The sequence below is a fragment of the Pseudomaricurvus hydrocarbonicus genome, assembly GCF_011602365.1.
In the GTDB taxonomy this organism is placed as follows: Bacteria; Pseudomonadota; Gammaproteobacteria; order Pseudomonadales; family Cellvibrionaceae; genus Pseudomaricurvus; species Pseudomaricurvus hydrocarbonicus.
This window is the reverse complement of sequence record NZ_JAAONZ010000002.1, coordinates 1-57671: the sequence shown is the minus strand read 5'-3', so window position 1 is coordinate 57671 and position 57671 is coordinate 1. Positions and strand designations below refer to the sequence as shown.

At 52.9% G+C, this 57671-nt stretch carries 49 protein-coding genes; 39 read left to right on the top strand and 10 right to left on the bottom strand.

The annotated features are described in order from the left end of the window. Nucleotides 1–336 precede the first annotated feature (336 nt). Complete coding sequence (locus tag G8770_RS02570) at nt 337–1704, top strand: class II 3-deoxy-7-phosphoheptulonate synthase (protein ID WP_167181486.1); 1368 nt, start codon at nt 337–339, stop codon at nt 1702–1704. 204 nt (nt 1705–1908) lie between these two features. On the opposite strand, the gene G8770_RS02565 is transcribed toward G8770_RS02570, so the two are convergent. The 6 genes from G8770_RS02565 to gltA all read right to left on the bottom strand — a co-directional run bounded on the left by G8770_RS02565 (nt 1909) and on the right by gltA (nt 7948). Continuing rightward, nucleotides 1909–3342 carry an NAD(P)/FAD-dependent oxidoreductase gene (locus tag G8770_RS02565; RefSeq protein ID WP_167181484.1) on the bottom strand — a complete coding sequence of 478 codons (1434 nt, stop codon included), beginning with the start codon at nt 3340–3342 and terminating at the stop codon, nt 1909–1911. 57 nt (nt 3343–3399) lie between these two features. After that, entirely contained in the window at nt 3400–4194 is a 795-nt protein-coding gene (locus G8770_RS02560) for a nuclear transport factor 2 family protein (RefSeq protein ID WP_167181482.1), read from the bottom strand. A 15-nt stretch (nt 4195–4209) separates the two neighbouring features. Then, the gene (locus tag G8770_RS02555; RefSeq protein ID WP_167181480.1) at nt 4210–5010 is read right to left on the bottom strand and encodes an IclR family transcriptional regulator domain-containing protein; all 801 of its coding nucleotides are present in this window, start codon (nt 5008–5010) and stop codon (nt 4210–4212) included. Between the two features lie 68 nt (nt 5011–5078). After that, complete coding sequence (locus tag G8770_RS02550) at nt 5079–5528, bottom strand: PaaI family thioesterase (RefSeq protein ID WP_167181478.1); 450 nt, start codon at nt 5526–5528, stop codon at nt 5079–5081. A gap of 2 nt (nt 5529–5530) precedes the next feature. Then, nucleotides 5531–6490: a DMT family transporter gene (locus G8770_RS02545; RefSeq protein ID WP_167181476.1), complete on the bottom strand. Its 960-nt coding sequence runs from the start codon at nt 6488–6490 to the stop codon at nt 5531–5533. Between the two features lie 168 nt (nt 6491–6658). Continuing rightward, nucleotides 6659–7948 (bottom strand): citrate synthase, encoded by a 1290-nt coding sequence (gene gltA / locus G8770_RS02540; protein ID WP_167181474.1) that lies wholly within the window; start codon nt 7946–7948, stop codon nt 6659–6661. Nucleotides 7949–8456: 508 nt separating this feature from the next. Between gltA and sdhC the strand changes: the two genes are divergently transcribed. The 9 genes from sdhC (at nt 8457) to sucD (ending at nt 20189) form a co-directional block, all read left to right on the top strand. After that, on the top strand, nt 8457–8831 hold the full coding sequence (gene sdhC, locus G8770_RS02535; RefSeq protein WP_167181472.1) for a succinate dehydrogenase, cytochrome b556 subunit: 375 nt from the start codon (nt 8457–8459) through the stop codon (nt 8829–8831). Then, the gene (gene sdhD, locus G8770_RS02530) at nt 8825–9193 is read left to right on the top strand and encodes a succinate dehydrogenase, hydrophobic membrane anchor protein (protein WP_167181470.1); all 369 of its coding nucleotides are present in this window, start codon (nt 8825–8827) and stop codon (nt 9191–9193) included. Before sdhC ends, sdhD begins: the two co-directional genes overlap by 7 nt. Before the next feature lie 3 nt (nt 9194–9196). Further along, nucleotides 9197–10969 (top strand): succinate dehydrogenase flavoprotein subunit, encoded by a 1773-nt coding sequence (sdhA, locus tag G8770_RS02525; protein ID WP_167181468.1) that lies wholly within the window; start codon nt 9197–9199, stop codon nt 10967–10969. Nucleotides 10970–10987: 18 nt separating this feature from the next. Next, nucleotides 10988–11692: a succinate dehydrogenase iron-sulfur subunit gene (locus G8770_RS02520; protein ID WP_167181466.1), complete on the top strand. Its 705-nt coding sequence runs from the start codon at nt 10988–10990 to the stop codon at nt 11690–11692. 491 nt (nt 11693–12183) lie between these two features. After that, on the top strand, nt 12184–15018 hold the full coding sequence (locus G8770_RS02515) for a 2-oxoglutarate dehydrogenase E1 component (protein WP_167181464.1): 2835 nt from the start codon (nt 12184–12186) through the stop codon (nt 15016–15018). Nucleotides 15019–15102: 84 nt separating this feature from the next. Further along, complete coding sequence (gene odhB / locus G8770_RS02510) at nt 15103–16302, top strand: 2-oxoglutarate dehydrogenase complex dihydrolipoyllysine-residue succinyltransferase (protein WP_167181462.1); 1200 nt, start codon at nt 15103–15105, stop codon at nt 16300–16302. A 221-nt stretch (nt 16303–16523) separates the two neighbouring features. Continuing rightward, nucleotides 16524–17966: a dihydrolipoyl dehydrogenase gene (gene lpdA / locus G8770_RS02505; protein WP_167181460.1), complete on the top strand. Its 1443-nt coding sequence runs from the start codon at nt 16524–16526 to the stop codon at nt 17964–17966. A 172-nt stretch (nt 17967–18138) separates the two neighbouring features. Continuing rightward, entirely contained in the window at nt 18139–19302 is a 1164-nt protein-coding gene (sucC, locus tag G8770_RS02500; RefSeq protein ID WP_167181458.1) for an ADP-forming succinate--CoA ligase subunit beta, read from the top strand. Nucleotides 19303–19316: 14 nt separating this feature from the next. After that, nucleotides 19317–20189, top strand: a complete 873-nt coding sequence (gene sucD, locus G8770_RS02495) for a succinate--CoA ligase subunit alpha (protein WP_167181456.1) — start codon at nt 19317–19319, stop codon at nt 20187–20189. Between the two features lie 159 nt (nt 20190–20348). On the opposite strand, the gene G8770_RS02490 is transcribed toward sucD, so the two are convergent. Continuing rightward, nucleotides 20349–20873, bottom strand: a complete 525-nt coding sequence (locus G8770_RS02490) for a hypothetical protein (protein WP_167181454.1) — start codon at nt 20871–20873, stop codon at nt 20349–20351. 243 nt (nt 20874–21116) lie between these two features. Between G8770_RS02490 and G8770_RS02485 the strand changes: the two genes are divergently transcribed. From G8770_RS02485 to G8770_RS02450, 8 genes are all read left to right on the top strand, one after another. Next, a complete protein-coding gene (locus tag G8770_RS02485) occupies nt 21117–21620 on the top strand; it encodes a PaaI family thioesterase (RefSeq protein WP_167181452.1) in 504 nt (167 codons plus the stop codon). Continuing rightward, entirely contained in the window at nt 21617–22048 is a 432-nt protein-coding gene (locus G8770_RS24315) for a hotdog domain-containing protein (protein WP_167181450.1), read from the top strand. The genes G8770_RS02485 and G8770_RS24315 overlap by 4 nt, the downstream gene beginning before the upstream one ends. Before the next feature lie 218 nt (nt 22049–22266). Further along, a complete protein-coding gene (gene htpG, locus G8770_RS02475; protein WP_167181448.1) occupies nt 22267–24168 on the top strand; it encodes a molecular chaperone HtpG in 1902 nt (633 codons plus the stop codon). A gap of 268 nt (nt 24169–24436) precedes the next feature. Beyond that, nucleotides 24437–25456, top strand: coding sequence for an NAD(P)H-dependent glycerol-3-phosphate dehydrogenase (locus G8770_RS02470; protein ID WP_167181446.1), 1020 nt, complete (start codon nt 24437–24439; stop codon nt 25454–25456). Between the two features lie 75 nt (nt 25457–25531). Beyond that, nucleotides 25532–25813 (top strand): DUF4389 domain-containing protein, encoded by a 282-nt coding sequence (locus G8770_RS02465; protein WP_167181444.1) that lies wholly within the window; start codon nt 25532–25534, stop codon nt 25811–25813. A 135-nt stretch (nt 25814–25948) separates the two neighbouring features. Next, nucleotides 25949–26416: a phosphohistidine phosphatase SixA gene (gene sixA / locus G8770_RS02460; protein ID WP_167181442.1), complete on the top strand. Its 468-nt coding sequence runs from the start codon at nt 25949–25951 to the stop codon at nt 26414–26416. Continuing rightward, nucleotides 26413–27276 (top strand): alpha/beta fold hydrolase, encoded by an 864-nt coding sequence (locus G8770_RS02455; protein ID WP_208022008.1) that lies wholly within the window; start codon nt 26413–26415, stop codon nt 27274–27276. Before sixA ends, G8770_RS02455 begins: the two co-directional genes overlap by 4 nt. Before the next feature lie 132 nt (nt 27277–27408). Continuing rightward, entirely contained in the window at nt 27409–28293 is an 885-nt protein-coding gene (locus G8770_RS02450) for a DUF4892 domain-containing protein (protein ID WP_167181440.1), read from the top strand. A 117-nt stretch (nt 28294–28410) separates the two neighbouring features. On the opposite strand, the gene folE is transcribed toward G8770_RS02450, so the two are convergent. Continuing rightward, nucleotides 28411–28950, bottom strand: coding sequence for a GTP cyclohydrolase I FolE (folE, locus tag G8770_RS02445; RefSeq protein ID WP_167181438.1), 540 nt, complete (start codon nt 28948–28950; stop codon nt 28411–28413). Nucleotides 28951–29168: 218 nt separating this feature from the next. Between folE and G8770_RS02440 the strand changes: the two genes are divergently transcribed. The 5 genes from G8770_RS02440 (at nt 29169) to G8770_RS02420 (ending at nt 34419) form a co-directional block, all read left to right on the top strand. Next, nucleotides 29169–29930, top strand: a complete 762-nt coding sequence (locus G8770_RS02440; RefSeq protein WP_208022007.1) for a sulfite exporter TauE/SafE family protein — start codon at nt 29169–29171, stop codon at nt 29928–29930. A gap of 145 nt (nt 29931–30075) precedes the next feature. Next, complete coding sequence (gene prmB, locus G8770_RS02435; RefSeq protein WP_167181436.1) at nt 30076–30996, top strand: 50S ribosomal protein L3 N(5)-glutamine methyltransferase; 921 nt, start codon at nt 30076–30078, stop codon at nt 30994–30996. A 175-nt stretch (nt 30997–31171) separates the two neighbouring features. After that, nucleotides 31172–32290 (top strand): chorismate synthase, encoded by a 1119-nt coding sequence (aroC, locus tag G8770_RS02430; RefSeq protein ID WP_167181434.1) that lies wholly within the window; start codon nt 31172–31174, stop codon nt 32288–32290. 5 nt (nt 32291–32295) lie between these two features. Beyond that, complete coding sequence (locus tag G8770_RS02425; protein ID WP_208022006.1) at nt 32296–33477, top strand: MFS transporter; 1182 nt, start codon at nt 32296–32298, stop codon at nt 33475–33477. 147 nt (nt 33478–33624) lie between these two features. After that, a complete protein-coding gene (locus G8770_RS02420) occupies nt 33625–34419 on the top strand; it encodes a hypothetical protein (RefSeq protein WP_167181432.1) in 795 nt (264 codons plus the stop codon). 318 nt (nt 34420–34737) lie between these two features. Here G8770_RS02420 and G8770_RS02415 read toward each other — a convergent pair whose 3' ends face one another. Together G8770_RS02415 and G8770_RS02410 are read right to left on the bottom strand one after the other, a co-directional pair. Beyond that, nucleotides 34738–35487, bottom strand: a complete 750-nt coding sequence (locus G8770_RS02415) for a TIGR04219 family outer membrane beta-barrel protein (protein ID WP_167181430.1) — start codon at nt 35485–35487, stop codon at nt 34738–34740. Between the two features lie 184 nt (nt 35488–35671). Next, nucleotides 35672–36535, bottom strand: a complete 864-nt coding sequence (locus G8770_RS02410) for a LysR family transcriptional regulator (protein ID WP_167181428.1) — start codon at nt 36533–36535, stop codon at nt 35672–35674. A 216-nt stretch (nt 36536–36751) separates the two neighbouring features. Here G8770_RS02410 and leuC point away from each other — a divergent pair, with 216 nt between their 5' ends. The 16 genes from leuC to G8770_RS02330 all read left to right on the top strand — a co-directional run bounded on the left by leuC (nt 36752) and on the right by G8770_RS02330 (nt 57490). Further along, nucleotides 36752–38182, top strand: coding sequence for a 3-isopropylmalate dehydratase large subunit (gene leuC / locus G8770_RS02405; RefSeq protein ID WP_167181426.1), 1431 nt, complete (start codon nt 36752–36754; stop codon nt 38180–38182). A gap of 12 nt (nt 38183–38194) precedes the next feature. Continuing rightward, nucleotides 38195–38851, top strand: coding sequence for a 3-isopropylmalate dehydratase small subunit (gene leuD, locus G8770_RS02400; RefSeq protein ID WP_167181424.1), 657 nt, complete (start codon nt 38195–38197; stop codon nt 38849–38851). Between the two features lie 219 nt (nt 38852–39070). Continuing rightward, nucleotides 39071–40159 (top strand): 3-isopropylmalate dehydrogenase, encoded by a 1089-nt coding sequence (gene leuB, locus G8770_RS02395; protein WP_167181422.1) that lies wholly within the window; start codon nt 39071–39073, stop codon nt 40157–40159. A 219-nt stretch (nt 40160–40378) separates the two neighbouring features. Beyond that, a complete protein-coding gene (gene asd, locus G8770_RS02390; protein WP_167181420.1) occupies nt 40379–41488 on the top strand; it encodes an aspartate-semialdehyde dehydrogenase in 1110 nt (369 codons plus the stop codon). 496 nt (nt 41489–41984) lie between these two features. After that, nucleotides 41985–45404 (top strand): FimV/HubP family polar landmark protein, encoded by a 3420-nt coding sequence (locus G8770_RS02385; protein ID WP_167181418.1) that lies wholly within the window; start codon nt 41985–41987, stop codon nt 45402–45404. A gap of 152 nt (nt 45405–45556) precedes the next feature. Next, entirely contained in the window at nt 45557–46459 is a 903-nt protein-coding gene (gene truA / locus G8770_RS02380; protein ID WP_167181416.1) for a tRNA pseudouridine(38-40) synthase TruA, read from the top strand. A gap of 214 nt (nt 46460–46673) precedes the next feature. Continuing rightward, complete coding sequence (locus G8770_RS02375; protein ID WP_167181414.1) at nt 46674–47309, top strand: phosphoribosylanthranilate isomerase; 636 nt, start codon at nt 46674–46676, stop codon at nt 47307–47309. Nucleotide 47310: 1 nt separating this feature from the next. Next, nucleotides 47311–48528, top strand: coding sequence for a tryptophan synthase subunit beta (gene trpB, locus G8770_RS02370; protein ID WP_425049903.1), 1218 nt, complete (start codon nt 47311–47313; stop codon nt 48526–48528). Nucleotides 48529–48534: 6 nt separating this feature from the next. Continuing rightward, nucleotides 48535–49350: a tryptophan synthase subunit alpha gene (gene trpA / locus G8770_RS02365; protein WP_167181411.1), complete on the top strand. Its 816-nt coding sequence runs from the start codon at nt 48535–48537 to the stop codon at nt 49348–49350. Between the two features lie 351 nt (nt 49351–49701). After that, nucleotides 49702–50577 (top strand): acetyl-CoA carboxylase, carboxyltransferase subunit beta, encoded by an 876-nt coding sequence (gene accD / locus G8770_RS02360; RefSeq protein ID WP_167181409.1) that lies wholly within the window; start codon nt 49702–49704, stop codon nt 50575–50577. 275 nt (nt 50578–50852) lie between these two features. After that, nucleotides 50853–52124, top strand: coding sequence for a bifunctional tetrahydrofolate synthase/dihydrofolate synthase (gene folC / locus G8770_RS02355; protein WP_167181407.1), 1272 nt, complete (start codon nt 50853–50855; stop codon nt 52122–52124). Nucleotides 52125–52283: 159 nt separating this feature from the next. After that, the gene (locus G8770_RS02350) at nt 52284–52913 is read left to right on the top strand and encodes an SPOR domain-containing protein (protein ID WP_167181405.1); all 630 of its coding nucleotides are present in this window, start codon (nt 52284–52286) and stop codon (nt 52911–52913) included. 96 nt (nt 52914–53009) lie between these two features. After that, nucleotides 53010–53504 (top strand): CvpA family protein, encoded by a 495-nt coding sequence (locus tag G8770_RS02345; protein ID WP_167181403.1) that lies wholly within the window; start codon nt 53010–53012, stop codon nt 53502–53504. A gap of 41 nt (nt 53505–53545) precedes the next feature. Next, nucleotides 53546–55090 carry an amidophosphoribosyltransferase gene (gene purF, locus G8770_RS02340; protein ID WP_167181401.1) on the top strand — a complete coding sequence of 515 codons (1545 nt, stop codon included), beginning with the start codon at nt 53546–53548 and terminating at the stop codon, nt 55088–55090. 189 nt (nt 55091–55279) lie between these two features. Beyond that, nucleotides 55280–56473: an O-succinylhomoserine sulfhydrylase gene (locus G8770_RS02335; protein WP_167181399.1), complete on the top strand. Its 1194-nt coding sequence runs from the start codon at nt 55280–55282 to the stop codon at nt 56471–56473. Between the two features lie 96 nt (nt 56474–56569). Continuing rightward, a complete protein-coding gene (locus G8770_RS02330; protein ID WP_167181397.1) occupies nt 56570–57490 on the top strand; it encodes an AAA family ATPase in 921 nt (306 codons plus the stop codon). The last annotated feature ends 181 nt before the right edge of the window (nt 57491–57671 follow it).

The following is a 57671-nucleotide window of genomic DNA, read 5'->3' as shown; positions in this document are numbered from 1 at the left end:
TCAGGGCTGTTAGTTGAGGTCGCTCAGGGCTGTCCTCGCGGCGGATAAAACCATTAAACCGGATCTCAGGCGAAACTATCAAATGGATAGGTATTCCATGCTGGGGTGGACCTGAGCGCTGAGTTATAATGCACTCATTCAGGTGCTTGCGGTGGGATTTACAAGATTGTTGTACGGCACCAGGGTTGTGATCACAAGAACGGTTTTTTGATCGTCGCAAAGGCCTGGGCAATTGGCTGGCAGGTGCCAAACCGACATCACAGGTCATATGGGGCTAGGTAAGACGAGCCGGGTAAAAAACGGTATGGCAAAAACAGCAGTAGTGAAGGTGTAAAAATGGAAAAGGCACAAGCAAGTTCAGCGACGTCCGCACAGTGGGCACCCAGCAGTTGGAGAACCAAAACGGCTCATCAGCAGCCTCGTTACGAGGACCCCATGGCCTTGGCCGATGTCGAATCCCAGCTGGCAACCTTGCCACCGCTGGTGTTTGCAGAAGAGACCCGTCAGTTGCGTCGTCAACTGGCTCAGGTGGCTCAGGGAAATGCCTTTTTGTTGCAGGGCGGCGATTGCGCCGAAAGCTTTGTGGATTTTTCAGCGGACAGCATTCGCGATACCTTCAAAGTGATTTTGCAAATGGCGATTGTGCTGACCTATGCCGGGCGTAAGCCGGTAGTCAAAGTGGGGCGCATCGCCGGACAGTTTGCCAAGCCGCGCTCGTCGGACGTCGAGGTCCGTGACGGCCTAGAATTGCCGAGCTTTCGCGGGGACATCGTGAATGGCTCTGAGTTCACGCCCGACGCCCGGGAAGTGGACCCGCAAAGAATGTTGCGGGCTTATCATCAATCCACCGCCACACTGAACCTGTTGCGAGCCTTTGCACACGGTGGTTTGGCGGATCTGCATCAGGTCAACGGCTGGAATCTGGGGTTTGTGTCGGGACACGAGAGCTGTGAGCAGTATCAGGCACTGGCTCACGAAATTCGCGATGCCCTGTCGTTCATGGAGGTGTTGGGGATAAACAGTGACAACACCCCCGTGCTGCGGGAAACGGACCTCTATACGTCTCATGAAGCCCTGTTGCTAAACTATGAAGAGGCTTTAACCCGTCGTGACAGCCTCAGCGGCCAGTGGTATAACTGCGCGGCGCACATGTTGTGGATCGGCGAGCGCACGCGTCAGTTGGATGCTGCACATGTCGAGTACATGCGAGGCATTCACAACCCCATTGGGGTGAAAATCGGACCCTCTATTACCCCCAGTGAATTGCTGTCGTTGATTGAGGCATTGAATCCCAACAACGAGGCGGGTCGTTTAACACTGATCACCCGCATGGGGGCTGATACCCTGGGCGAAAAATTGCCGGCACTGGCCCGTGCGGTGACGGAAGAAGGTTGCCAGGTGGTTTGGTCGAGTGACCCTATGCATGGCAACACCGTGAAAGCGGGCAATGGATTCAAAACCCGCTCCTTCGATCGGATTTTGTTGGAAATCCAGCAGTTTTTTGGGGTTTTGCGAGCCGAAGGCGCCCATCCGGGGGGGATTCACCTGGAGATGACCGGGCAGCGGGTCACTGAGTGTGTGGGCGGCTCCTATCGCGTATCGGAGGGGGATCTGGCGAAGCGCTATGAGACACAATGCGACCCTCGCTTAAACGCCGATCAGGTGCTGGAGATGGCGTTTAACGTCTCTGAATTACTGCGTTAGATCGCTGTCGTTGCAGAATCATTATTGAACCAAAAGGGATTGCAGAGGTGTCTGCAATCCCTTTTTTTGTGAGGTGCGGATGAGCGTTAATCACCAGCACAAACCGGCTCAAAAGTCTAAAGTCTGTCGAAACTAGAAACTAGAAACTAGAAACTAGAAACTAGAAACTAGAAACTAGAAACTAGAAACTAGTAACTCGGAACTCTAAAGCACCCGACTGGCCAGCCCTGCGGCCCGATGAATCATTTTCCGTTTCCAGGGGGCACTGTCGGGGTCGCTGAGAATAGATTCTTCCCGCGAGAAGGTGGACAGTATGCTTTTGTACGCCAACCAGCGAAACGGTTCCGGCTCCCAGCGTCGCAGGGTCTTTTCCAGTGTGTTGTGGTGAGCCCAGGGCATTTGGGTGAGCTCCGTGTCTTTGTTTAAAATGAGATCCGCCAGGGTGCGCGCCATGAGATTCGAGGCGCCGACACCTTCACCGGCATAGCCGCCGATGCTGCCAATCCCCGTTCGAGTGTCAAACAGGGCGTGAGGCTGCTTGACCCTTGGCATGCCTAACGTGCCTCCCCAGCAGTGGGTGACCGGGGTGTTGCCCAACATCGGGAAAAACTCTTTCATCAATGTAGCGATGGTCGCAAACACCTGCTGATTGTCCTGGAAGGTGCTTTTGGGTTTGCCGCCAAATTGATAGGTGCCTCGCGAACCAAACACCAGACGGTTATCCGCCGTGCGCTGGGCGTAGGTCACCAGCCGGCAGGCGTCGTTGACGAGCTCGTGATTGCGCATGCCGATGTCTTGCCACTGTGAGTCACTTAACGGCTCTGTGGCGACGATTAGGCTCTGGATGGGGAGGATATAACGCCGCAGGTGTTCAAGCTCGTAGCTGAAGCCTTCTACACAGGGAAGAATAATGTCTGCCTGTACTACCCCCTTGGGGGTGACGAGTTGGCCACTCTTACCGTTGGGTGGCAGTAGCTTGGTGACCGTGGTGTGTTCATAAATACTCACACCTAAACGCTCCACCGCCTTGGCCAGTCCGTTGACTAATTTGGCCGGATGAATGCGTGCCGCGTGGGGCGAAAAGATGCCACCGTAGGTGTTGTGTATGTTGACCCGAGACTGCATGTCGCTGTGATCAAGCCAGCAATAATCGTGTTCGGAGTGACCTTCGGCGTGCAGCTGTTGGAGTTGATTCCGTACGATGGGCAGTTGTTCCGGATAGCGGGCGGCAACACTCAGCCAGCCGCCGTGGGCAAAGTCACAGTCAATCTGTTCTTTATCAAAGACGCGTTTGGCTTCATCCACAATGCCGTGAATACACGCGTGTGCCCGCGGTTTGTCTGAGGGGGACAGTGATCTCAGCAGGTGGTGTTCACCTTCTACGCTGCCCATCAGCCAGCCGCCATTGCGCCCGGATGCACCGAAGCCCACCTGATTGGCTTCGAGGATAGCGATCTTCAGGTTCGGCGCCTGCTGTTTGAGGTAGTAGGCCGTCCAGAGACCGCTGTAGCCGGCGCCAATGATGGCGATATCGACCTCAAGGTTTTGAGTCAGTGAAAGACGAGTCACTGTTTCAGGCTCAATTTGAGACATCCATAAGCTGATGTCTGGGCAATGCAGCGGTTGGCTTGGGGACATGGTGCACCGTATAACAGGAGGTAGAAGCAACAGCATAGGCCGTTGCCTGAGCATTGGCTATGCTGGCGGGACCGGCCGAAATTTATGAGCGCCAGGCTTGTGTGGCTTAGCGGCTTTAAAATACTTGCCCGGTGTTTGTCCGGTGTGACGTTTGAAAAACTTATAGAACGTGGACATGGAGCTGAAACCGGTGGAATAGGCGGCCTCGGTGAGGTTAACGCCTTGCAGTTCCCGCTCCAGGAAGTGTACAACCCTGGCTGAATTGATGTAGTCGTAGAAGCTTTGGCCTATGTGCTGGTTGAGCACAAAGGAAATTTGATTGCGGGTGTAACCCAGATTTTCGGCAACATCCGCCAAGGTCAATTGTGGGTCCAAAAAAGGCTTTTGTTGCTGGAAATAATCAGCCATTTCATCGGCCAGGATCTGGCAGCGTTCGTCATTGAGTCCAAGGCGTTGTAAGGTCCCTGTGGTCTGCTCTGCTGCCGCTTCCTGAATCAGCGAAGCGTATTCGTTGATGCGAATGATCTTGTGGTTGCGGACCGTAATCGCTTCAGCATTTTGATAGGTCAGCACCCGCCCATCGCTTTGTTCGCGGGTATAGGTGTATTGCAGGAAGGCGGTATCGCCGTCCGCCCGGATACGATCATTGTGGCGGATGGCGCTGGCTTTGCTGCGTGGCAAACTCAACTCGATGTAATCTCGTAGCTCTTCGAGCGGAATCCGCACATTCGCAAAGTAATCATAGTATTCGATATCGGGCGAGTAGAGTGCCAGGATGCCTTCAATGTCATGGGCTTTCCAGCATTCGTGGTATTGCTGAACGATCTGGCGAGTTGCTGCAGTCGTGCTCATGTTGCTTCACTCAGCTTAATATCGAACCAGCGTGGCTTCGATGTTTCGGACCATGTTTTTCAATTGCGGAGCGACTTCTTTTTCCAGAAAGTCTCTGGACAGCCGGTACGCAGGGCCGCCGGCGTTGAAGCAAAAAATGGTGTTTTTCCCCAGTGTCAGCGGCACAGAGACGCCATTGACGTCCGGGTCCCAGTCGCCGTAGGAATAACAAAAACCTCGTTGCCGGTAGTTTTCGATATTCTCCAGAATGCCCTGTTTGACTTTGGGCCAGTTGGCGCCTTGTTTCTGTTCAATGTGTTTGAAGAAAAATTCACGTTCTTCGTCGGGCAGGGCGGCTAAATACGCCCTGCCGGCAGACCCGGTCGACAGGGGCACTCGGTCACCGACTTCATGGCGAAACGCCATCACGTTGGTGGGCGAGCAGTATTCGACGTAGATCATTTTGAGTCGGTCGCGATCCGCCAAGCCGACAGACGTGCCGGTATTGTTGGCCAGCTCCTGCATCAGGGGTTTGGCAACCTGGCGAATCGCCAGGTTGGAGACGAAAGCATAGCCGAGAGCCAGCACGCCACTGCCCAACTGGTATTTTTCCATGCGCTCAGAGTAGGTCAGGTAGCCCAACTGGGTCAGTGTGTAAGTGATACGGGAAACACTGGACTTGGGCAGCCCGGTTCGCTGAGATATCTCCTGGTTGCCCAGAAAACCGTCTCCGGGAAGAAAAGCACGTAACACATCGAGCCCGCGAGCCAGGGCTTCGATGAACTTACGGTCGGCTTCGTCCCCTTTTTTACGGGGCAGTCCTGGTATGTCCAGCACAGCGGTCTCCTTTTGTGGTTAACAAGATGAGGTTGGTAGTATGCCGTTAACGGGTCGTGGTGAGTGCATTAGGTTGAAACCAGGTGATTCCAGTCTTCCAGGCTCATACCTTCCGGATCCTCTGAGCCTTTACGGTATTTGAAGACGGCGTGGGCAGTGGCTAACAACGTACCTTCAGCGTCGTAGACTTCCGCGCTGCCGTGAAAAATTTTATAGCCAGCGCTGACAATACGACCAATGGCGTGAAGTTTTGAGCTTTTGGCCTGGCCGACAAAGTTTGTGTTCATTGACAGGGTCAAGGCACGACGAACCCGGTTGGGTTTTGCGCAATAAATACCCGGCATTGAGCAGGCCACATCCAGCAGGCTGCAGAGGAAGCCGCCGTGGGGAATGCCATGAGTGTTGTTGTGCTCTGGCTTTGCGTCAACGTCAATTCTCACGTGGCCGTTTTTCCACTCAGTGACCTGAAAGCCCAGCAGCTTGTTGAATGGAGGTTCAACCACTTGGTTTACGTCCATAGTTATTCTCCTTGGTTGATCGGAGCCGCATTTTTATTGGCGGAGCTCCCTAAATACACAGTAAAAACACCGGCGGAGATTACAATCGCAATCCCTAGAAATGACATGCCAGAGGGCACGTGCCCCCAAATTACCCAGCCCAGAAAGCCGGCAAATACGACCGAAAAATAGCTGATAGGGGATACGATGCTGGGTTTGGCGCTAGTGTAGGCTTTGGTATAGAGCCACATGGCCAGGAAAATGGATAAGCCGATGTAGAGCAGGTAAGGCCACAGGGCAACGGGAATTGGCTGCCAGTTGGCGATGGCCAGCGGCAAACTCAGCACAAATGAGAGTGCAAAATAATAAAACATGATTTTGCCGCTGCTGTCATGTTGAGACAGCAAGCGGGTACCGACCATGGAAATGGCCAGTGTTAAACCAGAAGCCAATCCTGCAAGGTAGGCCCAATCGAGCCCATGTCGCGATGGACTGAGCGGTTGTCCAGAAGGGCTGAGGCCCTGTCCGGTAGGACTGATACTGGGCTCAGAGCCAAAATGTAAGATGATCGCAATGCCCACAAAACCAAGAATCAAGGGTATCCAGCGGTTAGCGGGTACATACAGCCCCGCCCAGGCCCACACCACCAAGGGCACAAATAGCGGGGCGGTATTTCTGAGCAGGGTGGCGTCAACCAGTGGGATAGAGCCCATGGCGGTGTAAAACGCAAAGAAACTGAGCCAGCCGCCCAGGCCGCGGATCAGGTGGGTTTTCCAGTGGACGCTGGCCCAGGAGCGCACACCTTGCTTCAGCATTCGCGGCAAGATGACCCCCAGGCAGATGCTGAATTGAACGAAGACGATCATGGGCGAGTTGAGGTTTTCGGCGATCAGTTTCCCGGCTGCACCGGCGGTGCTGCCGACCATGGCGGTCGCCAGAGCAAAGGCGATGCCTCTTTGGGTGCTGTCAGTGGTGTTGCTCATAATCAGCCTTAAATTCTGCCAGGCGGAATTGTATACTGAAAACGGGTTTTGAGCGAGCGATCAGGGGGTGTTTTAGGAGGGTGAAAATTGACAGGATGGGCACAAAAAAGGCCGCTAAGCGGCCTTTTTTGAGTGCTGCTGAAGCTTAACGCGCTTCAATAGGCACGCTTAACGCTCTTCAATAGGCACATAGTCGCGAGGCGTGTAGCCAGTGTACAGCTGACGCGGACGGCCGATCTTGTAAGGGCTACTGATCATTTCGTGCCAGTGGGCGATCCAGCCAACAGTGCGTCCAGTTGCGAAGATCACAGTGAACATATCGGTCGGGATGCCAATGGCTTTCATGATGATGCCGGAGTAGAAATCAACGTTCGGGTAGAGCTTCTTCTCAATGAAGTAGTCATCTTCCAGTGCGATCTGCTCCAGACGCTTGGCAATTGCCAGCAGTGGGTCGTTTTCAAGGCCCAGTTCTTTCAGCACTTCGTCACAGGTCTCTTTCATCACTTTGGCGCGAGGGTCAAAGTTCTTGTAGACGCGGTGACCGAAGCCCATCAGGCGGAACGGGTCATTCTTGTCTTTCGCTTTGGCAACAAACTTGTCGATGTTGTCGACAGAGCCAATTTCTTCCAGCATGTTCAGAACAGCTTCGTTGGCACCGCCGTGGGCAGGTCCCCACAGAGTCGCAATGCCTGCAGCAATACAGGCAAATGGGTTGGCACCAGAGGAGCCAGCCAGACGAACGGTAGAGGTGGAGGCATTTTGCTCATGGTCGGCGTGCAGCAGGAAGATCTTGTCCATGGCGCGGGCCAGAACCGGGTTCACTTCAGGGTCATCGCAAGGGGTACCGAACATCATGTGCAGGAAGTTCTCTGAGTAAGAGAGCTTGTTGCTGGGGTACATGAACGGCTGACCTACATGATGTTTGTGGCACATGGCTGCCAACGTCGGCATCTTGGCAATCAAGCGATGCGCAGAGATTTTGCGGTGCTCTTCGTTGTTGATGTCCAGAGAGTCGTGATAGAAAGAGGACAGGGCCCCAACTACGCCACACATGATGGCCATTGGGTGAGCGTCGCTGCGGAAGCCGCGGAAAAAGCGAGCAATGTTCTCATGCACCATGGTGTGGTTGGTGATGATGCTGACAAACTCTTCTTTCTGGGAGGCGGTAGGTAATTCGCCATTCAGCAGCAGGTAGCAGGTTTCCAGGTAGTCCGATTCTTTAGCCAGCTGCTCAATAGGGTAGCCGCCGTGCAAGAGAACACCCTTGCCGCCGTCGATATAAGTCAGCTTGGATTCGCAGGCTGCGGTAGACATAAAGCCCGGGTCGTAAGTGAAGTAACCGTTACCTGTCAGGCTGGTGACGTCAATGACGTCTGGACCGGTGCTGCCAGAGTAAATCGGTAGTTCGATGGGGGTATCCAAACCGTCGACCGAAAGGTGCGCTTTCTTATCAGTCATTACGGACTCCTGTAGTAAATAATGTGTATACAGTTCCGGATCTCTTACCGTTGGAAGAGTAGTCGAAAACGGAATGCGAGGCGGAGCACACTATAAGGTGCCAACTAAGATTGTCAATTGAAAAAAGTCTACAAAATGCCAGACATCCCTAAAGATAGCCCATATTTATTCTAAATGGTGCTTAAATAACGCCAAATCAATAGAAGTGTTCCTTTCTGGTGCGGACTGCGTGATGGTGCTTTAGCTTGGTGCAATTGTTTGAATGTTGGTCTTTTGGATGCTTTAAGCGTCAGCAGGAGGGGGCGTTGATAAAAATAGCTGATGAGTAAGTGACTGAAAAGCCGTTATTTTGTTGTTTTTTTACAGGCGGATCTTTATAATTTTGCGCGTCTTGCAAGAGGCCCGTTGGCAGTTCCAGTGTCGAATGCCTATGCTTGGGGGATATATGCAGCTTTAGCTGTAGACTACATAATGCCTGTTTAAAGGCGCAAAAAGGTGTGACTCAACCGTGAACAAGAACAGACCTGTCAATCTTGACCTTGCCACAATAAAACTTCCTATAACCGCCTATGTTTCAATTCTGCATCGTGTTTCGGGTGTAATCCTGTTTGCCGGTGTTGCGATATTGCTTTGTATGCTGGACGCCAGTTTGGAGTCTGCGGAGAGCTTTGCTGCATTAAAAGAAGGGCTGCAGAATCCAATCTACCAATTCCTCATCTGGGGCACGCTCGCTGCGTTGGCTTACCACATGGTGGCGGGGATTCGTCATCTGATTATGGATTGCGGGATTGGTGAAAGTCTCGAAGGTGGACAGACTGGTGCGAAAATCGCTCTGGTTGTAGCCGTTGTATTGATCGTATTGGCAGGGGTATGGGTATGGTAACCGCAGTAACAAGTTTTGGCCGCAGCGGCCTTTATGACTGGATGATTCAGCGTATAAGCGCCATTGCCATGGCAGCTTATGTGATATTTCTGGTTGGTTTTATTCTTTCTACTCCCGAAGTGGGTTACGAACAGTGGAAAGATCTCTATAGCCAGCTCTGGATGCGCGTCTTTAGTTTGATCACTTTGCTCTCCCTGGCAGCACACGCCTGGATTGGTTTGTGGGCTGTTTTAACCGATTACCTGACGAATCGTATGATGGGCGCAAAAGCGACTGTCTTGCGTGTTTTAGCACAAGTTGTGCTGGGTGTGGTCACTGTGACTTACACCGTTTGGGGTGTCGAAATTCTCTGGGGGTTTTAAGTAATGTCTAACATGCGTACGATTTCTTTTGACGGTATTGTGATCGGTGGCGGTGGCGCTGGTATGCGTGCCGCACTGCAGCTGGCACAGTCTGGCTACAAAACCGCAGTAATTACCAAAGTTTTTCCCACTCGCTCGCACACCGTATCCGCCCAGGGCGGCATTACCTGTGCGATTGCCTCTGACGATCCCAATGATGATTGGCGCTGGCACATGTACGATACCGTAAAGGGATCTGATTACATCGGTGACCAGGACGCTATCGAATACATGTGTAATGTCGGCCCCGAAGCGGTTTATGAGCTCGACCATATGGGCATGCCGTTCTCCCGCACTGAAAAAGGTCGTATTTATCAGCGTCCTTTTGGTGGTCAGTCGAAAGACTTTGGGCGCGGTGGCCAGGCGGCACGTACCTGTGCTGCTGCTGACCGTACCGGTCACGCTCTGTTGCACACGCTTTATCAGGGTAACGTGAAAAACAACACCGTGTTCCTGAATGAGTGGTTTGCTGTCGATCTGGTTAAGAACCAGGATGGCGTGGTCACCGGTGTGATTGCCATGAACATCGAAGATGGCGAAGTGGTTTACGTTAAGTCGAAAGCGACTGTCTTTGCTACTGGTGGTGCGGGTCGTATCTACGCCTCTACCACGAATGCCCACATCAATACCGGTGACGGTATCGGTATGTCTCTGCGTGCAGGCTTCCCTGTACAGGATATTGAAATGTGGCAGTTCCACCCTACCGGTATCGCTGGAGCGGGTGTTTTGGTGACCGAAGGTTGTCGCGGTGAAGGTGGCTACCTGGTGAATAAAGATGGCGAGCGCTTTATGGAGCGTTATGCTCCAAACGCCAAAGATCTCGCCGGTCGTGATGTTGTGGCGCGCTCCATGGTGCTGGAAATCCTGGACGGTCGTGGCTGTGGCCCTGAAGGCGATCACGTCTTCCTGAAGCTGGATCATCTGGGTGAAGAAACCCTGAATGCCAAGTTGCCGGGGATTCTGGAACTGTCCCGTACCTTCGCTCACGCGGACCCAGTAAAAGAGCCGATTCCAGTGGTTCCAACCTGTCACTATATGATGGGTGGTATCCCGACTAATGTTGACGGTCAGGCACTGACTCAGGGTGCTGACGGTAACGACAAGATCATTGAAGGCTTCTACGCCTGTGGTGAGGTGGCTTGTGTGTCCGTTCACGGCGCTAACCGCCTGGGCGGTAACTCGCTGCTGGATCTGGTGGTCTTTGGTCGCGCTTCAGGCCTGTTTATCGAAAAGGCGCTGCGCGAGGGTATCGATCACCGTGACGCCACGGAATCTGACCTGGAAGCCGCGATGTCACGCCTGAACAAGGTGAACAACACCAACAATGGTGAAAATGCATCCGTCTTGCGCAAAGAGCTGCAGGGCGTAATGCAGAACCACTTCGGTGTGTTCCGTAAAGGTGAGTTCATGCAGGAAGGGATCAAGAAATTGGCCGATCTGCGTGAGCGCATTGAAAATGTTAAGCTGGACGACAAGTCCAATGCATTCAACACTGCTCGTGTTGAAGCCCTTGAGTTGCAAAACCTGTTGGAAGTGGCTGAAGCGACTGCGATTGCTGCTGAAGAGCGCAAAGAGTCTCGCGGAGCTCACGCTCGTGATGACTTCCAGGATCGCGATGATGAAAATTGGTTGTGTCACTCCATGTACTTCCCCGGTGAGAAACGTGTAGGTAAGCGTGCGGTTAACTTTGCACCAAAAACTATGGAAGCGTTCGAACCGAAGATTCGTACTTACTAAGTGGCGGAGAGCAGAATTATGTTGAAAGTAGAAGTTTATCGTTACAACCCTGAAACTGACGAAGCGCCGTACATGCAAAAGTACGAGCTGGATACTCAGGGTAAAGATCTGATGGTACTGGATGTGCTGGAAATGCTGAAAGCCCAGGATCCAAGTCTGGCTTTCCGTCGCTCCTGCCGTGAAGGTGTGTGCGGTTCAGATGGTATGAACATCAGTGGCAAGAATGGTTTGGCTTGTGTGAAGCCGCTGTCAGAGTGTGTGAAGAACAACACTCTGATTTTACGGCCGTTACCGGGGCTTCCGGTTATTCGTGATCTGGTGATTGATATGAGCCAGTTCTATGCACAGTACAAGAAAATCGAGCCGTACTTGCAGAATGACACCCCGGCTCCAGCGATTGAGCGTTTGCAGTCGCCGGAAGATCGCGCCAAGCTGGACGGCTTGTACGAGTGTATTCTTTGTGCATGTTGTTCAACCAGTTGTCCTTCTTTCTGGTGGAATCCTGACAAGTTCATCGGACCTGCGGGCCTGCTGCAGGCATACCGCTTCCTGGCGGACAGCCGTGATACTGCTACAGAGTCACGTCTGGCTAACCTCGATGACCCGTTCAGTGTTTTCCGTTGTCACGGTATTCAGAATTGTGTGTCTGTATGCCCGAAGGGATTGAATCCAACCCGAGCCATTGGCCACATCCGTAATATGTTGATTCAAAGCGCTACTTAATCAGGCAAGCCCTCCGCAGAGAGGGCGCCTTAAGTCGTGTTGAAATTATTGTTGTGCAGAGACCCAAGCCACACCCTTGGAAACCTTATTTAAAAGATAAGGACCAATGGAGTGGCTTAATAAGAAATAAAATTTGGACCTGTTTCAATTGAAGCAGTGTTCCTAAATGAGCGAAACACTATCCACAAGATAGGGTTTTAACTGTTAGCTAATCGCTAGAAATAGTAGGGGTAATCGGTTGCCTGATAAGATTAGGCTCCGAGCTAACTGTGTGAGGTGGATAAGCAAAATCTGCTTGTTTCTCACGGGGTTCACGCACTGTTAAAGCATTTAGGCCTGTGGTCATAAATGTCTGGTGTTGTCCGAAGCAATGGTATCGTCGAGAAGGTGGTCTCATCGACGCATTGTGGAGGGTGAAGCCGTGTCAGATAGGTGGGATTCGTTGTATTTGCTTGCGCGGTAAGCACTGCCCTGTTTAAAGGTGGGCACAAATGCAAGACAGCATCATGGAGCAGCAGTGGAGCACTTCCTATTTATCCGGTGGGAATGCGTCCTATGTTGAAGATCTCTACGATACCTATTTACACGACCCGAATGCGGTTCCTGAAGAGTGGCGCAACTACTTTGATCAGTTGCCCCGTATAGAAGGGGTCGTTTCTCAAGATACTCCTCACTCCGTTATCCGTGAACACTTTGAACTGCTCGGTAAGAATCGTGCACGTCCGTTGGCCGCCCCTGGCTCGGGTGGTGCGAATGTCGAACATGAGCGTAAGCAGGTTAAAGTTGTCCAGTTAATCAGCTCTTATCGCTTTCGCGGTCATCAAAAAGCAAATCTCGACCCTCTGGGATTGATGGAACGTGAACAGGTGCCGGATCTGGATCTATCGTTTCACGGATTAACACCCGCAGATCTCGATACCGTTTTTCAAACCGCAAATACTTTTTTCGGTAAAGAAGAAGCCCCTCTGCGTGAAATCATTGAGGCTCTGGAGCAGACCTACTGTGGTTCTGTGGGCCCGGAGATTATGCACATCACTAACTTCGCTGAGAAGCAGTGGTTGCAACAGCGTCTTGAGAGCGTCCGCTCCAACCCCAACTTTGAAATTGACTTCCGTAAGCATGTGCTTGAGCGCCTGACTGCGGCAGAAGGGCTTGAGCGTCACCTGGACAGTAAATACCCCGGTACCAAACGCTTTGGCCTGGAAGGTGGGGAAAGCTTTATCCCATTGCTGGATGGCTTGATTCGCCGCGCCGGTGAGCACGGAGCGAAAGAAATCGTGTTGGGTATGGCCCACCGTGGTCGTTTGAATACTCTGGTCAATACTCTGGGTAAAAACCCGGCGGACTTGTTCGATGAGTTTGAAGGTAAGCGCATTATCGACAGCTCCGGCGATGTGAAATACCACCAGGGTTTCTCCTCCAACGTCATGACTCCCGGCGGTGAAGTGCATTTGGCTATGTCCTTTAACCCGTCTCACCTGGAGATCGTTTCGCCGGTGGTTGAGGGTTCGGTGCGTGCACGTCAGGATCGACGCGATGACGTTCTGGGGAATAAGGTGGTTCCAATTTCGGTTCACGGTGATGCTGCGTTTGCAGGTCAGGGCGTGGTCATGGAAACCTTCCAGATGTCGCAGACGCGTGCTTATTACACTGGCGGCACCATTCATATTGTGATCAATAACCAGGTCGGCTTCACCACCAGTCGTCGTGAAGATGCGCGTTCCACACAATATTGTACCGATGTGGCGAAAGTCATCGAAGCTCCCATCTTTCATGTAAATGCGGATGATCCAGAGGCGGTGATGTTTGTCACCTTGTTGGCCATGGACTACCGCTATGAGTTTAAGAAAGATGTGGTTATCGATTTGGTGTGTTACCGCCGTCGTGGTCACAATGAAACCGATGAGCCTTCATCGACTCAGCCAATGATGTACCAAACCATCCGCAAGCATAAGACTACCCGTACGTTGCTGGCCGAAAAAATGGTGACAGAAGGTGTCGTCACCCAGGCGGAAGCCGACCAGATGACTAACGACTATCGTGCGGCACTGGATCGTGGCGAGCACGTAGCCAAAGGGTTGGTCACTGAGCCAGATCAGTCCCTGTTTGTCGATTGGGGACCGTACATTGGCCATGGTTGGAAAACCCCTGCGGATACCGGCTATGACCTGAAAGCGCTGCAGGAACTGGCGCAAAAAATGTGTGACATCCCGGACGGCATTCAGGTGCAGCGCCAGGTTAAAAAGATTTATGACGATCGCCGCAAAATGGCCAATGGGGCTATGCCGATCAACTGGGGTATGGCAGAAACCCTGGCTTACGCCACCATTTTGGAGCAGGGCTCACGTGTTCGCTTAACCGGTCAGGATGTGGGGCGTGGTACTTTTTCCCACCGCCATGCGGTCATTCATAACCAAAAAGACGGCACCAGCTATGAACCCCTGAACAATCTGCAAGAAGAGCAGCCGGAATTCAACATCTTCGACTCCTTTCTGTCAGAAGAGGCGGTGCTGGCGTTTGAATACGGTTATGCGACCACGACACCCAATGCGTTAGTCATTTGGGAGGCCCAGTTTGGTGACTTTGCCAACGGCGCCCAGGTTGTGATCGACCAGTTCATTACCAGCGGTGAGCACAAATGGGGACGCTTGTGTGGTTTGACTATGTTGTTGCCGCACGGCTACGAAGGGCAGGGGCCGGAGCATTCCTCTGCTCGTCTTGAGCGCTTCATGCAATTGTGTGCCGAACACAATATCCAGGTGTGCATTCCTACTACTCCCGCGCAGGTGTTCCACATGCTGCGTCGTCAGGCGATTCGACCAATGCGTCGTCCATTGGTGGTAATGAGTCCCAAGTGGATTCTGCGTCACAAGTTGGCAACTTCCACGCTGGAAGAGCTGGCAAGCGGCACCTTCCAGAACGTGATCGGTGAGCAGGAACTGGTCCCTGAAAATGTAAAACGTGCCGTTCTGTGTAGTGGTAAGGTTTATTACCACTTGCTGGAAGCGCGTATGGAAGGCGGACAGGATGATGTGGCTCTGGTTCGCCTTGAACAGCTTTACCCCTTCCCGGAAGAGGAATTGATGGCAGCTCTTAAGCCGTTTAAAAACCTCAAAGAAGTCGTTTGGTGTCAGGAAGAGCCGATGAATCAGGGGGCGTGGTACAGCAGTCAGCACCATATGCGTCGTGTGCTGCAGGACTTGAACCCGAATCTATACCTCAGCTATGTCGGACGCAGTGCTTCCGCAGCTCCGGCGGCGGGTTACATGTCTGTTCACATGGAAGAGCAAAATCGATTTATCGCCGAAGCGTTAACGGTTGAATAAATTGGGTGAACTAATTTGAGACAGTGGCTCGTTAGTGGGCCCGGTTAGACAAAATTGTTAGCGATACGCTAAAGGAATATCAGAATGACTATCGAAATTAAAGCTCCAACTTTTCCTGAATCTGTACAGGATGGCACCGTAGCGACCTGGCACAAGCAGCCAGGTGAGGCGGTTTCCCGCGATGAGTTGATTGTGGATATCGAAACTGACAAAGTGGTTTTGGAAGTGGTTGCACCGGCTGACGGTTCTATCGCTGAGATCATCAAGGGTGAAGGCGAAACCATTTTAAGCAACGAAGTGATTGCTAAATTTGTGGCGGGTGAGGCAGCTGCCGCCGCTGCTCCTGCTGCGACTGAAGTTGAGGCCGCTGTGGCCACAGGTGGCGCTGCCGCTGCAAGCCCTTCGGCACGCAAACTGGCTGAAGAAAAGGGCGTAGACCTGACCTTGGTGGCAGGTTCAGGTAAAGACGGACGTATTACCAAAGAAGATGTGGTCAATGCTCCTGTTGCAGCTCCTGCTGCCGCTCCGGTTGCCGCTGCACCAGCGCCTGCACCTGCAGCGCCTGTTGTGATGGTCGGAGAGCGTATTGAGAAACGCGTACCAATGACGCGTATGCGTAAGCGTATCGCTGAGCGTCTGATGGAAACCTGTCAGGGTACGGCCATGTTGACCACCTTTAACGAGGTGAACATGGCGCCGGTTATGGAGTTGCGCAACAAATACAAGGCTCAGTTCGAGAAGTCTCACAATGGCACGCGTCTGGGTTTTATGGGCTTCTTCGTGAAGGCCGCGGTTGAAGCCTTGCGTCGCTTCCCGGCGGTGAACGCCTCGATTGATGGTGATGACATTGTGTATCACGGCTATCAGGATGTCAGCGTTGCTGTGTCGACTGAAAAAGGTCTGGTTGTTCCTGTTTTGCGTGACGCAGGCGACATGAGCCTGGCAACGGTTGAAAATACCATTCGGGATTTTGGTATTCGCGCCCAGGCCGGCAAATTGACCATGGACGAAATGACCGGTGGAACCTTCTCCATCACCAACGGTGGGGTATTTGGCTCCCTGATGTCCACGCCTATCCTGAATCAGCCGCAAGCCGCCATTTTGGGTATGCACTCCATCAAAGAGCGCCCGATGGCCGTTGACGGCGAAGTGAAGATTTTGCCAATGATGTACCTGGCTCTGTCTTACGATCACCGCCTGATTGATGGTAAAGACGCTGTGCAGTTCCTGGTCGCCATCAAAGAAATGATTGAAGATCCAGCCCGTATTTTGTTGGAGCTGTAAGCTCTTGTGCTGAAGCTGCAGACCGCACCAAAGCGAGTTTGCAGCGTCAACTGCCTGTAGCGCCGGCACGGGCAGCTGTTAACACAGCCTGTCAGAAACACACCGGGTAATAAAACAGGTGATAACGACAATAGAAAAGATCGCCAAGGCGGCTGTTTTCATACAGCTGTCATGGGATGTCGTTATGACAACATTTACATTTAAAGAGTTAGGGTACATTTATGTCGGATAAGTATGATGTGATCGTCATTGGTTCAGGTCCAGCAGGATATGTTGCTGCCATTCGCGCGGCGCAGTTGGGTCTGAAAACGGCCTGTATCGAAAAGTGGAAAGACGACAAGGGCAAAGGCGTCAATGGTGGCACCTGCCTGAACGTTGGTTGCATTCCTTCTAAGGCTCTGTTGGACAGCTCACATAAATATCACGACGCTAAAGCCGCTTATGAAGCGCACGGCATCACCACCGGTGAGGTGTCGATTGATGTGCCAACCATGATTGCCCGCAAAGAAAAAGTGGTTAAGCAAATGTCCGGTGGTATTGGCGGACTGTTTCAGGCCAATAAAGTCACTGCTTTGTACGGTACGGGCAAGCTGCTGGCGGGGCGTAAAGTGGAATTCACCGATAATGATGGCAAGGTTGAGACTCTGGAAGCGGAAAATGTGATTCTGGCTTCCGGTTCTGTGCCGGTGAATATTCCCATGGCCCCGGTTGATAATGACGTCATTGTGGATTCCACTGGCGCTCTGGAATTTCAGGAAGTACCGAAGCGTTTGGGCGTAATTGGCGCAGGGGTCATCGGTCTGGAGTTGGGCAGTGTCTGGAGTCGCCTGGGGGCTGACGTAGTTTGCCTTGAGGCAATGGACGACTTTTTGGCGATGATGGATCAGCAGATTGCCAAAGAAGCGAAAAAGATCCTGTCCAAACAAGGTTTGGATATTCGACTGAGCTGTCGCGTGACCGGCACCGAGGTGAAGGGTAAAGAAGTTGAAGTTACCTACACCGATAAAGACGGCAATGAGCAGAAAGAAACATTTGATAAGCTAATTGTCTGTGTTGGACGTCGTCCTTATACCGAGGGGCTGCTGTCAGGTGACAGTGGGGTAAACCTTGACGAGCGTGGCTTTATTTACGTCAATGACCTGTGTTCCACGAACGCCCCGGGCGTTTGGGCGGTTGGCGACGTGGTCCGCGGCCCGATGTTGGCGCATAAAGGCTCGGAAGAGGGCGTTATGGTGGCTGAGCGCATCGCCGGTCAGAAACCGCTGTTGAATTATGATATCATCCCCAACGTTATTTATACCCACCCTGAGGTGGCCTCTGTTGGCCGCACTGAGGAGCAGATTAAAGCCGATGGCGAAGACTATAATGTGGGAACTTTCCCATTTGTCGCAGTGGGTCGTGCTGTAGCAGCCGACGAAGCTGAGGGCATGGTCAAAATGATCGCCGACGCAAAGACAGATCGTGTATTGGGCTGCCATATTGTGGGGCCGAGTGCATCTGATTTAGTGCAGCAGGTAGCTATTGCCATGGAGTTTGGCTCGACTGCTGAGGACATTGGAATGACTGTGTTTGGTCATCCGACCTTCTCAGAAGCTGTTAAGGAAGCTGCCTTGGCGGTGAATGGCCACGCTATTCACATGCCAAACCGTAAGAAGCGTAAATAAAAACAGTAATGCGCTCTAGGGGAAACGTCACAGTTGATTAGCACTGCCGGGTTATTCTTGAACGAGTAATCCGGCAGCGTGCAACTTGGGGTTTCGGTCCTGACGGCCAGAGCTGATCTGGTCATAATAGAAATAATCGAGCGCCAATGGCGCGAGTGGATGGAACGTAGACATGAACTTGCATGAGTATCAGGGTAAGCAGTTATTCGCCGAATATGGCCTGCCTGTTTCCAAAGGCATTGCCGCTGCTACACCAGCAGAAGCTGTTGCTGCTGCCGATGTGATCGGTGGCGATAAATTTGTTGTTAAAGCTCAGGTTCACGCTGGCGGCCGAGGTAAAGCGGGCGGTGTGAAACTGGTTAGCAGCAAAGCTGAAATTGAAGAGTTTTCCAAAAAATGGCTGGGCAATCGCCTGGTGACTTATCAGACTGACGAAAAAGGTCAGCCGGTAAGCCGCATTCTGGTTGAGCCTTGCACTGACATTGCTCAGGAACTGTACCTGGGTGCTGTTGTTGACCGCTCCAGCCGTCGCATCGTTTTCATGGCATCCACCGAAGGTGGTGTTGAAATTGAGAAGGTTGCAGAAGAAACTCCAGAAAAAATCCTGAAAGCGACTATCGATCCACTGACTGGCGCTCAGCCATATCAGGCTCGTGATCTGGCCTTCAAACTGGGTCTGGAAGGTAAGCAAATTAAGCAATTTACCCAGATCTTCCTGGGTTTGGCCAAGATGTTCAAAGAGAAAGATCTGGCATTGCTGGAAATTAACCCTCTGGTTATTACCCCTGCCGATGACCTGCACTGCCTGGACGCTAAAATCGTTCTGGATGGCAACGCTCTGTACCGTCACCCTGAGCTGAGTGAGATGAACGATCCAACTCAGGAAGACGAGCGTGAAGCCAATGCGGCTAAGTGGGATCTGAACTACGTGGCTCTCGATGGTAACATCGGCTGCATGGTAAATGGTGCGGGTCTGGCCATGGGTACCATGGATATCGTTAAACTGCACGGCGGCAATCCAGCTAACTTCCTGGATGTTGGCGGCGGTGCAACCAAAGAACGCGTTATCGAAGCATTCAAAATCATTTTGTCTGATACCAATGTTGAAGCCGTACTGATCAACATTTTCGGTGGTATCGTTCGCTGTGACCTGATCGCTGAAGGCGTTATCGGTGCTGTTGAAGAAGTGGGTGTTAAAGTGCCTGTCGTTGTTCGCCTGGAAGGTAACAACGCTGACTTGGGCGCGAAAGTACTGGCTGAAAGCGGTCTGAATATTATTGCTGCAACTAGCTTGACCGATGCTGCAGAGCAAGTTGTTAAAGCGGCTAAAGGTTAATAAGGGGCGAGCAAATGAGCGTATTAATTAACAAAGATACTAAAGTAATCTGCCAGGGCTTCACCGGTTCTCAGGGCACTATGCATTCTGAGCAAGCGATTGCCTACGGCACCAAAATGGTTGGTGGTGTAACGCCAGGTAAAGGTGGCACTACTCACCTGGGCTTGCCCGTTTTTAACACCGTAGCTGAAGCGGTTGAAGCCACTGGTGCTGACGCCTCTGTGATCTACGTACCGGCGCCTTTCTGTAAGGATTCTATCCTGGAAGCGGCGAACGGCGGAATCAAGCTGATCGTTTGTATCACTGAGCACATTCCTGTGATGGACATGCTGGAATGTAAAGTCAAGTGTGACGAGTTGGGTGTGCGTTTGATCGGCCCTAACTGCCCAGGTGTGATTACTCCGGGTGAGTGTAAGATCGGCATCATGCCAGGTCACATCCACCTGCCAGGTAAAGTGGGTATTGTTTCCCGCTCTGGTACCCTGACCTATGAAGCGGTTAAGCAAACCACTGATTACGGTTTTGGTCAGTCTACTTGCGTAGGTATTGGTGGTGACCCGATCCCGGGTACCAACTTCATCGACGTACTGGAGATGTTCCAGAACGACCCACAGACTGAAGCCATCGTTATGATCGGTGAAATCGGTGGTTCTGCGGAAGAAGAAGCGGCTGCATACATCAAGGCGAACGTAACCAAGCCTGTTGTGTCTTACATCGCCGGTGTAACTGCTCCAGCAGGTAAGCGTATGGGTCACGCCGGTGCGATTATCTCTGGTGGTAAAGGTACTGCTGACGAGAAGTTTGCTGCTCTGGAAGATGCGGGTGTTAAAACCGTTCGCTCTTTGGCCGGAATCGGTGACGCACTGAAGGAATTGACCGGCTGGTAATCGCTGGTTACATGGCTTACACAGCATGACTTCAAAAAAGGCTGCACTTGTGCAGCCTTTTTTTCGATTTAACCTTTTCGAACCTCGAACCTCGAACCTCGAACCTCGAACCTCGAACCTCGAACCTCGAACCTCGAACCTCGAACCTCGAACCTGTCTTTATAGATCCTCGTTGGCATCACCCACAAAAAAATAGGTCGTCCATTCCTGCTTGATGGCGCCATTGGTTTCCACTGCCTGAATGGCAACGGTTGTGTCAGTGTCAGGGCGAGTGAAGGTTGCCTTGAGGCCATTACCGATCTTGCGTGGGCGCTCCGAAAGTTGCCAGCTGTTGCCCAGACACGATTGGGTGAGTTCTTTGGCTGTGGCGAAATGCTCCATGGCGATCTCCTGATTTGGAGAGCTCAAATTGCACGTGTAGTTGGATTTACCGGTTCCCCAGCCCCACACCTGACAGTTCTTTCCTACCAGCTGGTAGCGAGCATCCCACACGCTGATCTTGCGGGTAGATTTCAGGTTCGTGCGAAGGTTCACGAATTTTGACGGGTGTGCGTCAATCAGGGCCAGTACCTTTTCACAGTTGGACATTTGAGCAACTGCCTGGTCTTTTGCGCTGTCGTTCATGCCACAGCCTGAGACGAGTACAGCGGTGAGCGGCAGCAGGAGGTAAGGCTTCATCATCATAATCATCCCGTTTATCGACTTATCCTTGAGTACATGAGGTATAGCATAAGCTGTTTTTAAAGTGTACAGCTTAAGATCACTCTTAATGTATAGCACAACCGACTTGCTGGGGAAGGGGGGCTCTGCCTGTTGACTGATCTGGGCTTTAATACCACTGGCTTTGCCCGTTTGTGGCAATGCCCCGGGAGCCATTTACGTTATAATCTTTGACTTGGTTTTCGTGTAATCGAGTTGGATAGATGTATGGCGGTAGACTTAGAGGAGATTCGCAAGATGTGTGAACTCCTGATGGTGGCAAATCAGGGTGATCACTTTCATGCGCTTGGGATCAAAGTGACCGATATCCAGCGCAACAGTATCGCTATGGAGCTCGGTTATTCGGACGATATTGTCGGAAACCCCGAAACCGGGGTGATACACGGCGGAGTGATTACCGCATTGCTGGATAGCTGTTGTGGCTTTTCCGCCAGTACCGCCCTCGACGAGTTGGCCCTGACACCGACCATTGACCTGCGTATTGACCACCTGGGGCCGGCTGAGCCTCACAAGCCGGTCTATGCCGTGGGTGAGGTATACCGAGTCACTCGCTCCGTGATTTTTACTCGTGCCATTGCCCATCAGGGGGATGTGTCTCGCCCGATCGCTCAGGCGGTAGGTAATTTTTCTCGCATGGAAAAGGGGACGTTCACCGACTTTAGGCACACGATGTTGACGGCTTATGACCAAATTTTCGGAGAAGACGCGTGAGTACTATTGCACAATTGGTTGAGAATGCGCAGAAAAATGGCGACTGGAGTCCGTGTATCGAGGCCATTCCTTACGCCCGCCTGCTGGGTATTCAGTTGTCTGAAATTGAGGCCGGCGTATTTTGTTTGCCGCCGAAGAAGAGCAATATTGGTAACCCGACCTTACCGGCCCTGCATGGTGGGGCGTTAGGCGGTTTTATGGAAATGTCGGCCATTTTCCATTTGATGATGTCCATGGAGGTGCACAAGGTACCGAAAGTCGTCGATTTCAGCATTGATTATCTGAGGCCTGGCCACTTTAAAAACACCTATGCTCGCTGTGAAATTGTTCGTTTTGGTCGTAAATTGGTCAATGTGGGTGTGGACAGCTGGCAGGATGATTCGCAAAAGTTAGTGGCCAGAGCCAGGGCTCAGTTTTTAATCGACTGATCCGGCTAATTCCTGTGCAGGTTTCTTCTCTGCGGTCTGTGATCAATTTAAGGGGGCGCGACCCACATCACCCCTTGAATTCCTTTCTCCTGCCCCCATCTTCTCTGTCATAGCCAAGTGCTGTTCTAACAATGCTCTGTCATCGGCCAGTTATGGCGTGAATGGCGCATGGGTAATTTCATCTATTTACAACACAGACGTTCAGGAGCTTTTGAAAAATGACTGTGGAAGCGCAAAAAGAAACTCGTGGTTTTCAAACCGAAGCAAAGCAACTACTGCATTTGATGATTCACTCTCTTTACTCCAATAAAGAGATTTTTTTGCGGGAACTGGTGTCAAATGCTTCCGATGCTGCAGACAAGCTGCGTTTTAAAGCGTTAACCGATGACAGCCTGTACGAAGATGATTCTGAATTAGCCATCCGCATCACTTTTGATAAAGACGCCAAAACCCTCACGATCAGTGATAATGGCATCGGTATGACCCGCGAGGATGTCATTGAGCACCTGGGTACTATCGCCAAGTCTGGTACCGCCCAGTTTTTGGAAAACCTCTCTGGTGATGAGAAAAAAGATTCCCAGTTGATTGGCCAGTTTGGTGTGGGTTTCTACTCCGCATTCATCGTCGCGGATCGGGTTGAAGTCTTTACCCGCCGTGCCGGGGTTGCCACCGGCGAAGGGGTGCACTGGGAGTGTACCGGTGAGGCGGAGTTTACCGTAGAAACCATTGAGAAAGCGTCTCGTGGTACCACCATCGTTCTGCACCTGAAGCCGGAAGCGGAAGAATTCGCCGATGGCTGGCGTCTGCGTTCTATCATTAAAAAATACTCTGATCATATTTCCCTGCCTGTGATCATGCAGAAAGAGGCGATGGGCGAAGACGCTGAAAACCAGGAGCCGGAAGACGAGACGATTAACAGTGCCACAGCGCTGTGGACCCGTTCCCGCTCTGACATCAGCGACGACGAATACAAAGAATTTTACAAACATGTGTCCCACGATTTTGAAGACCCCCTGAGCTGGAGCCACAATCGGGTGGAAGGGAAGCTGGATTACACCAGCCTGCTGTATATTCCGGCGAAAGCGCCTTATGACCTCTATAACCGGGATGCATCCCGGGGTTTGAAATTGTATGTTCAGCGCACTTTTATCATGGATGACGCCGAACAATTTCTGCCGATGTACCTGCGCTTTATCAAGGGTGTGGTGGACTCCAACGACCTGTCGCTGAACGTGTCCCGTGAAATTCTTCAAAAAGATCCGAACATTGATGCCATGCGCAGTGCACTGACCAAACGTGTATTGGATATGCTGTCGAAGATGGCCAAAAACAACCCCGAAGATTATGCCAAGGTCTGGTCTGCGTTTGGTGAAGTGTTGAAAGAGGGACCCGCAGAGGATTTCACCAACCGTGAAAAAGTGGCCTCGTTGCTGCGCTTTGCCACAACCCACACCGACAAGGCGAATCAGGACCAGTCTCTGGATCAGTACCTTGAGCGCATGCAAGAGGGTCAGGATAAGATTTATTACGTGGCTGCTGAAAACTTTAATACGGCCAAAAACAGTCCGCACCTGGAGGCTCTGCGTAAGAAAAATATTGAAGTTCTGCTGTTATCTGACCGCGTGGATGAGTGGCTCATGGGCCACTTGATGGAATACAAAGACAAGAAATTCCAGGACGTTGGTAAAGGTCAGTTGGATCTGGGCGAACTGGACACCGAAGAAGATAAAAAGGCACAGGAAGAGAGCGCCAAGCAACACGAAGACCTGGTTAAACGTGTCAAAGAGGTGCTCGAATCCCGTGTCGACGATGTGCGTGTGACCAATCGTTTGACCGGCTCACCAGCCTGTCTGGTGGTGGGAGAGCATGATATGGGGGCGCAAATGCGTCGGATCCTGGAGCAGGCGGGTCAGGCTTTGCCGGAATCCAAGCCTATTTTCGAAATCAATCCGGAGCACCCGCTGGTGAACAAGCTGGATCAGGAAGCCGACGAGGATCGCTTTGCGGATTTGGCCAACATCCTCTTTGATCAGGCGAGCCTGGCTGAAGGTGGCACCCTGGAGGACCCGGCTGCTTACGTAACCCGACTCAATAAGCTGTTACTTGAGTTGAGCCACTAATCGGTGTGTTTTCTTTCCCGGTCCAAGCATTAGACCGGGAGCGAAGTCTAAAAGGGGGGCGGTGCTGATTTGGCGCTGCGTCCCTTTTTCGTTATTTCGGCCTGAATTTTTGTGTGTTCAGGTCTAGTTTTTCTATAATGGCTGCTCTTGAGTGAACACGAGTGGCTATTCTTGAATGAGTTCGCGAAGGGTTGGTTCGCCGATACTTGGTTTGAGCCTTAATGTGTCAGCGCTTCTCCTCGGAAGCCAAATTGAGCAGAATTTCAGTATGTCGAAAAAGTTAACCATCGCGGTTTTAGGCGGAGGCAGTTTTGGTACCGCAATTGCCAATATTATTGCAGTCAACGGCCACCCCACTTATTTGTGGCTGAGGGATGCCGAGCGCGCTGCGCGCAGTCAGGTCTCCCGGGAGAACCCTGAATACCTTCCGGGGTATGTGCTGGACGACAATTTAACCTTCACAGCGGATTTAGCGCAGGCTGTCGCCAGCAGTGATGTCGTGTTTATTTCTGTACCAAGTCAGTCGTTTCGGGATGTTACACGCCAGATAGCGCCCCTGCTAAAGCCTGATACTATCGTGGTCAGTACCACCAAAGGTATTGAGTTGGAGAGCTTTACCCTGATGAGTCAGATTCTGGAGCAAGAGCTGCAGAACGTGCACATTGGGGTTCTGAGTGGACCTAATTTTGCCAAAGAGATTGTCCAGCAGCAGCAGACCGGATCGGTTATCGCCAGTGATGACGATGCAGTGATTCAGTGTGTGCAGGAGATCTTGTGTTCACCGACGTTTCGGGTTTACGCCAACAAGGACCGTTATGGGGTCGAGTTGGGCGGGGCCTTGAAAAACATTTATGCCATTGTTTCCGGGCTGGCGGTAGCCGTAGGGGCCGGACAAAACACACAGGCGATGCTGTTGACTCGTAGCCTGGCAGAAATGGGGCGTTTTGCCCGTGAGCTTGGCGCTGACCCAATGACCTTTTTGGGATTGGCGGGCGTTGGCGATCTGATCCTGACCTGTACTTCTGACTTGAGCCGAAATTACCGTGTTGGACAGGCCATTGGCCAGGGCAAGACGCTGGAGCAGGCGGTTGAAGAAATTGGTCAGGTGGCGGAAGGGGTTAATACCGTCCGGATTGTTAAGCACAAAGCGGATGAGTTAGGTGTTTACATGCCATTGGTGTCGGGTATGTATGATATCTTGTTCGAACACCGTCCGTTGGCTGAAGTGGCTAAGGGATTGATGATGGGGGAGCAAAATACCGATGTGGAATATTCCGGTAAAAACTAACCCCATTTGTGCCTGAAAATCGGGTTGCGCATTACCGCAGCTTCATAACGACAGTATGCAACAAGGGATATGGCAATGGATGAGAAACTGAAATCAAATTTATTATCCAGTACACACTGGTTCCGGCTTGTGTTTATGCTGCTATTTGCCGTCATTCTCCAGGTGGCGGCCGCAGTCATGTGGATTGTGGTGATTCTGCAATTTTTGTTTTCGCTTTTTACCGGCCAGAATAATGGCAATCTGAGAAAATTCGGACATTCACTGTCCGTGTATATTTTCCAGACATGGCAGTTCTTGTGCTACAGCAGCGAAGAAAAGCCTTATCCCTTCCAGGATTGGCCAGATCAGGGCGAGTAACGGCCTGACTTGTAACCGTACCGTTTTCGGGCTGTTTGGGAACTGCGTTCATTGCGGTGTCGTGGCTCCCGGGCGGCACCTCCTTAACCATTGCTAACGCTGACGGACTTTGTTGCTTCGTGAGTGGAGTTAACTATGCAAGTCTTTATTCTTCGGCACGGTGAAGCTCAGTTGTTCGCTGACAGTGATCCCGAGCGTGCATTGACGTCCATTGGTTATCAACAAACCGTCAATATTTTGACTGCCGCCAAAGATGAGTTGAGCCAGGTCACCCGTATCATTGCCAGTCCTTATGTCAGGGCTCAGCAAACCGCCACTCTGGCGTCGGATCTATTGTCTTTGCCGGTAACGACTTCGGATCTTCTTGTGCCCGAAGGGAACCTGTCAAAAGTGACCGAGTTGCTGGATTCGTTATCGGATGAGGTGCCTTTGCTGGTCAGTCATCAACCTTTGGTGGGAACTTGTGTGAACTGGCTGTGCGGGTTGAAGCCCGGGCAGCATTTCATGGGCACCAGCGCCCTGGCCTCTGTCAAAACGGACGTAATGGCGGCTTCTTGCGGTGAACTCATTTGGCTTAAACAGCCTGGTGTGCCGACACCATGACCCAATGTCAATTACCCCCGCAACAATTGTCCATTCCAGCCCAGGGGTTAACGTTCCGGGCTCAGGCGTGGGGGGATCCCGCCGCTCCTCCGATATTGGCTCTTCACGGCTGGCTGGATAACAGCGGCAGCTTTTTCAGATTGGCGCCTTTGCTGGCGAACCATTACGTGGTGGCTCTCGATACAGCCGGCCACGGTTTCAGCGACCATCGCCCTGCACATGAGCCTTATAATATCTGGCAGGATGTGGCGGAGGTCTTTGCCGTTGCCGACGCCTTGGGGTGGGATCGTTTTGCGTTAATGGGGCACTCCCGGGGCGGCATCATCAGTACATTGTGTGCAGGGACCTTCCCGGAACGGATTACCGCGCTGGCGTTACTGGATGGCTTCACACCGCTTGCGCTATCGCCAGACCGGGCGCCAAAGCAATTAGCCGCATCCATATTGGACAATCAGCAGTTGCGGCCGCGCAGGGTGTATACCGATAGAGAAGCTATGATCCGTGCCCGCATGAAGGGGGCGTGGAGCCTGTCCCGCGAAGCTGCCCGGGTTATTGTCGAGCGGGGTTCGGTTGAGGTGGATGGCGGCTATCAGTGGAGTTTCGATCCCCGTTTACACACGGCTTCAGCATTTAAGTTGAGTCGTGAGCACATTGACGCTTTTGTACGATCTATTCAGGCGCCAGTTAAACTGTTGCTGGCAGAAGGGGGGGCGATGGCAAAAATATCCCGGCCTCCAGAGGAGTGGAAACCGTTTAATCCTCAGCAGTTACCGGGAAGCCATCATTTCCATATGGAGACGCAGTCCATCGAAATCGGTGCAATTGTGGATGATTTTTTTACCAGCCAGGCAAATTATTGATTGAACACAACGAAGGGGGGTTAAGGTATCCTGCCTCTTTTGGCCGTCTGAGAGGCCCATTCGGTCTGTTCACTATAATTACTGTGCAACAATGGCTATGCTAATAGCCGGGTTCTAAATAAATAAGTGCTTATGAAGTCATTGATTTGTGTGTGTGTGGCCTTTATCTCCATTGCTTATGGCATCTCCGCTTCTGCTTTGTCCCTCGCCCGGTATGAACAGGCCAGGGTCGTTGCCGAAAGCCGTGACCAGGTAACGGATTACCGTTTGGCCCTGGGGGCCTTAAAGAAGGTGGACAGTGATTGGCGGGCTGAACGTGAACAGCGTTTGAGTGGTGTCCTTGACCGTTTAACCCTGGAGCTTGACGAGGGGCAATCTGAACAGGAAGCGTTTGAATTTTACCGGCGCCAGATGCTACAGATGGGAGGGCAGGAATTATTTTTGTGTGAGTCCAGGCGCTGTGGCAGCAGTGGTGCGTGGGCCAACAGTCGTTTCGGGGTTAGACAGCTGTACGGCCTGGACCAGTATCAGTATTACTCTGCAATTGGGGTCAATTTAAAGGACGGCAAGCAGGCTTATGTGGCCCTCTACGCGGTTCAGCGAGGCAACAAGCGCCGTTACCTTCAGGTTGATATCCTGACGACGACACAGCCGGTTCGCTTGTTCAGTAGCTCTGAAGTGATTGAGGAGCGTTTGCGGGTTGGGCGTGAGTTTATTTTACCTGAGCTCCTGAATGAGCAATTGGAGCAAGAGCAGCTGAAAGCGGTGGTTTCAGCGCTAAAAAGTCAGCGCAATTGGCACATTGCGATTGTGGGCTTTGATGTGGGCACCGGAACCCTGCAACAGCAACAGGATCGCTCCCTGGCTGCGGCTAAAGCGGTTTATCAGAAATTGATCGCTGAAGGTCTGGATGGCAATTATTTGAGTACTTACGGTATGGGTGGTCTGGCTCCGAACTCGGTGCCAGACGGTCGCGAGCGCAGTGTCAATCTGGTCAAAATCGTACCTTCGCAATAGTGGTTGTAACAAGATGTCTTAGGCATCAAGGCACAAAAAAGGGGGATTATCTGAAGATAATCCCCCTTTTTTGTGAGCAAAGCTCGTCAATTCTCTGGCCTGATTGAGGCAACAGCGCTATTTAATCAAAGATAAAAACTCCGTGCGAGTGGCCTGATTGTCGCGGAAACAGCCGAGCATGGCCGAGGTCTTCATGGAGGAGTTTTGTTTTTCCACCCCGCGCATCATCATGCACATGTGCTTGGCTTCGATAATCACGGCGACACCGGCGGCTTCGGTCACTTGCTGAATCGTTTCGGCAATCTGAACCGTCAGCTGTTCCTGAATTTGCAGACGGCGGGCATACATGTCTACCACTCGTGCAATTTTCGACAGGCCCACGACCTTGCCGGTGGGAATGTAACCGACATGGGCTTTGCCAATAAAAGGCAGCATGTGGTGTTCGCACATAGAATACAGCTCGATATCTTTTACGATGATCATTTCGCTGGAGTCGGATGGGAACAGGGCGCCATTGATAACGTCTGCAACGTTCTGCTTGTAGCCTCGAGTCAGAAACTCCATCGCTTTTGCGGCACGTGCGGGAGTATCTTGCAGGCCGGGGCGATTGACGTCTTCACCTATAGCGCTAATGATTTTGGCGTATTGCTCTTTCATTGGAGGTTCCTCAAGGAATCTTTTGCTTATCCATTACCCCTATAAAAGCTAAGGGTTTATTGGCCTTCCAGTCAGGCCCTGTGGGGGCAGTACCCTACGTGAAGGCTGTGCCCCGGTAAAGTTTTTTTTCACTCTTATCGCCCGAAAACAGGGGCTTTGCTGGCGATTTTGAAGAAAACCGGTAGACTGTGCCGCCTGATTTTATGGAGAGCGGCTGGATGATTGAACTGACACCTGTTTTTATTGCCCTGCTGCTGGTGACCGGGCTTATTGCCGGGGTTATTAATACCCTGGCAGGTGGTGGCTCAAATCTCACACTGCCCGCGTTAATGGTGATGGGATTGCCGGCCGATGTGGCCAATGCGACCAACCGGGTGGGTGTTTTCTTTCAGTGCCTGGTGGGACTGAAAGGTTTTGACCGGCACGGTAAGCTGGAACGCACGGACATCAAGGGCATTCTGATCCCTACCTTGGCGGGAGGCTTGGTAGGTGCTTTGTTTGCCTCGTTCTTACCCGTCTGGCTGTTGAAGCCCGTTTTACTCGGAACCATGGTGACCATGGCGCTGTTAATTCTGCTGCGGCCTTCGGCGGTGATGCCGGCCGAGGAGGAGATGGCCGGTAAGGTGTCGGGTAATCCAAAAGCCTGGGGGGCACTGTTGCTGGCCGGGTTTTATGGCGGTTTTGTGCAGGCGGGAGTGGGCTTTGTATTGATCGCCGCTTTGGCCGGTGTGTTGCGCTATGATTTGGTCAGGGCAAATGCCTTGAAGCTGCTGTGTTCGGCGGCATTTACAGCGGTGGCCTTGGGCATCTTTATCTGGCAAGGGCAGGTGGCTTGGGTGCCCGGTCTGGTGCTCGCTGTTGGCACGATGGTTGGGGCCCGGCTGGGGGTGGGTATGGCCATGAAGGTCAGTCAGAAAACCTTAAAATGGTTTTTGTTTGTAATGACATTGTGTGCCAGTGTGGCAGCGCTACTGTTTTAGTCGGTGCGGGTGTTTGTGTGAAAGCTGGTGTCAGTGTCTACAACTACCTGATCCACCCGGTAAGTTGCTCGATTTCTGCAACAATCTGCCCTGTGAGAGCGATAATCTAACCGCTTCCTGGGTTAAAAATGAAGAGGCTGATCCCTTGATAGAAAAACGTGAATCACCGATCCAGGAATTGTTATCCATTCGCGACTACCTGCGCTGGGCGACCAGTCGCTTTAACGCGGCGGGCTTATTCTTTGGTCATGGGACCGATAACGCCTGGGATGAAGCGGTCCAGCTGATCATGCCCAGTTTGCATTTGCCATGGGACAGCCCGCAACACCTTTTGCATGCCCGGTTGACCCTGGCAGAGCGACGCTTGCTGACCGATTTGATCGAGCGGCGTATCGAGGAGCGCATTCCTGCGCCATATTTGACTGGGAAAGCCTGGTTTGCGGGTCTTGAGTTCAATGTGGATGAGCGTGTCCTGGTGCCTCGTTCGCCGCTGGCAGAAACGATTGCTCAGGAGTTCCAGCCCTGGATGAGCGCGTACCCCGCCCGAATCCTCGATTTGTGTACTGGCAGCGGCTGTATCGGGATTGCCTGTGCGGATACTTTTTCAGATGCCGAGGTGGTCTTGAGTGATATTTCATCCGACGCCATTGAGGTGGCTCGTTCCAACATTCAGCTGCACCGGCTGGAAGATCAGGTAACTGCCGTCACCTCAGACCTGTTTGAGCAGTTGCAGGGGGAGGTGTTTGATTTGATTGTCACCAATCCTCCCTATGTGAATGCCGAGGATCTGGCAGCCATGCCCGCAGAGTTTCAGGCGGAGCCCGAAATCGCGCTGGGCAGTGGTGATGATGGGCTGGACTTTACCCGCCGATTATTGAAAGAAGCGCGCAGCCATCTGACCGATCAGGGTTTGTTGGTGGTGGAAGTGGGTAATAGCTGGCCAACGCTGGAGGCGGCTTTTCCCCGTGTTCCGTTCACCTGGTTAGAGTTTGAGCAGGGAGGTCACGGCATTTTTGTCCTTACCGCGGCGCAACTGGATCAGCATCAGGCGGATTTCCAGTCGTAAAGAGTCCGGCATAGCGAAATTTGGGGGGTGTGGCCCGTGGCCGGACAAATAAGGCGGGCAAGAGGGTTAAGCACAGTCTCTAGAAAGGGCGTATAATTCGCTGCTTTCGATTACATAATCATCCGCAGCGGGTCATAGACCGCTGGTTACAGACAACTACAACGACGAGTTTGATATGTCCGGTAATACCTTTGGCAAACTATTCACAGTGACCACCTTTGGCGAAAGTCACGGCCTGGCTTTGGGCTGTATTGTTGATGGTTGCCCACCAGGCTTGTCACTGAGTGAAGAAGATCTCCAGCATGACCTCGATCGTCGCAAGCCTGGCCAGTCTCGTTACACCACCCAGCGCCGTGAAGCGGATCAGGTGAAGATTCTGTCGGGTGTGTTTGAGGGAAAAACCACCGGTACGCCTATTGGGTTGTTGATTGAAAACACCGATCAACGCTCGAAAGATTATTCCACCATCAAAGATCAATATCGCCCGGCACACGCGGATTACCCCTATATGCAAAAATACGGGGTGCGTGATTACCGTGGCGGCGGTCGCTCTTCGGCCCGCGAAACTGCAATGCGGGTGGCTGCCGGGGCCATTGCGAAAAAGTACCTGAAAGAGACCCTTGGCATTGAGGTGAAGGGGTATCTCTCCCAGTTGGGTCCGATCAAAATTGAGACCGTTGACTGGGAAGAAATTCACAACAACCCCTTCTTCTGTCCGGACGCCAGTAAAGTGGCTGAGATGGAAGCCTATATGCAGGCGCTTAACAAAGAGGGGAATTCGGTTGGAGCGAAGATCGCCGTGACGGCCACCGGGATGCCGCCCGGGCTTGGCGAACCGATTTTCGATCGCCTGGACGCGGATCTGGCTCATGCGTTGATGAGTATCAATGCGGTGAAGGGGGTTGAAATCGGTGCAGGCTTTGAGTGTGTCGAGCAAAAGGGCACGGAGCATCGCGATGAGATTACGCCGCAAGGCTTTCTCTCTAATCATGCCGGTGGCGTGTTGGGTGGTATCTCCACGGGACAGGATTTGATTGCCAGTCTGGCATTGAAGCCAACTTCAAGCCTGCATCTGCCGGGTCGTAGCGTGAATGTTCGCGGTGAGCCGGTTGAGGTTGTGACCAAAGGCCGTCATGACCCTTGTGTCGGGATTCGGGCTACCCCGATTGCCGAGGCGATGATGGCGTTGGTGATCATGGATCACCTGTTGCGTCACCGCGGTCAAAATGGCGGCTTGCAGCACGATATCCCGGTGATCCCAGCTGCTGCACCAGGGGCCTCGACACAGGCATAACGCCGGTGTCCTTAAGATTTACGGCTGGGCGGGCCATTCCCTATTGGCGCCTGTCCAGCTTCTATTTTTTCTACTTCGCCTTATTGGGCACCATTGTCCCCTTTCTGGGGCTCTACCTTCAGTCCCTCCATTTTTCCTCGATTGAAATCGGTCAAATTTTTGCGGTGATGATGGTCACTCGGGTGTTGGCTCCGAATATTTGGGGCTGGCTGGCCGACCATACGGGTCGCAGATTGTTTGTCATACGTCTAGGGTCATTCCTGGCGTGGGTGTGCTTTTCGTTCATATTATGGCAGCAGGACTTTGTCTGGGTGGCCTTAATAATTGCGACCTACAGTTTTTTTTGGAACGCTGTATTGGCCCAATTCGAAGTGGTCACTCTCAATTACCTGGGTGGTGTGTCTCATTACTACAGTCGAATCAGGCTCTGGGGGTCGGTGGGTTTTATTGTGGCGGTGGTCTTGCTGGGCTACCTGTTTGATTTCATCTCGCTAAGCTATATGCCGCTGGCGGCACTGGTTATTCTGGTGCTGATCTGGCTAAGCTCGCTGACGGTGAAAGAGCAAAAAACCGTGACGTTAGTGCATGAGCATGGGGAAGGTTTTTGGCAGGTTTGCAGGGGCCGACCGGTGCTGTGTTTTCTGGCAGCCTCGTTCTTTCTCCAGGTCAGCTTCGGCAGTTATTACACCTTTTACAGCGTCTATCTGGAGGGGTTGTCGTACAGCCGAGGAGAGATAGGCTTGCTGTGGGCGTTGGGTGTTTTGGCTGAAGTTGTGGTGTTCTGGTTCATGCATCGGCTATTAACATTTTACAGTTTGCGCTCGGTGATGATGCTCACCTTGGCGGCAACGGTGGTGCGCTGGTGGCTAATAGGGTTTTACCCGGATTTCATTTGGGTTTTGTTCTCGGCACAACTGCTGCACGCATTTTCTTTTGGTACCGCTCACGCAGTGGCGATTGAGCTGGTGCGACGGTTTTTCGTCGGTCGTCATCAAGGCCAGGGGCAGGCCCTTTACAGCGCTGTGAGTTTTGGTGCGGGTGGAGCTATCGGTTCGTTGCTCAGTGGCTGGCTGTGGGGTGTCAGCCCGCAACTGTCTTTTGCGGTGAGTGCTTTGTCTGCAGCTTTGGCGTTTCTCCTGGTGTGGTGGGGGTTGAGGGGGCGAAGAGTTGAGGTGGTAGTCAGCTAGAGGAATTGATTCACGGATTCGCTTGAAATCTGATCATACTGACGTTATGTTCGGTTGTGTACATAAAAATAAGCGTTCTAAGAGGTCTCAGCCTTTGTCTTGAAAACGCTCATAACGATAAAAATATAATAATCATGGAGAGTGCTCATGTGGAAAACATCCATTGGTGGCGTGTTGTTTGTGTGGTCAGCGCTGGCTGTCGCGGATGCGCCCTGCAAGTCTATTGCTGATGCAAACTGGCGTGATCAGTGTGTACAGCAGCAAAGTTCCCTGTTAGTGGGTAAGTTTGAAGTTCAGGCTGTGCCTGATATTCAGGCGGCGCTGGAGCAAAGCCGAGTGATGTCCTGGGCGGTGAGGGAAAACAATACCTTCGCGAACGCCATGCAGCAAAGCGGAGACTGGAGCGGAGCTCTGGCCAAACGTAAACAGGAGAGCAGTGCGCGAAAGCAGGTTTTTCAGTTGGCCATCAGTATTGCTGCTTACTTTGACGAAAGTGATCAGGGCAAAGATCGTAAAGCGCTGTACAGGGGGTTGGTGGAGCGTAATGTTGAGGATGCAGAGCAGGCTTATGGGATCGCCGAAGAACTGTGGGAAAAGGCGATAGCTGCGACGGACCCCAAAGAGGCTGCCCAAATGCAGGCTCTGGCGGAAAGGATCTTGCGCAATGCAGGCGATACCCTGGCGTTAGCGGCGGAAGGTGCCAATCGCAATGAAAAGCTGAAGTTGTCTCGAAAGTTATGGCAGCAGTCAGCCGAAATGTCGGAGCAGTTGCTGCAGTGGAAGCTGCAAATTGGAAGCGGTAAGGCTGAAGTAAATTTCTTCCGTCAACGGGCCGCAGCCCGTTGGTATCAGTCGGCACTGGTTGCGTTGCTGAATGATGATACCAAGGAAGCCAATTTCGCCAAACAGCAATCGGAAAACCTTTTGGTGGCGAGGCGTTAAAGTGCCGAGCCCTCCAGTACGTCTTTACTGAACAGTACGCCTTCACTGAATGCAGGTATTATGGCAACGATGACCTATTAGATGAGGTATAACGCTGATGGGCGTCAGCGCTATACCGGTGTGCCGTTGCTGTTTAAAAGTACACAACCACTTCTTCAAAAGTACACAACCACTTCTTCAAAAGTCCCATTCACTGATTAAACACTGCACAGCCACTTATTAAAAAGGGCGTAACCACTTAATCGGGAGCCAATGAATCACGCGGGCGATTAATTGGAAATTAATAAGGCGCCGAGGATTAAACGTGCAAGGTGACCATCAAAAGTGCAAGGTGACAGCTGCGTAGGGACCGTTGATGGTGAGGTCAGCTTGCAGATCGTCCAGCTCATCCATGTCCAGAGTCATTTCCCGGTAGCCCGCTTCGATACCTAAATCCATAAACGGGATGATGTCAGATTGGTAGGCAAGTCTTACCGAATAGTCTGTCACGGTATCGTGATTGAATTGGGTTCCGGTGACGGTTGCTCCAAATGAGAGGCCAGTTAAAGGCAGATCAAATTGAGCGTCCCCATAAACCATCGGTAAAAAACCTTCCAGGCTGATGGATTCCTGTTGATTGCCACTGGTGACTTTTAAGGCCCCGTCAAAGCGTCGAAAGCTGATTCCCAGGTCCAGATTTACCCAGTTATCCAGAATTTCATAGTACAGCACGATGTCCTGGTGAGTGAGATCCAGAGTGGTGCGAAGCATGTCTCCGGCAGCAAAAGTGACATCGTCACTGGTGAAACCGGAATCTATTGTGGATGTGCCATCCTGATCAAGGCTGGTTTGCTGCAAGCGCAGATTGGGGATGAATGGCAGTGGATGCTCAACAGCCACATAGATGAAATTACTGTTGCTGTCATCGATACCCAGGTCATTGGTGTTAATGGCGGACTTGCCAACGTTGCCGCTGCTGTCTGATTGCCAAATGCCAACGCCCGAATACAGGCCGATCACATCAGCCTGGCAGATACTCGCACTGGCAGCAAAAACCGAGCCCAGCAGAAATCGTGAAATGTTTGTCATGGTGTTTTCCTTGTTTTTTTATAGGTTCAGAGAGTTGTGATCAATGAGACTGAACAGGGGCTTATTGTAATCAAAAGTTATAAGCAGGTGTTGATGTGAGCGTTATGACTGTTGTGTTTGTGCGGTGTTCGGCAGTCTGAGTGTTACGTCGCTGCGACTTTGACGGTGCTGGGCAAGGTAAGCATTAAGATTGAAGTGCCTGAATAAAGGCTCTGGCGGCATTGCTCAGGGTGCGTTCCCGATGATGAATGCAGCCCAGGTCACGGGTCAGGGTTATGCCTGGCAAGACGATCTTTTTGAGTTGATCGTCAACCATGGTTTCCGGGAGGGCACTCCAGCCGAGGCCGATGGAAACCATCATCTTGATGGTTTCCAGGTAATTGGTGGTCATGCTTAGCATTAGACCGCAGCGGTTGTTGTCGAACAATTGAGCCACCAGCTGTGTGGTTTGAGTGCTGGTGTCGGGCAGTATGGCGGGGAGGTGACTGAGTTGGGAGAGGTCCGGTGTCTCGACCGTTGCCAGTGGATGATCCGCCGCGACCACAAATGCCAGCGGGTCTTCCCAGAGGGGAATTGCCGCCATGTTAACCGGTTGGTGTTCCGACAGGGTAATGATGGCCAGTTCGACTTCGCCGCGATTGATGGCAGCGTAGGCTTTTTCCGAATCCATGAAATCCAGATCCAGGGTGACCTCAGGGTATTCCCGGGTGTAGAGCTTCAACAGCTGCGGCAGATGGTGCAGGCCTATGTGATGGCTGGTGGCCAGTTTTAGGGTGCCGCCGACATTGCCGGACAGATTGGATAGGGCCAATTCGGTATCACTGACGTCCTGCAGGATTTTCTCAGCTTTCGGCAACAGGGCCTCTCCGGCTTCGGTTAAGGAGATACCACGGCCGATGCGGTCAAACAGGCGACAGTTCAGTTGCTGTTCCAGGGCCGAGATGCGCTTGCTGATGGCCGGTTGTGTCAGGTGCAGTTGCTCAGCGGCTTCCGTAAAGGACTCCAGTCGGGCGACGGTAATAAAGGCTTTCAGGTGTTGAGTGTCCATAAGGGCATTTAAATTCATTCCAAACAGGAATGCAATTTATAAAAAAGATGAATTTGTCTTATTCGAAGTGGGTTAGTAAACTGTCCGGGACAGAATGAATACGAGACCCGATGGCTGGCACCGCGAAGCCGTGTGTGATTTTTTTGGCAAGGCGCAGCAACCTGCCCAATGAGATCGGGTCCAAAACAACCGTTGATAGAACAAGTGAGGTTTCCAATGGCGGGTAAGACCCTCTACGACAAGCTTTGGGATGCCCATCTCGTAAAAGAGCGAGATGACGGCTCGGCGTTAATTTATATCGATCGCCATATTATTCACGAAGTGACTACGCCGCAGGCCTTTGAGGGACTGCGTCTGGCCGGGCGTAAGCCGTGGCGTGTAGACAGTATCCTGGCGACGCCGGATCACAATGTTCCCACCACGGCTGTCGAGCGCGCTTCTGGAGTGCAGGGCATTGAAGATCCCGTATCGCGTATTCAGGTGCAGACTCTGGACGATAACTGCGACGAATTCGGTATTGTTGAGTTTAAAATCAACGACAACCGTCAGGGCATTGTTCACGTCATTGGCCCTGAAAGCGGTGCCTGCCTGCCGGGTATGACCATCGTTTGTGGTGACTCCCATACGGCCACCAATGGTGCTTTGGGCGCGTTGGCGCATGGCATCGGTACCTCCGAAGTTGAGCACGTGATGGCAACCCAGTGCCTGGTGGCCAAAAAAATGAAAAATCTGTTGATCAAGGTCGACGGAGAGTTGGCGCCGGGTGTGACGCCGAAAGACGTTGTGCTGGCCATCATTGCCAACATCGGCACAGCCGGTGGCACCGGTTATGCGATGGAATTCGGTGGTCAGGTCTTCCGCGATATGTCCATGGAAGGTCGTATGACCGTCTGTAACATGGCGATCGAGGCCGGTGCACGAGCGGGTATGGTGGCTGTGGACGACACGACCATTGATTACGTCAAGGGCCGCACCTACGCGCCAAACGAAGAGCAGTGGGATGCCGCCGTCGCCAACTGGAAAGAGTTGGTCAGCGATGTCGACGCCGAGTTTGACAAGGTGGTCGAAATTGACGGTGCCAGCATCAAACCCCAGGTGAGCTGGGGAACTTCGCCGGAAATGGTACTGCCGGTTGACGCCCGGGTGCCGGATCCTGCCCAAGAAGCCGATCCGGTGAAGAAAACCGGTATCGAGCGCGCATTGCAGTACATGGGGTTGACGGCGGGTCAGAACATCACCGATATCGCTGTGGATCGTGTGTTTATCGGCTCCTGCACCAACTCCCGTATTGAGGACATTCGCGCCGCCGCCGCAGTGGCCAAGGGTCGCCAGGTCGCCAGCTCTGTAATACAGGCTATGGTGGTTCCGGGTTCCGGTCAGGTGAAAGCCCAGGCCGAAGCCGAGGGTCTGGATAAGATTCTGGTTGCGGCCGGTTTCGAGTGGCGCGAGCCGGGCTGTTCAATGTGCCTGGCCATGAACGCGGATAAATTGGGTAACGGAGAGCATTGCGCGTCTACCTCGAACCGCAATTTTGAAGGTCGTCAGGGGTATGGTGGCCGCACTCATCTGGTGAGTCCTGCGATGGCTGCGGCTGCGGCGGTGGCGGGTCACTTTATAGACGTCCGTGATCTCACGTCTCAGGCTTAAGGAGCAAAACTGATGAAAAGCTTTACTCAAGTGACTGGTATTGCCGCTCCTATGGATCGCGCCAATGTCGATACGGATATGATTATCCCGAAAAACTTTTTGAAATCCATCAAGCGTACCGGTTTTGGCAAAAACCTGTTTGATGAACTGCGCTATCTGGACGAGGGCCTGCCGGATCAGGATTGTACCGGTCGCCCGTTGAACAAGGATTTTCCGCTGAACTTCCCCCGCTACGAGGGTGCAAAAGTCCTGTTGGCCCGTGAGAACTTCGGTTGCGGCTCCAGTCGTGAACACGCCCCCTGGGCGTTGGATGACTATGGTTTTCGCGCAATTATTGCGCCCAGTTTTGCGGATATTTTCTTTAATAATTCGTTTAAAAACGGTTTATTGCCGATCATTCTGTCTGCAGAAATTGTTGATCAACTGTTTCAGGAAATGTACGCAAACGAGGGCTACGAGCTGTCGATTGATTTGGCTGAGCAAGTGGTCACCACGCCTTCCGGTGAAACCTTCAGTTTTGAGATTGATGAGTTCCGCAAACACTGCTTGCTGAACGGTTTGGACGATATTGGCTTGACGTTGCGGGAAGCGGATGCGATTCGAGCTTACGAAGAAAAGCGTCAACAGCAGGCACCGTGGTTATTTGGCGCTATCCAGCCCGGCGCATGACGAATCAGGCCCTCGAGTCAGGGGGCAGCCTCATTCAATAACTGATCAGGCGCATGACGTGCAGAGCACGGAGTGTGCTGTTGTTGAGAACTGTCGTTGAAACCGGTTGTTGAGAACTGTCGTTGAAACCGGTTGTTGAGAACTGTCGTTGAGATCGATTGTTGAAGCGTCTTGTTGAAAGATGTTGATGGGCCCTGAGTGGAATTGAGAGGAATTAAAATGAGTAAAAATGTACTGATCATGGAAGGGGACGGTATCGGCCCCGAGATCATCGCGGAAGCCCGCAAGGTGCTGGAAGCGGTGAATGAAAAAGACGGTCTGGGCCTGAATTTTGTGGAGGGGATGTTGGGCGGGCGTGCTTACGACGCCTACGGCCATCCTTACCCGGAAGAAACCCGTGAAAAGGCGCGCGCCGCCGACGCTATTTTGTTTGGTTCTGTGGGTGGTCCCCAGTGGGACGGTAAAACCGAGCGCCATCTGCGTCCGGAGGCCGGTTTACTGGATATTCGCGCTGATTTGGATCTGTTTGCCAACCTGCGTCCAGCGATCACTTTCAAGCAATTGGCCGATGCCTCACCGCTGAAGCCGGAACTGGTGGCAGGACTGGATATTTTGATCGTGCGCGAGCTGACCGGCGGTATCTACTTTGGTGGCCCGCGGGGCATTCGCACCCTGGAAAACGGTGAACGTCAGGGTTACAACACCGACGTCTACAGCGAGTCCGAAATTCGTCGCATTGGTAAGGTCGCGTTTGATTCCGCGCAGAAGCGGGGCAAGCGAGTCTGCTCAGTGGACAAGGCGAACGTCATGGAAGTGTCGGTGTTGTGGCGTGAAGTGATGGAAGAGGTCGCCAAGGACTATCCGGACGTTGAGCTGAGCCACATGTACGTGGATAACGCGGCCATGCAGCTGGTGGTGAATCCGAAGCAGTTTGACGTGATTGTAACCGGCAACCTGTTTGGCGATATCCTCTCGGATGAGGCATCCATGCTGACCGGTTCGATTGGCATGTTGCCATCGGCTTCATTAAACGAAGGCAGTCAGGGCTTTTATGAGCCCTCGCACGGCTCGGCGCCGGACATTGCCGGCCAGGGCATTGCCAACCCCCTGGCGACGATTATGTCGGCGGCTATGTTGCTGCGCTACTCACTGGCGGCAGGGGATTCAGCCGACAGTGTGGAGGCCGCTGTGTCAAATGTGTTGGATCAGGGGCTGCGCACCGGTGACATTATGTCGGCTGGAATGACTAAAGTGTCCACCTCTGAAATGGGTGATGCGGTTGTCAAGGCGCTGCTGGCAGCTCATTAATTGTCTGCCTGACCATTATCCTGGGGCGTACGGCAGGCTGCTGTGTCGCCCTCCAGGGGCTTGGTTGTTTTGACTGCTGTAAAAGTCTCAATGCCAGGGGCGGTGCGGGCTGGCGGCTGTTTGCGGGTCCGCTTTACCCCGTGTCCCGGTATTCTTTTCTCAAATGTGTTATTATTTCCCCCTAAATTTTCCACTTTCAAATGTAGTTGAGAGGGTACGATGCGTGTAGGTTTTGTAGGTTGGCGTGGGATGGTTGGCTCTGTGTTGATGGAGCGGATGTTGGCAGAAAACGATTTTGCTGATATTGAACCGGTTTTTTTTACGACTTCTAATGTGGGTGGGCAGGGTCCTGCGATTGGCAAGGACATTCCCGCTCTCAAAGACGCGCGCGATATTAAACAATTGGCCACACTGGATGCCATCGTGTCCTGTCAGGGGGGCGATTACACCAAATCCGTGTTTGCCGATTTGCGAGCGTCCGGCTGGAATGGCTATTGGATTGACGCGGCATCCAGTCTGCGTATGTCCAAGGATGCGATCATTGTCCTGGACCCGGTGAATCAGAATGTCATTAAAGATGGCTTGACCAATGGGGTGAAAAACTTCATTGGCGGCAATTGCACTGTCAGCCTGATGTTGATGGGGCTGGGTGGGCTGTTCAAGGAAGACCTGATTGAGTGGGTGTCAGCCATGACTTATCAGGCGGCCAGTGGTGCCGGCGCACAGAATATGCGCGAGTTGATCTCCCAGATGGGTTCTCTGCGCGATGCTGTGGCCCCGGAGTTGGCGGATCCCGCCAGTGCTATTCTCGATATTGACCGCAAAATTGCAGACGCCATGCGCAGTGGTGAATTCCCAACCGATCAGTTTGGGCACCCGCTGGCGGGCAGTTTGCTGCCGTTTATTGATACCCAGTTGGACAATGGCCAGAGTCGCGAAGAGTGGAAAGGGCAGGCGGAAACCAACAAGATTCTGGGTCGCAGTGACTCGCCGATTGCCATTGACGGTACCTGTGTCCGTATTGGCGCTATGCGTTGTCACAGCCAGGCACTGACCATCAAGCTCAAGCAAGATGTGCCACTGACCGAAGTGGAGTCTATCCTCTCCGAGGCCAATGAGTGGGCCAAGTTTGTGCCCAACGACCGTGATATCACTCTGCGCGAGCTCACGCCAACCAAGGTGACGGGTACTTTGTCGGTGCCGGTGGGGCGTCTGCGTAAAATGAACATGGGGCCTGAGTACCTGAATGCCTTTACTGTCGGTGATCAGTTGCTGTGGGGGGCTGCCGAGCCCTTGCGCCGTATGCTGCGTATCCTGATTGAGTCCTAGTCGGGTTAAATGCCTCTGATTCAGGGCGTCCGCTCCTTCTGTCTATACCAGCAGGTAAGGCAGAAGGGGTTTCTTATTCTTTAGTTGTATAGATTTGCATCTCCAGCCTGGTCGTCTTGTTTGGCATTCTCTTTTACAATCGCTTTCAGTCTCTTTGTTGTCTTTCAGTTTTGCCTGATGTTGGCATCCAAAGCGCTTTTTTAGAAATCAAATTCCATCGGTGGCTGTCAATAGGTGCCCTTTGTAAAATGAGGCACGCGTCAAGTTATTTGTGCAAAGCATTGAGCATCGCGGCCTGAAACAAAGGCGCCTTGTTGATAAAAAGCTATTTATAATGAATACTTACGGCCATTAATGAAGAACCATTCGAGGTTTGGGGGCGCTTGCTCCCGCTTCGTCGATGATTGTCGGGTTCACCTGAGCCATGCCGATATGGATATCGGATCAGAAATGGGGTGGCGCTTGGGGGCCAGGGAGATAATAAAAGGAACGTTCTATGCGTCTTCGTAAGCTGGCGTTAGCAGTGGGTCTGGCGAGTGCACTTGGGGCCGAAATGGCCAGCGCTCTGGGTTTGGGTGAGATCAAGCTGTTTTCAACATTAAATCAGCCGTTACAAGCTGAAATTAAGTTGTTGCAAGCTCGGGAGCTTACCGAAAATGAAATTCTGATCAGCCTGGCTTCCCGTGAAGATTTCCAGCGGGTCGGGATTGATCGTGTCTTTTTCTTATCGGACCTGCGTTTTGAGGTGGATCTTGAGGCCAAAGCCGGGCCTGTCATCCGTGTGACCAGCAGCAAGCCCGTCATGGAACCTTATTTAAATTTCCTGCTTGAAAGCCAGTGGCCCAATGGTCGCATTTTGCGCGAATATACTCTGCTGATGGATTTGCCCGTCTTCTCGGAGGATCGTACTGCGGCGGTTCAGAGTGCCCGCACCACCTCGGCAAGAACTTTACCCGCGCAGCCGCAGGCCACCCGCACACAAGCGGCCCGGCCATCAGCACAGCAGCCCGAGGCCCCCCGGCCGCAGGCTCGCTCTACGGCTTCCCCGGCTTCGGCGGGGTCACAAGACGGTGTTTATGGGCCTGTTGGCTCAAATGACACACTCTGGGAAATTGCCCTTAAGGTGCGCCCTGGTCGTGAATACTCTGTCCAGCAGACTATGCTGGCGATTCAACGCCTGAACCCTGAAGCCTTTATTAATGGCAATATCAACCTGTTGCGCAAGGGGCAGGTGCTGCGTGTGCCGGCCAGTTCCGACATCGACAGTGTTGGCGTTCGGCAAGCCATCAGCGAAGTCGCGCAACAGAATTCTCAGTGGTCCGGCGGGGATGGCGAGCCGGTAGGGGCGCAACTGGATGGCAGCAAGCGCCAGAGCGGAGTATCTGGTTCTACCGCGACAGGCGTGTCTGGTCGGTTGAAAGTCTCTGGTGCAGAGGCTGCTGAGTCCTTACAGGCTGGGCGTGCGGCGGGTGAAGTCGGTGGAGACGCTGAAGCCCTGCAAAATGAATTGGCCATTTCTTTAGAGCAGTTAGACAGCTCCCGGCGGGAAAATTCTGACCTTAAAGATCGCGTGACCGAACTGGAAGATCAGATTGATACCATGGAGCGGTTACTGGAAGTCTCCAGTCAAGAGCTGCGGGCATTACAGTTGGGGACGCAACAAAATACAGAAGCAGCGGCTGCTCTCGAGGCGCAGGCGCAAGTTAAGCCCCAGGTAGAGGCACCGGCACAGCCGGAGGTAAAAGCAGCGCCTGCCAAGCCTGATGCCAGTAAGGTAGTGCGCTCGGCCAAGCCTAAAGAGCCGTCGTTCATGGATATGGTCATGGACAATATCCTCTACATTGGCGGTGGACTGCTTGCTATTTTCGCGGCGGTATTGTTGCTGTTGCGCCGTCGTCAAGCCAGTGAAGATGAGACACTGGAGCCAATCGGTGGCAATGTTGCAGGCGTCGATAAAGATTCCGATATGCTGGAGTCAGCGCTGGGAGCGGGTGTGGCGGAAGATTTTGAGCCCGCCCTTGAAGAAGACATAAACCTGGCCGACGAAGATGATTTCGCTGATCTGGATGAGGTCGCTCCCACGGAAGCGGAAACCGATGATGTTGTCGGCGAGGCTGATATCTACATTGCCTATGGGAAATTTGATCAGGCGGAAGAGATGCTGCAGAAGGCAATTGATGCCGATGCAAGCAACACCGCTGCTCGCCTGAAGCTGATGGAGGTCTACCTCGAAACTCAGGACGAGGAGAAGTTTGACTACCAGTATGCCGAAATCGTTATGCAGGGGGATGATGCATCGATTGCGCGTGCCGATGACCTCAAAGCCCAGCTAAATGTTGATGCCCCTGAGGATACTTTCGAGCTGCCCGCCGAGACTGAGGTGTTCGCTGGTCTCGACGATGATTCATCCGGTGATGACGAGTTTGCGTTCGATAGCGAAGAATTCAGCTTCGACAAAGAGAGCTTGGACTTTGACAAAGAAGACCTGAACTTTGACAAAGAAGACCTGAACTTTGACAAAGAAGACCTGAACTTCGACAAAGAAGATCTGGACTTTGACGAAGTGGATCTGGAGCTGGGTCTGAACGAGGCCAGTGGTGATGAAAAAGCGGCTGAGAACGATGATCTGTCCCTGGGTGAAAACTTTGGGTTGAGTTTCGAGTCTGAATTAACAGCCGCCAAACCCAAGCCTGATACCGAAGCAGAGACCGTTGCACTTGATTCGCTGGATGATGAGCTGTCGCTGGACTTTGATCTGGATAGTGCCGAAGACGATGCCGAAGTTGATGAGCTGGAGATTGATCTCGATTTGGGGCTGGATGAGGGGATGGCTGAAGACACCTTCTCATTGGAGTTGGACGAGCCGCAAGAAAAGCTGGCCTCAGCGCTAAATGATGAAATCGATTCCACGGATTCCCTGGACCTGGATCTGGAGCTGCCTGCGGATTCTACTGAGACGGCCCTGGATCTAGAGTCGGGTGATTCGGACGAAGACGCCTTTGATCTGGATATGGATGATCTGGATTTGGCCGCGTTGGACGAGGAAGTGGATGCGTTGTCCTCAAATATGGACTTTGCTGATGACCTGTTTGGCGAAGAAGACGACAAGCTGGTTTCGTTGGATGATGAGCTGTCGAGCCTGGACGAAGAGTTGTCCGCTTTGGACGAAGACCTTACTCATGGCTCTGCGCTGCCGCTGATGGATTTTGACAGTGAAGCCGTTGGAGCGAGTCGTGTTGAGACCGACGGCGCTGAGTTTGAGGATACGGATGAAGGAACAGACGCTTTAAGTTTGGACGAGCTCTCTCTGGATGACATTCCTACGTTGGGGGCGGATGATGCGCCTGAAGCTGGCGTTCCTGATGTCGACCTGGCGGCCACTGTGGAGTTGGATTCCGCTGATGCCTTTGCTTTAGAGGACAGTGCTGAGTCCCTTGATCTGGAAGACAGCGCTGAAACTCTTGATTTGGAAGACGGCGCTGAGTCCCTTGATTTGGAAGGCAGCGCTGAAGCACTTGATCTGGCATCCTTCGAAGCCTTTGACTTGGATGATGCCGAGGCTCTGCTGGAGGACGGCGGGGCGGATACAGATGACGCCGAATTTGACTTGGCTGCAGATCTCGGACTGAATCTGGAAGAATTGGGGGCCGAGGAGAGTCTTTCCGAGGAGGATGTGTTCACTAAAGCCTTAAATGACTTGCCGTCACCGGAGGACGCCTTTGGTGATGAAGATATCGACGCTGAACTGGATTTCCTGGCGGATACCGATGAAGCGGCTACTAAACTGGACCTGGCGCGAGCTTATATTGATATGGGTGACCAGGATGGGGCGAAAGATATTCTCGGTGAAGTGGTTGTTGAAGGTAACGACGTGCAGAAGCAGGAAGCCGAAGAGCTGTTAACCCGTATCGGTTAAGTGGTCTCAGGCTCTGGGGTTTAATCCCTTTTGGTGTGATTAAGGCCTTGTGTACAATGCGTACGCAGGGCCTTTTTTGTGAGGCAGAGGTTGGTGCGCATGGAAAAGACGGTCTGTCTTGGTTGTGTGCTTCATTGATTGTTTGAGAGATTATGTCGTCAGTTTACCCCCCCAGGCAAAAGCCCTATGTGCGTAACGGTGAAATACTGCAGGACGGGGTGTTTCCGGAAACCATGCACCGTGTGGCTCTGAGTGTTGAATACAACGGCGCTTCCTTTCACGGTTTCCAGAAGCAGCCCAGCGGTGTTGATACGGTGCAAGAGCGGCTGGAAAAAGCGTTATCACAGGTTGCGGATGAGCCGGTGACGCTTATCTGTGCAGGTCGAACCGACGCCGGTGTGCATGGAACCAATCAGGTGGTGCATTTCGATACTCTGTCCGTTCGCCCCGTTAAAGCCTGGACGCGTGGTGTGAATGCGTTACTGCCGGACTCGGTCAGTGTCAAATGGGCTCAGCCGGTAAGTCCGTACTTTCATGCGCGTTTCAGTGCCCGTCATCGCACCTATCGATATGTCATTGCCAATACGCCAGCACGCCCGGCATTGGGCTATCAGCAGATGACCTGGGTTCGGCAGGCGCTGGATGTGTCGGCCATGCGCGAAGCATCCAAAGCGTTGATTGGAGAACATGATTTCACCTCATTTAGGGCTGCCCAGTGCCAGGCCCGCAGCCCCGTGCGCCGAATTCACTATCTGGATATTGCCCGCAAAGGGGATCTGGTGGTCGTTGAAGTTCAGGCCAATGCCTTTTTGCATCATATGGTGCGCAATATCATGGGGGTGTTGTTGGCGATAGGGGCTGGTGAGCAGCCGGTGGCCTGGACTGCGGATGTGTTGCGGGCCTGTGATCGCCGTAAAGCCGGAGTCACCGCGAAGCCGAATGGCTTGCACCTGGTGGCCATTGCCTACCCCGAAGAGTTTGGTTTACCGGTGGTGGCTCCCGGTCCGGCGTACTTCCCTGAAGGGTTGGGTGAATTTGGACGCCAGGGTGCTTGAATACAGCATTTAAAGTGGATATCTGGTAGTATCGGCCCCTAAAAATTTATCGTTTCCGAGAGGCAGATTGTGTTGTGTCTGCTGATTGAAGTAAAAATATTGCTGAGTTCAGCCGGTTGATGGCACCGATCTTGATATTGATGCATTCATCTGGGTGAGCTGGAAATTTTGGGTTAGAGCTGAGCATCAACCCGTACAAATGATCAGGCGCACTATGACCCAATCCGTTCGAGTTAAAATTTGTGGCATCACCAGTGTGGCGGATGCGCAGGCCGCAGTCGCCGCAGGCGCCGACGCTATCGGATTGGTGTTTTACCGTAACAGCCCAAGGGCGGTCAGTGTTGCCCAGGCTGCCGAAATTGCCCGCAGTGTCGGACCCTTTGTGACGGTGGTGGGGTTGTTTGTGAATGAAGGCTCAGATGCAGTATTTGATATTTTGCAGCAAGTGCCACTGCACGTATTACAGTTCCACGGGGACGAAGACGAAGACTATTGTCGACAGTTTCAGCGGCCTTATTTGAAAGCATTACGCATGAAGGAAGGTTTGGATGTATCAGCAACGATGGCGAAGTTCACTTCTGCGGTAGGTATTTTACTGGATGCTTATCGCCCCGGCGTCCCGGGCGGAACCGGGGACACCTTTGATTGGCAGCGGGTGCCAGGCGAAAGTCTGGTGCCAGTGGTACTGGCAGGAGGGCTGACCCCAAAGAATGTCGGCCAGGCGATCGCGGCCACGAAAATATATGGTGTTGATGTGAGCGGGGGAGTTGAGGCTTCACCGGGACAAAAAGACACTGACAAAATGATGGCGTTTGTTCGCCATGCGAAAGCGGAGAAAAGCAGTGAGTGATATCGAGAAAAAGGCAGCTGTAGACTATTCCCAGTTTCCAGATGCGCAAGGACATTTTGGCCCCTATGGCGGGCGCTTTGTATCGGAAACCCTGATGCCCGCTCTGGATGAGCTGGAAAAAATGTACACCCGTCTGAAAAACGATCCTGAGTTTCAGAAAGAATTTGATTACGACCTGGCCCATTACGTTGGACGTCCATCCCCGCTGTATCATGCCGAGCGCTGGAGTCGGGAGTTGGGGGGAGCGCAGATTTACCTGAAGCGTGAAGATCTGAACCACACTGGCGCCCATAAGGTAAACAATACTATTGGTCAGGCGCTGTTGGCGAAATACAGCGGTAAATCCCGCATCATTGCCGAAACCGGAGCGGGGCAGCACGGTGTGGCATCGGCGACCGTTGCCGCTCGTTTGGGGCTGAAGTGTGAAGTCTACATGGGGGCTGAAGATGTTCAGCGCCAATCGTTGAATGTCTACCGGATGAAGTTGCTGGGGGCGACCGTACACCCGGTAGAGTCTGGCTCGCGCACCCTGAAAGATGCCATGAACGAAGCCATGCGCGATTGGGTGACCAACGTCGACGATACTTTTTACATCATTGGCACCGTGGCGGGGCCTCACCCCTACCCGCAGCTGGTCCGTGATTTTCAGTGTGTGATCGGCCGTGAAGCTCGCGAGCAGTGTTTGAAGCAGGCGGGCAAGCTGCCTGACGCGCTGGTGGCCTGTGTCGGTGGAGGCTCCAATGCGATTGGCTTGTTTCACCCGTTTTTGGAAGATGAAGGGGTTAAAATTTACGGCGTTGAAGCGGGTGGCTATGGTGTTGAAACGGGCAAGCACGCAGCCCCTTTGAACGACGGTATTCCCGGTGTTCTGCATGGCAATCGCACGTACCTGATGGAAGACGAAGACGGTCAAATCATAGAAACCCATTCTGTCTCCGCGGGCCTTGATTACCCTGGTGTCGGCCCAGAACACGCCTGGTTGAAAGACATCGGTCGCGCCGAGTACGTGGCGATTAATGATGATGAGGCGATGGCCGCCTTCCGAACCCTGACCCAGGTCGAGGGAATTATGCCGGCGCTGGAGTCCAGTCATGCGCTGGCCTATGCCGAGAAACTGGCGAAAACCATGGATAAGGATCAGATTATTGTGGTTAACCTGTCGGGTCGTGGTGATAAAGATATTCTGACCGTTGCTGCCATTGACGGGATTGAGGTGTAAGGATTGATGAATCGTATAACTGCACGTTTGGCAGAGGCCAAACAACAAGGTCGTAAAGCGCTGGTGACTTACATCGTCTGTGGGGACCCGATACCTGAGGCCACGTTAACGACGATGCATGCGATGGTCGAAGCGGGTGTCGATATTATTGAACTGGGTGTGCCTTTTTCAGACCCAATGGCTGAGGGGCCTGTTATCGCTTTGGGGCACGAACGGGCTCTGGCTAATAAGACCTCACTGAAGTCTACAATGGCGGTGGTCAAGGCTTTTCGCGAAACCAATAATGGCACACCCGTCGTTTTGATGGGGTATGCCAACCCGGTAGAGCGGATGGGGTATGAGGCTTTTGCGGTTCAGGCCAGTGACGCTGGCGTTGATGGCCTGCTGACCGTCGATTTACCCCCGGAAGAGGCTGCGCCATTGAACGTGGAGCTGAAAAAAGCCGGGATTGAAAATATCTTCCTGCTGGCACCCACCACATCCAATGAGCGCGCCGAAAGCATTGCCAAACTGGCCAGTGGCTTTCTGTACTATGTTTCATTGAAAGGTGTCACCGGTGCCGGTCATTTGGACGTGGCCTCAGTAGAGGCCAAATTGTCCGATTTGCGGAAGATCACCGACTTGCCGATTTGTGTGGGTTTTGGCATTAAAGATGCTTCAACTGCCAAGGCCATTGGTCAATACGCTGACGGTGCTGTGGTCGGCAGTTTGTTGGTCGATCGCATGGGCGCGATGGCGGATCAAAGCCCGGAAGCTATTGCTGGGGCTGTGGTTGAGTTGATAGCCCCTATCCGTCAGGGGCTGGATGAGTTGGCGTCTTAGTCGGTGTGCTGCTGGCTTCTGTAGTGGGTGCGCTGCTGGCTTTTGGCTGACGCGAGAGTTGAAATTGCATGGGGTAATACCCTGTGCGGGTTAAACGCGGGACGGTATAGGCGCAGGCGCTATTACAGTCAGGCATTAACCCGGTATTAATTGCCCGCTTTAAATAAACCCGGCTCGAGGTTAAAGCGGGTGACGTTGAAGGCAAACCCACTGGTTTTGCCGGATGCTGGAAACGTTATTCGGTAGAGATTGAAATAAGCCCAGTTTCGAGGTCGATGCTCGACTGGGTCAAATAACAACAAATAGCGGTGTGCTATGGTACGCATACGGCTAAACAAGGGATCTGACATTATGAGTTGGTTAGACAAAATTGTTCCCAACGTTGTGCGTTCACAGCGTGGTTCTCAACGCTCTCGTGGCCAGAGCAAAGTGCCTGAGGGATTGTGGAAAAAGTGTGTTAAATGCAGCGCGGTGCTTTATCGTCCCGAGCTGGAGCGCAATCTGGATGTTTGCCCCAAGTGTGAGCACCACATGCGTATCGGCGCTCGTAAACGTCTCGATATTTTCCTCGATGAAAATAATCGTGAAGAGTTGGCCACCGATGTGGAGCCGATCGATCATCTGAAGTTCAAAGATGTGAAAAAATACAAGGATCGTCTGGTGTCCGCTCAAAAAAGCACGGGCGAGAAAGATGCTCTGGTGGCCATGCGGGGCGAATTGAACGGCTTGCCGGTTGTGGCGGTCGCCTTTGAATTTGCCTTTCACGGTGGCTCCATGGGCTACGTGGTCGGTGAAAAGTTCACTCGCGCAGCCCAGGTGGCTTTAAAAGAAGACATCCCTTTGATCTGCTTCTCCGCCACGGGTGGAGCCCGTATGCAGGAAGCGTTGATCTCGTTGATGCAGATGGCCAAAACCAGTGCTGTGATTGAGCGTTTGAAACAGCAGGGTACCCCCTACATTTCAATCATGACGGACCCGGTTTACGGCGGGGTTTCTGCCAGTCTGGCGTTGCTGGGTGATATCAATGCGGCAGAGCCTGGCGCTCGCGCGGGTTTTGCCGGTCCCAACATCATTGAGCAAACCATCCGTCAGAAACTGCCAAAAGGGTTCCAGTTGAGTGAGTTTCTGTTGGAGCACGGTGCAATTGACATGATTATCCCCCGTCATGAGATGCGCGAGAGGCTCAGCAGCCTGTTGACCAAATTTACCGAGCGCCCGGCTGCCTGATTTGCCAGGCGTTTGGAAGAGGCGTGCGTGAAGCGGACCGCGCAGACAGGTCCCTGGTGTTGACCTCTTGCGGCGACGGGTTCCGGCAATTAACGTGCTAGAATGAAGCCTCCTTTAAAAAAAGCCCCTTTAAGGGGCTTTTTTTATAACTATTGCAGCGCATGGACAGTTCAGTTAAAACAACGCTTAATATAACTACGACAATAACCAGCGATGTTTCGATTCTGGCCGCCTGATGGGTAGAATGTTGAGTGGCTGGATGTTCAGGAAAGTTAATGAGATATACCGAATTAAATGACTGGTTGACCTGGCAGGAAAAACTGCACAGCTCCGAAATAGATATGGGACTCGAGCGGGTCCGGACGGTTGCAGAGCGCATGCAGTTACTGACGCCCGATGCACAGGTCGTGTCTGTGGCCGGGACCAATGGCAAAGGGTCCTGCGTAGCCACTTTGGAGGCTTTGTGCGTCGCCCAAGGGGTCAGTGTGGGGGCATTTACCTCGCCGCATTTACAGCGTTATAACGAGCGTATTCGCGTTGGCGGTCAAACGGTGACAGACCAGCAGATCTGTGAATCTTTCGAGCGCATTGATCAGGCGCGGGGGGATATTTCCCTGACGTATTTTGAGTTCGGCACCCTGGCCGCCATTGATATATTTCACCAGCAGCAGGTGGATGTGATGTTGCTGGAAGTGGGGCTGGGGGGGCGCTTGGACGCGGTGAATATTGTGGATGCCGATGTGTCTATAGTGACCTCCATCGCGCTGGATCACGAGGAGTGGCTGGGGTCGGACATCAATGTCATTGGCTTTGAAAAAGCCGGTATCTATCGACCGCACCGCTGGGCGATTTGTGCCGATGAACAGGCGCCCTCGTCGGTGGCGGATTATGCCCACGATATTGGCGCCTATTGGGTGGCGATGGGCATGTCCCTCAATATGACTTTGGATCCTGTGCACAAGCGCTGGTCCTGGCAGGGTGTGACGGAAGAGGGGGGATTGCTGCAGCGGGAAAACTTGCCTTTGCCAAAATTGCCTTTGCCCAGTGTGGCAGCCGCTCTGCAGGGCTTTGTGCTGTTGGGCAAGCCACTGCCTGAGCATTTGTCGTCTTTGCTGGAGAACCTGACGTTGTCCGGTCGCGCCCAGAGAGTGCAGCACGGCGGGACTCACTTTTTGCTGGATGTGGCCCACAACCCGGCCGCCGCAGAAATGCTGGCTGAGCGGCTGGTTGGCGAAACCTGTGACGGCGAGACTCATTGCATCGTGGCCATGATGGCGGATAAGGATCGTGCCGGGGTGTTTCTGGCATTGAAGCCACTGATTTCTGAGTGGCATGTGGCGGGCCTGCCCGACAATAGCCGCGCGGCCTCGGCTGCGCAGTTAGCGCAAGATCTGGAGCAATTGGGCTGCCCGTCTACGGTGCATGTCAATGTGCCTGAAGCCATCGCGTACCTGAAAGGGCGGGTGGCTCAAAATGACCGGGTAGTGATCATGGGTTCCTTTTTTACAGTGGCTGAGGCATTGTCTGTTTTCGGCTGTGATGCTTGAGCGATAGCCCCGGATTGAGGGCGTGTTGATTAGCAGGGGGTTCGATTAGACCCTGTTTTAATGCGAATAATCGATTTAAGGCGCAAGGTCCTCACGGTCTAAAAACGGCTCTTATTGGGTCAGCATGGTTGTTGGGTTTGGTTAAGGAAAGGTTTACTTGTGGATGACGGGTTGAAACAACGCTTGGTAGGGGCTTTGGTCTTGTTGGCTCTGGGGGTACTTTTTGTGCCGCTGTTATTTGAGCCCGAGCACCGTCGGTCTGTGAATCACACCACCCAAATCCCGCCAGCGCCGGGTATTCAGCCCGTAGAAGTCCGAGCTCCAGAGAGGAACGCGGATATTGAGCCGATGAAACCGGTGGAGGAGATGTACCGCATCATTCCCGAGGCGGAGCTCACACCGCCGGAAACTGAGGGGGCAGCGGCTAAAGCACCAGAAGTCGAGGCCACGCCGGTGAAGGAAAGCGCCACTGCGGCATCTAAAACCCCCACTCCGGTGGTGCAAAAACAGCCCGAGCCCGATCGTAACATTCTGGATGCACAGGGGCTGCCAGGCGCCTGGCTGGTGCAGGTGGCCAGTTTTACCCAGGAAGAGCGAGCCATTGCGCTGAGAGATAAGCTCCTGAAAGATGATTTCCCCGCCTTCACCCGGACGCTGCAAACCTCTAAGGGCAAGGTGACCCGGGTCTACGTTGGGCCTAAAATTAACCGTGAAAAAGCCACAGGATTGAAGGCGACTTTGGATAAATCGCTGAAAATCGACGCCTTGATTGTGCGTTTTACCCCCTGAAGCAGGATAATTAATCCGTAATTAGGTCTAGGTGATAAGGCCTAGCCTTTGTTAGAATGCCGTCCATCAAATGCACAACCCCGGCAGTTACTATTTATGAATTGGGCGGATTGGACGATTATCGGCATTCTTGCTGTCTCCAGCCTTATCGGTCTTAAGCGAGGATTCGTAAAAGAGGCCCTTTCTCTGGTGTGCTGGGCGGCGGCTTTCCTTGTGGCGATGACATTTCATCAACCGCTGGCGGCACTGCTGGCGGATACCATTCCAACCCCCTCTGTCAGACAAATGATCGCTTTTGGTGGCCTTTTTACCGCGACCCTCATTGTGGGGGCGATGGTTAACTATTTAATCGGTGAACTCGTCCGGATGACCGGGCTTTCTGGCACGGATCGCCTGTTTGGCATGATTTTCGGCCTGGCCCGAGGCGGGGTGGTTGTGTTGGCCATTTTATTGTTATTACCGCCGTTGGTGCCTGTGGATCAGGACCCCTGGTGGCGGCAATCAGTGGTGATTCCCCATTTTTTAACCATGGAAGATTGGGCAAGGCAGGCAGGAAGCTTGATTTCGGACAAATTTGTCTCTTTTTTCTAATTTAATCGGTAAACCTGTTTGCAAGGTGAGGTAAGTCTAGTATGTGCGGCATTGTTGGTGTGGTCGGAAAAAGTGACGTCAATCTGCAGTTATATGACGCCCTGACGATGCTGCAGCATCGGGGTCAGGATGCTGCGGGTATCCTGACCTGCCATAACGGTCGCTTCTCTCAGCAGAAGGCCAATGGTTTGGTCCGCGATGTGTTTCGTACCCGTCACATGCAACGGCTGGTGGGGCACTCGGGTATTGGTCACGTGCGCTACCCAACTGCCGGCAGTTCTGGGCCGGCGCTGGCGCAACCGTTTTACGTCAACTCCCCCTATGGTATTGCGCTGGCGCATAACGGCAATTTAACCAATGCGGCGGAAGTGAGCGATGAGCTGTATCGCACTGACATGCGTCACGTAAATACCGACTCTGACTCCGAAGTGCTGTTGAACGTCTTCGCTCAGGAATTGCTGAAACGCAACAAGTTACAGCCGATGGCGGAAGATATTTTTGCCGCCGTCGAAGGTATGCAGAAGCGCATCCGGGGTGGTTATGCCTGTGTTGCCTTGATTGCAAATTATGGCCTGGTGGCTTTCCGCGATCCGCACGGCATTCGACCCCTGGTCTTCGGCAAGCGCGAAACCAAGAAGGGCACCGAGTACATGGTCGCCTCGGAAAGTGTGGCGCTGGATGTGCTGGGCTACACACTGATGCGCGATGTTAAACCCGGTGAAGCGATTTTTATTACCGGCGAGGGAGAATTGCACTCCAAACAGTGTTCTGACGTGGTCGAGCTGGCCCCCTGTATTTTTGAACATGTGTATTTTGCTCGTCCGGATTCCATCATGGATGGGGTCTCGGTGTACAAGTCGCGGCTGCGTCAGGGCGAGCGCCTGGCGGAGAAAATTCTCAAAGAGCGCCCCGATCACGATATTGATGTAGTGGTTCCGATTCCTGATAGCAGTCGGGTTGCCGGCCAGGCCCTGGCCCATGTGCTGGGGGTGAAATTCCGTGAAGGTCTGGTGAAAAACCGCTACATCGGACGTACTTTCATTATGCCGGGCCAGAAAGAGCGCCGTAAGTCGGTGCGCCAGAAACTGAACCCGATTCGCCTGGAGTTTGAAGGTAAAAACGTGATGCTGGTGGATGACTCCATTGTCCGCGGCACGACCTGTCAGCAGATTATTCAAATGGCTCGGGAAGCCGGTGCCGCCAAGGTGTATTTTGCCTCTGCGGCCCCAGCGGTTAAATACCCCAACGTCTACGGCATTGACATGCCCAGCGCCAAAGAGCTGATTGCTCATGGCCGTACCGACCAGGAAGTGTGTGAAGAAATCGGGGCTGACTGGTTGATCTATCAGGACCTGGATGATCTGATTGCTGCATCCCGTGAAGGTAACGAAAACATCAAAGGGTTTGATTGTTCGGTATTCACAGGCGAATACGTCACCGGAGATGTGAACGAGGAGTACCTGTACCAACTGGATGCCGCTCGTAATGACAATCAAAAATCCAAGGGTGACAAACATAATGATGAAGGCGAGAATACTGTCATAGGCCTGCACAATGGCGACGGTGATGATGTGGGGTTAGGCTAATGCCTGATGCTCGCTGAGTATCATTGATTACATTGTAAACGGCAGCCATGGGCTGCCGTTTTTTGTTTGCTAACAAGCGATGATTGTTCGCACGACTTTTATTCACAAGTTTATGGACCCCAGGTTGGATCAAGGTGGTTCATGGACCCAGACACAGAAATACTGTTCAGCAGTTAAGAGGGAATGGCAATGACAGACTTTGACGATCCTTATCTCGATGCCGGCATCGACACTCTGGCTGTGCGAGCGGGTCAAACCCGTTCCGCCGAAGGCGAGCACAGTGAACCGATCTTCACCACCTCCAGCTACGTGTTTGAATCTGCAGCAGCGGCGGCGGCTCGCTTCACGGGCGAAGATCCCGGGAATGTGTACTCGCGTTACACCAATCCCACGGTGCGCATGTTTCAGGATCGCATCGCGGCATTGGAAGGTGGCGAGGCGGCCGTGGCAACGGCTTCGGGGATGGCTGCTATCCTTTCGACCTGCATGGCACTGCTGGAAGCGGGCGACCATGTGGTGTGCTCACGCAGTGTGTTTGGTACCACCACGGCGATGTTTAACCGTTATTTCAAAAAATTCGGGGTAGACATTACCTTTGTTACCGCCACGGATCTGGGTGAATGGGAGGCGGCGCTGACGGAAAAAACCCGTATCCTGTTTTTGGAAACACCGTCTAACCCCTTGTGCGATGTCATAGACCTCAAGGCCCTGTCAGCGATCGCCAAACGCAACGACAGCTTGCTGGTGGTGGATAACTGTTTCTGTACACCGGCACTGCAAAAGCCTTTGGAATTGGGCGCGGACATTGTGGTGCACTCGGCCACCAAATACCTGGACGGCCAGGGACGCTGTGTCGGCGGTGTTGTCGTCGGTCCTAAAAAGTACATGGATGAGCTGGTGGTCTTTCTGCGCACCGCGGGTCCGACCATGAGCCCGTTCAATGCCTGGGTGTTCCTGAAGGGCCTGGAGACGCTGCGACTGCGCATGGACGCCCATTCTGCCAACGCCCTGGCGATGGCAGAATGGCTGGATGCGCAGCCAGAGATCGACAAGGTCTATTACGCCGGCCTCAAAGACCACCCTGGGCATGAACTGGCGGCGCAACAACAGCGCGGCTTTGGTGGGGTACTGTCGTTTCAGGTAAAGGGTGATCAGGCCGCCGCCTGGCGCTTTATCGATGCGACCAAAATCATGTCACTGACCGCTAACCTCGGCGATGCCAAATCCACCATTGTGCACCCGGCGACAACCACGCATGGACGTTTGTCGGACGAAGAAAAAGCCCAGGCCGGCATTACCGAAAATCTGATTCGGGTGTCCGTCGGCCTCGAAGACGTGAAGGATCTGATCAAGGATCTGCAGCGGGGCATTGCGGCGTTGTAACATTCTGGAAACTAGAAACTAGAAACTAGAAACTAGAAACTAGAAACTAGTTACTAAAGCTCGGGTGTGTGTGCTTCAACGGATAAAAAAGACATTATGGATAAACTGATCAAGGCCCTCATCGACGATATTGGCCAGGTGCTGTTGGGCAAAGACGAGCAGGTGAAGATGGCTTTAACCTGCCTGTTTGCCCGCGGCCATTTGTTGCTGGAAGATTTACCCGGTATGGGCAAAACCACACTGGCGCATGCGCTGGCCAATGTGCTGGGGCTGGAGTACAACCGGGTGCAGTTTACCAGTGATTTATTGCCCTCGGATATTCTCGGGGTGTCGGTGTTTGATCGCGCTTCCAACCGTTTTACGTTTCATCCCGGCCCGGTATTTACCCAAGTCCTGCTGGCCGACGAAATCAACCGCACCACGCCCAAAACCCAAAGTGCCTTGCTGGAAGCCATGGCCGAGTATCAGGTGACGGTGGAAGGGGAGACCCGGCAACTGGAAGATCCTTTTTTCGTCATCGCCACGCAAAACCCCTCCAGCCAGTCGGGCACGTTCCCGCTGCCGGAATCACAGCTGGATCGCTTCTTAATGCGCATTGAGCTGGGGTATCCGAATCCGGCAGCGGAGATGGCCATCTACAAGGGCACAGACCCGTCCCGGCGGCTGGCGGAGCTGAGCCCTCGCATTACTCTGCAGCAGTTGGCCGAGATACAAGCCAAAGTGGATGACGTTCAGGCCAGCGAGGCATTGCTCTTGTATCTGCAGCGGTTGGTCAACTTCACCCGCACCTCGCCGGACTTTGCCTATGGCTTATCCACCCGTGGCGCTTTGGCATTGCTGCGCTGCGCCAAAACCTGGGCCATGATCCATGGCCGCGGACATGTGCTGCCTGAAGACATTCAGCAGGTCATGCCAGCGGTGGCGGCCCATCGATTGCGCGACGCGGCCGACTATGGCGACCAGAGCGGTTACGCCCTGGTCGACAAGGTGTTAAGTCAGGTGGATGTGTTGGGGTAATGGGTTAGGCTTGTAGGTGTCTACTGTTCGTGGGTAATTCGGATCGCAAGCTCCCGCAACGAGAGTGTCCTGATAACTGTGTAAACGTCCCGTGACGCGTCAAAGATGAGCCGTTACCCGCTCACCAAATTCGATAGTAAACCGGTTTAGCGCGGGCTTCCAGTTCCTGATCGGCATAGTC

Bases quoted from the DNA above. Each gene is read 5' to 3' on its own strand.
- G8770_RS02570 (WP_167181486.1), top strand. From the start codon at position 337: ATGGAAAAGGCACAAGCAAGTTCAGCGACGTCCGCACAGTGGGCACCC.
- G8770_RS02565 (WP_167181484.1), bottom strand. From the start codon at position 3,342: ATGTCCCCAAGCCAACCGCTGCATTGCCCAGACATCAGCTTATGGATG.
- G8770_RS02560 (WP_167181482.1), bottom strand. From the start codon at position 4,194: ATGAGCACGACTGCAGCAACTCGCCAGATCGTTCAGCAATACCACGAA.
- G8770_RS02550 (WP_167181478.1), bottom strand. From the start codon at position 5,528: ATGGACGTAAACCAAGTGGTTGAACCTCCATTCAACAAGCTGCTGGGC.
- G8770_RS02545 (WP_167181476.1), bottom strand. From the start codon at position 6,490: ATGAGCAACACCACTGACAGCACCCAAAGAGGCATCGCCTTTGCTCTG.
- gltA (WP_167181474.1), bottom strand. From the start codon at position 7,948: ATGACTGATAAGAAAGCGCACCTTTCGGTCGACGGTTTGGATACCCCC.
- sdhD (WP_167181470.1), top strand. From the start codon at position 8,825: ATGGTAACCGCAGTAACAAGTTTTGGCCGCAGCGGCCTTTATGACTGG.
- sdhA (WP_167181468.1), top strand. From the start codon at position 9,197: ATGTCTAACATGCGTACGATTTCTTTTGACGGTATTGTGATCGGTGGC.
- G8770_RS02520 (WP_167181466.1), top strand. From the start codon at position 10,988: ATGTTGAAAGTAGAAGTTTATCGTTACAACCCTGAAACTGACGAAGCG.
- G8770_RS02515 (WP_167181464.1), top strand. From the start codon at position 12,184: ATGCAAGACAGCATCATGGAGCAGCAGTGGAGCACTTCCTATTTATCC.
- odhB (WP_167181462.1), top strand. From the start codon at position 15,103: ATGACTATCGAAATTAAAGCTCCAACTTTTCCTGAATCTGTACAGGAT.
- lpdA (WP_167181460.1), top strand. From the start codon at position 16,524: ATGTCGGATAAGTATGATGTGATCGTCATTGGTTCAGGTCCAGCAGGA.
- sucC (WP_167181458.1), top strand. From the start codon at position 18,139: ATGAACTTGCATGAGTATCAGGGTAAGCAGTTATTCGCCGAATATGGC.
- sucD (WP_167181456.1), top strand. From the start codon at position 19,317: ATGAGCGTATTAATTAACAAAGATACTAAAGTAATCTGCCAGGGCTTC.
- G8770_RS02490 (WP_167181454.1), bottom strand. From the start codon at position 20,873: ATGATGATGAAGCCTTACCTCCTGCTGCCGCTCACCGCTGTACTCGTC.
- G8770_RS02485 (WP_167181452.1), top strand. From the start codon at position 21,117: ATGGCGGTAGACTTAGAGGAGATTCGCAAGATGTGTGAACTCCTGATG.
- htpG (WP_167181448.1), top strand. From the start codon at position 22,267: ATGACTGTGGAAGCGCAAAAAGAAACTCGTGGTTTTCAAACCGAAGCA.
- G8770_RS02470 (WP_167181446.1), top strand. From the start codon at position 24,437: ATGTCGAAAAAGTTAACCATCGCGGTTTTAGGCGGAGGCAGTTTTGGT.
- G8770_RS02465 (WP_167181444.1), top strand. From the start codon at position 25,532: ATGGATGAGAAACTGAAATCAAATTTATTATCCAGTACACACTGGTTC.
- sixA (WP_167181442.1), top strand. From the start codon at position 25,949: ATGCAAGTCTTTATTCTTCGGCACGGTGAAGCTCAGTTGTTCGCTGAC.
- G8770_RS02455 (WP_208022008.1), top strand. From the start codon at position 26,413: ATGACCCAATGTCAATTACCCCCGCAACAATTGTCCATTCCAGCCCAG.
- G8770_RS02450 (WP_167181440.1), top strand. From the start codon at position 27,409: ATGAAGTCATTGATTTGTGTGTGTGTGGCCTTTATCTCCATTGCTTAT.
- folE (WP_167181438.1), bottom strand. From the start codon at position 28,950: ATGAAAGAGCAATACGCCAAAATCATTAGCGCTATAGGTGAAGACGTC.
- G8770_RS02440 (WP_208022007.1), top strand. From the start codon at position 29,169: ATGATTGAACTGACACCTGTTTTTATTGCCCTGCTGCTGGTGACCGGG.
- aroC (WP_167181434.1), top strand. From the start codon at position 31,172: ATGTCCGGTAATACCTTTGGCAAACTATTCACAGTGACCACCTTTGGC.
- G8770_RS02420 (WP_167181432.1), top strand. From the start codon at position 33,625: ATGTGGAAAACATCCATTGGTGGCGTGTTGTTTGTGTGGTCAGCGCTG.
- G8770_RS02415 (WP_167181430.1), bottom strand. From the start codon at position 35,487: ATGACAAACATTTCACGATTTCTGCTGGGCTCGGTTTTTGCTGCCAGT.
- G8770_RS02410 (WP_167181428.1), bottom strand. From the start codon at position 36,535: ATGGACACTCAACACCTGAAAGCCTTTATTACCGTCGCCCGACTGGAG.
- leuC (WP_167181426.1), top strand. From the start codon at position 36,752: ATGGCGGGTAAGACCCTCTACGACAAGCTTTGGGATGCCCATCTCGTA.
- leuD (WP_167181424.1), top strand. From the start codon at position 38,195: ATGAAAAGCTTTACTCAAGTGACTGGTATTGCCGCTCCTATGGATCGC.
- leuB (WP_167181422.1), top strand. From the start codon at position 39,071: ATGAGTAAAAATGTACTGATCATGGAAGGGGACGGTATCGGCCCCGAG.
- asd (WP_167181420.1), top strand. From the start codon at position 40,379: ATGCGTGTAGGTTTTGTAGGTTGGCGTGGGATGGTTGGCTCTGTGTTG.
- G8770_RS02385 (WP_167181418.1), top strand. From the start codon at position 41,985: ATGCGTCTTCGTAAGCTGGCGTTAGCAGTGGGTCTGGCGAGTGCACTT.
- truA (WP_167181416.1), top strand. From the start codon at position 45,557: ATGTCGTCAGTTTACCCCCCCAGGCAAAAGCCCTATGTGCGTAACGGT.
- G8770_RS02375 (WP_167181414.1), top strand. From the start codon at position 46,674: ATGACCCAATCCGTTCGAGTTAAAATTTGTGGCATCACCAGTGTGGCG.
- trpA (WP_167181411.1), top strand. From the start codon at position 48,535: ATGAATCGTATAACTGCACGTTTGGCAGAGGCCAAACAACAAGGTCGT.
- accD (WP_167181409.1), top strand. From the start codon at position 49,702: ATGAGTTGGTTAGACAAAATTGTTCCCAACGTTGTGCGTTCACAGCGT.
- folC (WP_167181407.1), top strand. From the start codon at position 50,853: ATGAGATATACCGAATTAAATGACTGGTTGACCTGGCAGGAAAAACTG.
- G8770_RS02345 (WP_167181403.1), top strand. From the start codon at position 53,010: ATGAATTGGGCGGATTGGACGATTATCGGCATTCTTGCTGTCTCCAGC.
- purF (WP_167181401.1), top strand. From the start codon at position 53,546: ATGTGCGGCATTGTTGGTGTGGTCGGAAAAAGTGACGTCAATCTGCAG.
- G8770_RS02335 (WP_167181399.1), top strand. From the start codon at position 55,280: ATGACAGACTTTGACGATCCTTATCTCGATGCCGGCATCGACACTCTG.
- G8770_RS02330 (WP_167181397.1), top strand. From the start codon at position 56,570: ATGGATAAACTGATCAAGGCCCTCATCGACGATATTGGCCAGGTGCTG.